Below are 56,781 nucleotides of genomic sequence, written 5' to 3' on the forward strand. Positions count from 1 at the left end.
CCTTGGTCCGCACGGCGCGGGGCTGGCGCGCCGACTGCACCGACGTGGACGGCGTGCTCGGCGCGCTGCGCGGCGGCGGCGTGACCGAGATCGCGGAGGGGCTGGTGCTCGGTGCGGGCGGCACGGCGCGGCCGGCCTTGCTCGCGCTCTCCGAACTCGGCGCGAAGTCGGTCACCGTGGTCGCCAGGGACGCCGGACGCGCCCGTAGCGCGCTGGAGCTTGCCGACAGGCTCGGGATGACGGCGAACGTGATCGCCTTCGACAGCGACGCCGTGCGCGGCGCGAGCGCGAGCGCGGGCGCGGTGGTCAGCACGATCCCCGCCGCGGCGGGCGCCTTGGTGGCCGAGGCGGTGGCGGTTGCGCCGGTGGTGCTGGACGCCATCTACAACCCCTGGCCGACCCCCCTGGCCGCGGCCGTCGAACGCGCCGGGCACACCGTGGTGAGCGGGTTGCAGATGTTGCTGAACCAGGCCTACGGGCAAGTGGAGCAGTTCACCGGTCGCCCCGCGCCGCGTGCCGCGATGGCGGCGGCGGTCGACGCCTGACATCTCGACCGACATTCGGTCGGATGATTTCGGCGGCCGGAAATTTCTGACACCGGTTCTAGTTCTGTTCCCCGGGCCTGCGCGTTAAGGTGTTTCCCATGATTGCTTGGGTAGTGCGAGCCGTCCTGCTCGGTGCGCTGGTCGTGGCTCTGCGCACCGTGCTCGGGTTCGCGATGGTGCAGTGGCCGACGCAGGGCTCGTGGATGCGGATGCTGTGCCTGCTCGTGCTGCTGGTCGTCATCGTGGGGTGGGGCGCGCTGGACGGGCGCAGGGACCGCGCGGCGCACCCGGATCCGGAACGCGGCTCGGATTTGACCATCCGGTGGCTGAAGGCGGCCGTGGCCGGCGGGCTCGGCAGCGGCGCGGTTTCCTGGCTGCTGGATTTCCTGCCGCGCTTCGACCTCGGCGACAACGGTCTGCTGTTCGAACTCACGGCGGGCGCGTCGTTCATCATCCTGCTGATCTTCATCCCCGGCCTGATCGGCGTCGGCATCGGCCGGATGCTCGCGGGACGGCGGGCCGACAAGAGCACGCCGTCGCTCACCAACAATCCCGCCGCCGCGGGCGCCTGACCCTCGAACGCGAAACAGCGCCGCCCCTTGAAAGGGTGTGGCGCTGTAGTCGTCTGGGCGCGAATACTTCGCGAGGTTCTTGGCGGTGACGACAGGGAACAGCGCCGCAGCCGAGATTCGTGTTACGGCGCTGTTCCGACGTTTCCGCTACAGCAGGATCGCGCCGCCGCTCGGGCTCTGCTCCCGGGCGATGGCGGAGTACGCCGCGGCCAGCAGGCTGGGATCCGGGCCCTCCAGCCGGCCGGGCTTGGCCAGTCCGTCGAGGACGACGAAGCGCAGTACGCCGGAGCGGGTCTTCTTGTCGGTCTGCATGGTGTCCAGCAGCTGCGGAAGCGCGTCGGCGTCGTAGCTGGTCGGCAGGCCGACGCTGGACAGGATGGCGCGGTGGCGGTCGGCGGTGGCGTCGTCGAGGCGTCCGGCGAGGCGGCCGAGCTCGGCGGCGAAGACCAGGCCGACGGAGACCGCGGCGCCGTGACGCCAGCGGTAGCGCTCCCTGCGCTCGATCGCGTGGCCCAGCGTGTGGCCGTAGTTGAGGATCTCGCGCAGGCTGGATTCCTTGAGGTCGGCGGCGACCACGTCGGCCTTGACCTGGATGGCGCGGGCCACGAGTTCGGGCAGCACGTCGCCGGTGGGATCGAGCGCCGCCTCCGGATCGCGCTCCACCAGGTCCAGGATCACCGGGTCGGCGATGAAACCGGCCTTGATGATCTCGGCCATGCCCGCGACGATCTCGTTGCGCGGCACGGTCTCCAGCGTCACCAGATCGACCAGCACCGCGGCCGGCTCGTGGAAGGAGCCGACCAGGTTCTTGCCCGCCTCGGTGTTGATGCCGGTCTTGCCGCCGACCGCGGCGTCCACCATGGCGAGCAGGGTGGTCGGCACGTGCACGACCTGGACGCCGCGCATCCAGGTGGCCGCGACGAAACCGGCCAGGTCGGTGGCGGCGCCGCCGCCGAGGCTGACCACGACGTCGTTGCGGGTCAGGCCGATGCGGCCGAGCACCTCCCAGCAGAAACCGGCGACGGCGAGGTCCTTGCCCGCCTCCGCGTCCGGGATCTCGATGCGGTGCGCGTCCAGGCCGGTCTCGGCCAGCGCCTTGCGCACCGCCTCGGCGGTCTCGGCCAGCGGCGGCTGGTGGAAGATCGCGACCGTGCGCACGCCCTTGGTCGCGCCCGTCACCGACTCGACGAGTTCGCCGAGCAAGCCGCGGCCGATGATCACCGGATACGGGTCGGCGGTGCGTACCTGGATACGACTCGGCTCTGTCACTGCTGCTCCGATTCTGTTCGTGCCGATTGCTCGAGTGCTCGCGCGCGGGCGCGGCGAGCGCGGGCGCGCCGGGCGCGGCCGCTGGAACTGGTCTTCGTCGCCGATTCTGCCGCCGCGGTGTGCGCGGTGAGGTCGGCGGGTGCGTCGGAACCGGCGCGGCGAAGCGCCCGGGAGCGGGCGCTCTGGTTCTCGCCCGTGGCCGAGGCACTCGCGGGTTCCGCGTTCTTCGGTGCCGGAGTCGTCGAATCGGCTTGACCCACAACGGAAACGGCGGATGCTTGCGAGCCGGCAGGGTTCGGTGCGCCCGCGGGGCGGCACGCCCTTGGGCGACGGGCGCGTCCCGAGGTGGGCGTCGTGCCGGTGTCCTCGGGTCGCGCGCCGGAGGCGATGAGCCGGGGGAGCCAGGACCTGGGCTCCGCGCGTGGCGCGGTGGACTCGGTGCGATTCGGTTCGCCGGAGGACGTTCGGGCCGCCGGGCGCCTGCGGCGAGGACGACGTCGCCTGCCGGAAGCCGTGCCCTCGGCTGTGCTTCCCGCGCGCGAGGCGTCGGACTGTGCGCCGGATGCCCGCTCGGCGTCGGCTCCCTCGCCTCGGGCGGCACCGACTCCGGCCGCACCGCGGTCTTCGCGCACGCCGACGTCCGGGTTCGCGCTGCCTTGGCTCGCGTTCACCGCGGTTGCGTGCCGAGCGTCCTGGGTCGCCGCGGACGAGTCCTCGGTTGCCGCGCCCGAGCGCGCGATGTCGGAGCCCTTGGTCGCGACGTCGGCGCTTCCGGTCCTGCGGCCGAGTTTCGTTGCGGCAGAGCCGGTTTCCTCGTCGGCCGCAGCGTTCTCGGTGGTCGCGGCACTGCTCGCCGTGCCCGCGGCACCGCTCGCCTTGTCCGTGGTGCTGTTGGACACAGCGCTGTTCACTTCGGCCGCAGTGCCGTCGTCCTTGGCGCCGGTGCCGGTTTGCTCGGCCGCAGCGCTGTCGTTCTTGCCCGCCGCACCGGTCTGGTCGGTCGCGGCGATCTCGTTCTTGGCTGCCGCGCGGCGGGCGGCGGCACGAGCCCTGGCCCGGCGACGGGCACGGGAGCGGCTGCTGCCCTGCCCTTCCGGCGTCTGGGCCGCGGCGCGGCCGGTCGCGGTGGCTTCGGGTTCGGGATCGGCGGTGGGCGCCGCGGGTTCCATGCCCAGTTTGTCCAGGATCATTCGCACCACCCGGCCGGGGCTGCGCCCGTCGGTGCGCACCCGCACCGTGGCGACCTCGCGGTACAGCGGGCGGCGCTTGCGCATCAGCTCGCGGTATTTCGCGCCGGGATCGTCGCCGTTGAGCAGGGGGCGCTGGTTGCTCGCCCCGGTGCGCCGCAGCCCCTCGGCCACGCTGATCTCCAGGTACACCACGGTCCGGTTGCGCAGCAGCGCCCTGGTGTCCTTGGACAGCACCGCGCCGCCGCCGAGCGAGACCACGCCGCGCTCAGCGAGGATGGCGCGCCGCACCACTCGCTCCTCGATCCGGCGGAACTCCGGTTCCCCGTCCGCGGCGAAGATCTCGGGGATGGTGCGGCCGGTCTCGCGCTCGATGCCCGCGTCGGTGTCGTACAGGTCGACGCCGAGTTCCTTGGCGAGCTTGCGGCCGATCGTCGATTTCCCCGCCCCCGGCGGTCCGACCAGCACCACGCGCGGTGCGCGCGGGTCGGTCTGCACGATCATTGCGGCCGACTGTCCGCCGGGACGTGCGGGCGGGTGCCGATCCGCTTGACGTAGCTGGTGATGTTGTCGACGGTCTCGTTCAGCGAATCGCCGCCGAACTTCTCCAGCGCGGCCTGCGCGACGACCAGCGCCACCATCGCCTCGGCGACGACGCCCGCGGCGGGCACGGCGCACACGTCGGAGCGCTGGTGGATGGCCACGGCCTCCTCGCCGGTGCTCATGTCGACGGTGGACAGGGCGCGGGGCACCGTGGAGATCGGCTTCATCGCCGCGCGCACCCGCAGTGGCTCACCGTTGGTCATGCCACCTTCGAGGCCGCCCGCGCGGTTGGTCGAGCGCAGCACGCCGTCCGGCCCGGGCCGCATCTCGTCGTGCGCCTGGCTGCCGCGCCTGCGCGCGGTCTCGAAACCGTCGCCGACCTCGACGCCCTTGATGGCCTGAATGCCCATGAGCGCGGCGGCCAGCCGGGAGTCGAGGCGGTTCTCGCCGCTGACGAACGAGCCGAGACCGACCGGAAGTCCCTCCACGACCACCTCGACGACGCCGCCGAGGGTGTCGCCGTCCTTCTTCGCCGCCTCGATCTCGGCGATCATCGCCGCCTCGGCGTCGGCGTCGAACGCGCGCACCGGGCTGGCGTCGACGGCGTTCAGATCCGCGGCTGTGGGAATCACGCCGGTGGTGTTGGCGGCGGCGCCGATCGAGACGACATGCGAGACGACCTCGACCCCGAAGGCCTGGCGCAGGAAGTTGCGCGCCACGGTCCCCGCCGCGACGCGCGCGGCCGTCTCTCGGGCGCTGGCGCGCTCCAGCACGTTGCGCGCGTCGTCGAAGCCGTACTTGAGCATGCCCGAGTAGTCGGCGTGCCCGGGGCGGGGCCGGGTCAGCGGGGCGTTGCGGGCCAGGTCGGCCAGCTCGGCCGGATCGACGGGATCGGCGGACATGACGGTCGTCCACTTCGGCCACTCGGAGTTGGCCACCTCGATGGCGACCGGACCGCCCATCGTGCGCCCGTGGCGCACGCCGCCGACCATGGTCACCTTGTCGGCCTCGAACTTCATCCGGGCGCCGCGCCCGTAGCCGAGCCTGCGGCGCGCGAGCTGAGCGGAGATGTCCTCGGACGTCACTTCGACACCCGCGACCATCCCGTCCAGGATGGCGACGAGGGCGGGACCATGGGATTCTCCGGCAGTTATCCAGCGCAGCACGCTGTCCATCCTTCCATGTCGGGGCGGTCCGACCCGCATCCGGTCCGCCGTGATCACTGGCACGTAGCCGACGCGAGCCGCGCCCGAGTCTTCTTACTGGCTATCGCCACTCGCAAGCCAGACGTACGCCGCCGCCGACTGCTCGCTGTTCGAGCCCGAACGTGCTCACAGTTCGCAAGCGGTCGGGTGTCCGTGCGCCGCGCACCGCGAGCGGCTGCCGTTCTGCCACCGTCGAGGCATCGCTCACTCGATACCGTCAAGGCATCACCCGCTCGCTACCGCCAAAGCGAACAGCGTCGCCAGGCACATCGACGGGCCGTGTGCCACGGTGTCGGGCGGCGGCCGCGAACCCATCGCAATCCGAGAGATTCGATGGCGAACCAGCATCGCCAGTCCGACGCCCGCGGTGAGTACCGGCGCGGCCAGCGCGGCCCACACCCAAGCCTGCGCACCGCCGAGCGCCGCGGCGGCTCCGAGTCCGATCGCCAGCTTCGCGTCGCCCGCGCCGAGGCATGCCGGAGCGGCGAAGTGCACCATCGCATAGGGTGCCGCGAGCAGTGCGGCCCCGATCACCGCAGCTGTGAATTGTGTTGTGAACAGGGCGTATCCGAAGACGGCCAGCGCGCCCCATCCAGTGAGCGCGTTGGGTAGCCTGCGCTGTCGAAGATCGTTGAGACTCAGCGCCGCACACCATCCCGTCAGCGCGGCGAATGCTAGGTAGGCCATGCGATCCACCCTTGTTGATGCACGGCCCGTTTCGAAGTGCTCGATGCGAAATGTGCATAACCGCAGCGCATGTGAACACCCGATGGATCGGAATCGCGGGGAGGGACACGTAGGGCGGCCTGGCGGGTTCGGGCCTGAAAGGCTCATGACTCCGGCGCCTCGCTCGCGCGAACGGCATGCGGGTTTCACGCGGGCCGTCGAGCGCGCGGCAAGTCCCCATTCGGCATCCGCGCCCGATTCGTCCCGCTCGTCCTCCCTGCGCCCGGCGCCAGCAGGTGACGGTTCGGGTGTTGGACTGCCGCACCACCGCGTGTCGGCGGTAGCTTTGACCCATGTCTGCTGATCACGCGGGCCGTGGGCCCGACTACGCGGCGCGCCGGGGCGCACTGCGCAGTCTGCTGGTGGAGAACGAGGTCGACGCGCTGCTGGTCACCGACCTGGTGAACATCAGGTATCTGACCGGCTTCACCGGCTCCAACGCCACGCTGCTCGTGCATTCCTGGGACATGCGCAACGACGAGGAACGCACCGTGATCGGGACCGACGGCCGCTACCGCAGCCAGGTCGTCGAGCAAGCGCCCGACCTGCGCGCCGAGATCGCTCGCGGCACCGCGCGACGGATCGTGGAGCTGGCGGGGGAATGGCAGCTCGGCCGGGTCGGTTTCGAGAGCCATGTGGTGACCGTCGACCAGCACAGCGGTTTCGTCGAGCAGAAGACCGGGCTGGAACTCGTTGCGACGCCCGGCTTGGTCGAGCAGTTGCGCATGGTCAAGGACGCCTACGAGGTGGAACAACTGCGCAAGGCGTGCGCGGCGGGCGACGCCGGGCTGGCCACGCTGCTCGAACGCGGCGGACTACGGCCGGGGCGCACGGAGCGGCAGGTCGCCCGCGACCTCGAATGGGCGATGTACGAGCACGGCGCCGAGGCCATCTCCTTCGAGACCATCGTGGCCGCGGGCGCCAATTCCGCGATACCGCACCACCGTCCGACCGACGCCGTGCTGGCCGCGGGTGATTTCGTGAAGATCGATTTCGGTGCCGTCGTCGGCGGCTACCACTCCGACATGACCCGCACCTTCGTGCTCGGCCGCCCGACCGACTGGCAGCGCGAGGTCTACGCACTGGTCGTGGAGTCCCAGCGGGCCGGGCGCAAGGCGCTGCGACCGGGCGCGCAGGCCGGTGAGGTGGACGCGGCGGCGCGCTCGGTGATCGAGGCGGCGGGCCACGGCAAGCTGTTCGTGCACGGTCTCGGGCACGGCGTCGGCCTGCGCATCCACGAAGCGCCGGGGATCATGAAAAACGGAACCGGTACACTTCTATCCGGCGTGGCGGTGACCGTCGAACCAGGTGTGTACTTTCCCGGCCGCGGCGGCGTCCGAATCGAGGACACGCTCGTGGTGCGCGAAGGGGGCCCTGAGCTGCTCACCCACACCAGCAAAGACCTGACCGTCGTCGAATGACGCCGGTTACCTGAGAACAGGAGATCCGAAGACAGTGGCGGACACCAGCGACTTCAAGAACGGCCTCGTGCTGAAGATCGACGGTCAGCTCCAGCAGATCGTCGAATTCCAGCACGTCAAGCCGGGTAAGGGCCCCGCCTTCGTGCGGACCAAGCTGAAGAACGTCGTGTCCGGCAAGGTCGTCGACAAGACCTTCAACGCGGGTGTCAAGGTGGAGACCGCGACCGTCGATCGTCGCGACATGACCTACCTGTACCACGACGGCTCCGACTACATCTTCATGGACGGCGAGACCTTCGACCAGATCTCGATCGCCGAGGCCACCATCGGCGACGGCGCCCGCTTCCTGCTGGAGAACATGGCCGTCCAGGTGGCCGTGCACGAGGGCGAGCCGCTGTTCGTCGAGCTTCCCGTCTCCATCGAGCTCGTGGTGCAGCACACCGACATCGGCCTGCAGGGTGACCGCTCCACCGGCGGCACCAAGCCCGCCACCCTGGAGACCGGCGCCGAGGTTCAGGTGCCGCTGTTCATCAACACCGGCGACAAGCTGCGCATCGACTCGCGCGACGGCAGCTACCTCGGCCGCGTCAACGCCTGATCACCGGTCGCTCGCGACGGGAGCGCGCGACCCGGTGGCAGGTCCACCGTGGCGGGCGCTCCTGCCGCCCTGATACAGAACGACAGGGATGATGTGATCGTGGCGGAACAGCCCGCAGACAAGAAATCCACGTTCAAGAAGCTGGGCGCCCGGCACAAGGCCCGGCGCCGCGCCGTGGACCTGCTGTTCGAGGCGGAGGCCCGCGACGTCGACGCCGCCGACCTGCTCGACGAGCGCGTCGACCTGGCGACGAAGGACCAGACCGTCGCCCCCGTGCACGCCTACACCCGGACCCTGGTCGAAGGCGTCGCCGACGACCTGGACCGCGTGGACGGCACCATCGAGTCCTACTTGCAGGACTGGACGCTGTCCCGGCTGCCCGCGGTGGACCGCGCCATCCTGCGCATCGCCGTGTGGGAGCTGTTCCACGCCAACGACGTTCCGCCGGTGGTGGCCGTCGACGAGGCCGTGGAGCTGGCCAAGGAACTCTCGACCGACGACTCGCCGTCGTTCATCAACGGCGTGCTCGGTCAGGTCGTGCTCGTCGCGCCGCAGGTGCGCGCCGCGGCGGCCGCGACCCGTGCCCCGCGCCCGGAGCCCGAGGCGTGAACAAGTACCTGGTCATGGTGATGCGCACGCCGCGCTTCGACCCGGCGGTCATCGAACCGCACAAGGAGTTTTTGAACGAGTTGGTGGAACGCGGTCGGCTCGTGGAGAGCGGCCGCTTCACCGACGGCACCGGCGGCGCCTACGTGATCCGTGCCGAGAGCCTCGCGGCGGCGCGCGAGATCGCCTTCGCCGACCCGGTGCACACCACCGGCGCGTCGGAACTGACCGTGTACGAGTGGGAGATCACCGTCTCCGCCTGAGCCGCACCGCCCGATCCGGCTCCCGCCGGTGGGTGTACTGGGCCCGGCGGGAGCCCACCGGGACGTCTGCGGTGTCCCGGGCCGGGGGTGTGCCCGCCGCTGGTACCGACCGGATCACCGGCGACGGGCACTCAGTGATCCTCATACCTCGAGTGCGCTCGAGGTCAATTCGCTGTGGCGCGCGTCATGGACCGGGCTCGGCCGTTCGAATCAGCCGACGCCGAGCTGGTCGCCGGCGCCGCGGAGCGGACGGGCGCTGTCGCGCAGCGCTTTCGCCACGATGTCGTCGACGTCGGCATCGTCGTGGTCGGCGGGCAGACTCATCTCGAGTCCGTCGAACAGCTCGCGAACCTCCGCCACGCCGGGTTGCTCCGCCAGCGTCGATTTGGGTGCCCTTGCCGGTCCAGGTATGCGCGTCGTCCTCGGCGCCTTCGGCGAGGGAACGGTAGAGCGCGGCGTACCGGTCGCACAGCTCCACATTGATGGGGTCGAGTATCTCCATGCGCACCAACATCTCTCGACGATCGTGCAGCGCTTGCCGCACGCAGTCCGGCAGCGTGACCACCCGCGTGTGCGCGCCGGTACCGCCCTTGAAGATCCAGCGGTCGGTGCCAGACCTGGCCTGCGCCAGCGCGTCCGACACCTCGTTGCCGAGCGCGAATCGGACCGCGGCCAGACCGTCGAGCGTGCGTTGCGTGCTGGTCAACAGCGCGTCGATGGTGGCGGTGCCGACCACCGGACGCAGGCGGTCGGCCAAGCGCGGGCGCGGCGCCACCGGTCCAGGCGGCTCGCTGCGCCGGCCGCGGACCCTCGCCGGGCCGACATTGGCCTGGCTCCAGAGCTATCCGGTCGCCCACACCGACCCGACGGCCCGCGCGCTACGCCTCGCCCTGGGGTCCGGCGCCCGGCGGCTCATCGAACTGTGGTCGCCGCTGCTGTGCTGGATCATGCTGAGCCGCGGGGATATCGACGGCTTCGTGGGGTATCGCGCCGGTCTGGTCGATCTGCCCGCGGGCAGTCTCATCGCGCGGGAATCAGGCGTCACCGTAACCGGTTTCGACGGCGCGCCGTTCGACGACCGGATCGATCCATCCGGTGAGGAGGTCAGCTTCGTCGCCGCCCGTCCTGACGTGCTCTCCGAGTTGACCCTGCTGATGAAATCGGCCGCGGATATCACCGTGACCGGTCTCGGCGGCGGTCGCGGCGACGCGGCCGCCGTCTAGCAACGAGCCGACCTCACTGGAAAGCCATGGCGTTCTCTTCCACCCACTGACGGAATGGCCTGCCGGGGGAGCCGGTGATCCGCGAGACCGTGTCGCGGACCGCGAGCAGTTCATCGTTGACATCCCCGCCGGTCACGTCCAGTACCGCGTCCGCGGCTTCTTCGCCGAAGACCGTCACCATGGTCGCCCGAGCCTGCACACGACCGATCTCGGCGCATTCGATCTCCCGGTCCAGCACGGCGGCGATGGTCGCCACTTGCTCGCGTGGCGTGATGCGGTCGGGGCCGGTCAAGGCATAACGGTGGCCTCGGTGACCGGGCTCGGTCAGCGCGACACGGGCCACCGCCGCGATGTCCGCCGGGTGGATCGTGGGAAGCCCGACATCCGCGTAGGGCACCTGGACCGATCGGCGTTCCTGGATCGCGTCCGCCCAGAGCAGGGCGTTGGAGGCGAACTGCGTCGGACGCAGGATGGTCCAGTCCATACCGCTGGTTTCGAGCAACCGCTCCACAGCTGCGTTCTCGGCGGCGGGGCCGAGGTGGGGATGGGTCTGGACGGTGATCGATGACACCAGCACCACATGCTCCACACCCGCTCGGCGCGCGGCGTCGAGGATGTCGGCATCCGGGCCGAGCCGTGAGACGAGAAACATCGAGCGCACTCCGTCCAGCGCGGGCTCCAGCGAAGCGACGTCGGCGAAGTCGCCCTCGGCGGCCTCGACCCCCTCGGGAAAGGAAGCGTCGGCGTTGCGGGTGAGAGCTCGCAGAGGTCCGGCGTCGACGGCCCGCAGCTGCTTCAGTAGCGCGCTACCTACGTTCCCGGTGGATCCGGTGATCAGCATCATGAGCGACTTCTCCTTGTCCGCGGTGATCGACTGGCGAAGACGCTAAGACCTCAATGCGACTCGAGGTCAAGAAAAATGCTCTCGCTACTCGGATGCGGCCACCGGACCGAGCGCGCTCAGCCGGTGACGAGCAGCGCCGTGACCGAGCCGACGGTGGCGAGGAGCGCGAGACCGCGGCCGGTCAGCACGAACCGCCTCATCGGCACGCACATCACCGTGGAGTCGGCTGGACGCGCCGCTCTGAGGCCGCTCCCGTGCGGCGATGAGAGATCATTAGACTACTTCTCGCAACGTCGCAACGAGGAGTGTGGAATGGTCGCCGAAACGCCCGTGACAGGAACCGCCGAACTGGCCGGATTGCAGACCGGAGGGTGCACCGCCGAGCAGGCGTGGGCGTTGTTCGATCGACTGCCCGGCGTGCGGGTCGCCGAGGTGGCGACCGGGCGCTGGCGCGGCGAGGAGATCGACACCGGACATCCGTTCGACGGCATGCTTGTCGCCTCGGGTTGGTACGGCAAGCAGTTCGACGGTCCGGACGCCGTGCACCCGCTGCTGTTCGCCGACGCCGCGGGGACGGTGTTCCCCGTCGATCCCCGCAGGGTGCCGCTGAGCTTGGCGGGCAAGGTGCCGCTGTCCGGTGTGCGGATGCTGCGCTCGATGCTGCCGGTGCTCGGTCCCGCGCTGCGCGCCCGCAAGCCCACCGCGCGGCTGCGCGATATCGAGTACCGGGGCGAGGTGGGCGCGGCGATGGTCTACGACCACCTGCCGATCATCGACCACTTCCGCCGCGTCGACGCGCACACGCTGTTCGGTGTGATGGACCTGCGCGGCATGACCGAGCCGTACTTCTTCGTCCTGCGTCGGTGAGTCGCGGCCCGGCCTACCATCGAACTAGTCGCCGAGGGTTGATCGCCGTGCGAGGGGAGACCGTCGATGGAACGTACGACCTGTTTGGTGGCGGGCGGTGGGCCCGCGGGCATGGTGCTCGGCCTGCTGCTGGCCCGCGCCGGCGTCGAGGTCACCGTGTTGGAGAAGCACGGCGACTTCCTGCGTGACTTCCGCGGCGACACCGTGCATCCCACCACCCTCGACCTGCTCGACGAACTCGGCCTAGGGGAGGAGTTCGCGAAACTGCCCGCGCGGCGATTGGACTCGATCCTGCTCCCCGTCGGCGGCTCGCTGCAAACCTTGGCGTCGCTGAAAAACCTTCCGGGCAAACACAAATACATCGCCATGGTGCCGCAGTGGGATCTGCTCGACCTGCTGGCCCGCGCCGCCGATCGCGAGCCGACGTTCCGGCTGCGCGTGAACACCGAGGCCACCGGTCTGATCCTCGCCGAAGGCCGGGTCGCCGGGGTGAAATACCGGACGGCCGACGGTGGCACCGGTGCGATCGAGGCCGCGCTCACCGTCGCCTGCGATGGGCGCGGTTCGGTGCTGCGAGCGTCCGCCGGGCTGCGGTCGCGCCGGTGGGCGACGCCGATGGACGTGTGGTGGTTTCGCCTGCCGCGCACGGGGATCGATCCCGCGGGCGCGATTCCGATCGTCACCGCCCGCCGCGCCGCCGTCATGCTGGATCGCGGGGACTACTGGCAGTGTGCCACGCTCATCGCCAAGGGTAGCGACGCCGCGGCCAGGCGCGGGCCGGTCGGCGCGATCATGCGCGAGATGGCCGCGGCCGCACCGTGGTTGGCCGATCGGGTCGACACGCTGCGCGACTGGGACGAGGTCAAGCTGCTCGACGTGCAACTCGACCGCCTCGAACGCTGGTACACCGACGGGCTGCTCTGCCTCGGCGACGCCGCGCACGCCATGTCCCCGGCCGGTGGCGTCGGCATCAACCTCGCCGTGCAGGACGCGGTGGCGGCGGCGAGAATTCTTGCCGCGCCGCTGCTTTCGGGACGGGTCGGCGTCGCGGAGCTGGCCAAGGTGCAGCGGCGGCGCTGGTTCCCGACCGTTGTCACACAGGGCATCCAGCGGTTGCTCCACGCCGCTGTCATCCGGCCCGCGCTGAGCGGGCAGGTGGATCTCACCGGCGCGGACAACGCGCCATTGCCCATCAGGGTGCTGCGGCGCATCCCCGTGGTGCGAAGCGTTCCGCCGTTTCTGCTCGCCAGGGGCGTATTGCCCGAGCACGCACCAGATTTCGCGCGGCGCGGGCACTGACGGTCCACGATCGGTCAGCCGAAGAGGTCGTCCGGGCCGCCTGCTCGACCGGGCAATTCGGCGACCCAGCCCGCGACCACCGCGAGTCCGGTCGCGCGGTGGACGGCGAGGAAACCGAACGGGCGGTCGAAGACGACCTCGACCTGGGTGATCAGGTGCTCGGCCGAGAGCGGCATGCTGACCGCGACCGCCGCGATGCTCGTGACGGCCGCGGCTTCGAAACCCTCGCGGGTGAAACGTGCCAGCACGTCCTGTGCGCCCTGCGCGAGCGCCAGTGGCTCCGGTGAGATCGCGGGGAAGTGGTTTCGGTCCGTCCGCATGGCGGCGGTGAGGCCGAAGAGTTCGGGGGTGGCGCACAGATCGTGCGAGGAGCGAATCTCGAAGGGCGGCATGCGGATATCGAGACGGTCCCCGGGGCGGGGAGCGCGGTGTCGGGTCACGCGCAGTCCAGGGCCGGTGGTTCCGGGCGGCAGGTGATCGCGGACGGGTACCTGCCCGGTGAGTGCGGCGAGGCCGGTGGTGAGCACCGCGCCCGGTGGGCTGGCGTCCGGCGACTCCGTGGCGTCTGGTGCCGCGCCGAGCAGCAGGTGCACGTCGAGATCGCCCTTTCCGGTTACCACCACGCGGGTCACGGGTTCCGAGCCGTCGAGAAGGGAGACCTGGGACAGGTCTCCGGTGGTGCGCGTCAGCCCGCGTCCGTCGATGCCGCGCCACGGCCCGGTTTCGGGACGAAGCACGGCGTCGACGAAGTGCTCGCGCCATTCGGTTTTGGCGACCAACGCGGTGGCGAGTACCAGCATGGTGTCGGGATCGATCCGCAGCGGGAAGCGGTCGATCAAGCCGTCGGTCCCGCGCGCGGCCCAGGCGTTCAGCGCGTCCTGGCTCGTCAGCCGTCCGATGGTGTCCGGCGGCAGGCTGTCGGACCACGCGCGGTGCAGCGGAAACTCTTCGGCGAACCACACGCCAAGCACGGCGGAGAGGTCTTCGGCCTCGGCCATGATCCGCAGCACCTCCAGCGCGGCACTGTGGGCTTGCTCGGCGGGCAGCCCGACCGCGGCTTCCAGTTCCGCGCGAGCCGGGTCGTCCGCGGCTGCGGCCAGCAGGGCGAGCAGCGGCCAGATCCCGGCCCCCGAGACGACGAAATCTCTCTCGTCCGCGACAGCCGCCCACCGCGCGGTCAACTCGTTGACGGCCGCTACCTGCGTGTCGATTGCGCTCCCCATCAAGCCAACATAGCCGCCATAACCGCCACTGCCGACGAAGCTGGCCTCGCCCGCTGCCCGCTGCCCGCTGCCCGCTGCCCGCTGCCCGCTGCCCGCTGCCCGCTGCCCGCTGCCCGCTGCCCGCTGCGCGTTGCCCGCTGCCGTTGCCCACTGTTGGCGACTGCCGCCCGGAGTCCGTTCTCTGCCGCATGATTGCGACGGCCGCCCGCCGCTCGCTGGCGGCTTGTCCGTGAGCCGCGGTGCCCGCTGCCCGCTGCCCGCTGGCGGCTGTCGGCTTGTCCATGAGCCGCGCTGTCCGCTGCCTACTGTTGGCGTCTGCCGCCCGGAGTCCGTTCTCTGTCGCCTGATGGCGTCTGCCGCTCGTGGCTCGCTGTCTGCTGCCGGTTGTTCGTCGTCGGCTGCCCATGACTCGCCGCCAGACGCTCGTCTCCTATCGCCCGCGCCTGATGGCGTCTGCCGCCCGCCGCTCGTCGTCTGCCGCCCGCTGTTCGCCGCCTGCTTGCCCGCTGCCTGCTGCTGGCGTCTGCCGCCCGGAGTCCGTTCTCTGTCGCCTGATGGCGTCTGCCGCTTGTGGCTCGTTGTCTGCTGCGGGTTGTCCGTTGTCGGCTGTCCATGACTCGCCGCCAGACGCTCGTCGTCTGCCGCCCGCGCCTGATGGCGTCGGCCGCTCGTACGCGTTTCGGTCTACTCCGGGAGAGTCGTGGGCCGTGCCCGGCAGAACTCGGTGGCTCGTGCGAGTCGGGCGACGAGCGGCCGGGTGAAATCAGGTGTGGTTCGGGCGCAGGACGATCGTGCCGAACGTGGCGCGCTGGTCGATCAGTTCGTGCGCGCGTGCAGCTTGGTCGAGCGGCAGTACCTGGTCGAGCAGGGGCTCGAGCGTTCCGGCCGCGACCTCGTCGAGGACTTGCGCGCGATGACCCGCCACCTTGCCGAGCCAGGCGGGACCGGCGCAGCCGATCAGGGTCAGCCCGCGGGTCACGAGGTCGATCGCGGTGATCGGCGCGGGACCGCCGGAGAGGAAGCCGTAGCCCAGCATGCGACCGCGCACCGGCGTCATGAGGTCGAGCAGCGCCGGTGTCGCGGGCCCGCCGATGGCGTCGAACACGACATCCAGCGTCGTCGCAGCGAGCACGTCGCGCAGGTGGTCCGTCCACGCCGGGTCGTTGTGGTCGATCACCTCGGCGGCCCCAAGCTTGCGCGCCTGTGCGGCCTTGGCGGGGCCGCCCGCCGTCGCGATGACGCGCGCGCCCCGGCGGACCGCGTACTGGGTCGAGTAGGCGCCGACACCGGTCGCGGCCGCCTCGATCAGCACCGTCTCATCCTCGGTGGGTGCGGCCGTGTCGATCAGGGCCGCCGCGACGGATCCGCTCATCATGGCCGCCGCGGCGACGGTGGTTTCCACACCGTCGGGGATGGGCGTCGCGTGCGCGGCGGGGGCGACGACGTATTCGGCGTAGGCGCCGAAACCATTGGTGTCCACCACGACTCGACGCCCGACCCATCCAGGTTCGACGCCCGCTCCGGTCTCGGTGACCGTGCCCGCCGCCTGGAAACCGAACACGAACGGTGGTTCGGCGGGCGTGGGGAATCCGCCCGCGCGGATCACGGTCTCCGGATACAGCACCGGAACGGCCTCCGCCCGGACGACCAGCTCGCCCGCGCCCGCCGTCGGCCGCGGCGCCTCGGACGGAACCAGCACCTCGGGTCCGCCCACCCCTGTCATTACGATTGCCCGCATCGAGAACTCCATAAGTTGACTGTCGGTCCAGATATCTCGCCACGATATGGACCGTCGGTCAACTTTGTCAACGACGAAGGCGGGTGCATGTCCGACGGGCGCACGCGAGAACGGGCCGACGCCGCCCGCAACCGGCGCGCGATCCTGGACGCGACCAGGACGTTGCTCGCCGAGCACGGAGCCGAGGCCGTCACCATGGATCGGGTCGCCGCCGCGGCGGGCGTGGGCAAGGGGACGATCTTTCACCGCTTCGGCAGCCGTGCCGGGCTGCTGCACGAACTGGTCGCCGAACCTGCGGTCGCCCTGATGGAGGCCGTCTCCAGCGGACCGCCGCCCCTGGGGCCGGGTGCACCCGCCGCCGAGCGTTTGCTTGCCTACTTCGCGGCGATGGCCGACCTGGTGATCGACAACATCGAACTCGTCGTCGCCTACAACGCGGTGCCACCGCATCCCAGACGCGAAGAGTTCCACGCCTTCTGGGCCGCGCACATCACGGCGATGCTGCGCGAGGCACGCCCGGACCTGGACGCCGAAGTGGTCGGCGCGCTGTTGCTCGCGCCGTTGGGCACCGAGCTCGCGTCAAGGATGGTGCGCGCGGGGGAGGCGGATCGCCTACGGGCCGCGGTGCACGATCTGGTCGCGTCGGTGCTGCGAGCGCCTCAGGGCGCGACGGGAACATGATGCCGGGCGGAACGGCCGCGGTCCGCCGTGCGACTCAGCGGCTCTGACGAGGGTCGTTGATCAGCCGTGCGCCCAGGATGGCGAGCCGTTGCGGCCTTGCCGCGCCTATCCCGAGCGGCCGCTGATCAGCCCCGCGAGAGGATGGCTTCGAAGCGTTCGTCGGCGCGGTCGAGCTGACCGAGGATGTGTTGCTTGACGTGATCCGCGAGGGGAGTGTCCGGCCTGCTCACCAAATCGCGGTAGACGTCGGTGAGCGGACGGTATTTCGTGGCGAGCTTGCGCATGATCGGCTTCTCGGCGTAGAGGATGCCGACGCCGTTGTCGGTGAAGTCCGACAGCTTGACGACCCGCGCCCAGGGAGCGCGATCCAAGGTCGTGGCGACGTGGTCGCGGTACTGCTCGTGACGATCGCGGGCCGGATCGGGCTCGGGATTGGTGACGGCGGCGACGAGGTCGGCGACCCGCCCGCCGAAGCGCTCGGACAGTTCGGTGAGCGCGCCGTCGGTGGGGGAGCCGTCGCGGGCGCCCGCCAGTTCGGCCGGATGGTCTTCCACAGCGTCGTGCAGCAGGCCCGCCGCCACCACGTCGGTATCGCGCACCTCGTAGTGGCTGACGATCCGGATCGCCACGCGCAGAAGATGATTCAGATAGGGTTCCCGGCCGTACTTGTCGTCGCGGTGCAATTCGGTGGCCAGTTCGAGCGCCTCGTTCAGCCGCTCACCATCGGGCAGTTCCGCGATTTCCAGCAGCAGCCGTTCGCGCAGCCCCGGCTCGCCATAGACCTCGCTGATCGTGTGCAGCGGCATCACGGCCAAGACTCCCGCCCCAGGGTTGCGCATAGTCTCAATCTATCGAGCCTTTCGGCCGCGCGCTGTGCCCTGCGCCACTTGTTCACCTATCGGATTTCGAAAATCGGCCGCGAGTCGATTCGCATGGTGCGTTCGTCAGCTCCCGATATGGCGATTCGATTCGCGGGCAATCTCTTTCGCAGCCCGCAGCCCGCAGCCCGCAGCCCGCAGCCCGCAGCCCGCAGCCCGCAGCCCGCAGCCCGCAGCCCGCAGCCCGCAGCCCGCAGCCCGCAGTCTGCGGTCCTTACTCGCGGTTCATACGATGCGCGGCTCTCCGCTCGTGAAGATCACGAGTCGCGGCTACGACACCCAGCCGCAGGGGACGCTCTCTCGCATCCGCCCGTCGACGCTGCGGTGCCAGGCGTTCGAGACCGATGACCTCAGCGCACGTTCCGCGGACGGAACTGAATGCTGATCCGCGGACCGACCGGCTTGCGGGTCTTGGGTACCGCGTGCTCCCAAGTCCGCTGGCAGGAACCACCCATCACCAGCAGGTCGCCGTGCCCCACCTGATACCGGATGCTCGCGCCGCCGCGCCGCGGCCGCAGCAGCAGCGCGCGCGGGGCGCCGACAGACAGGATCGCCACCATGGTGTCGTGTTTCGCGCCGCGCCCGAAGGTGTCGCCGTGCCAGGCGACGCTGTCGCGGCCGTCGCGGTACCAACACAGGCCCGCCGTCCGGAACGGCTCGCCGAGTTCGCTGGCGTAGTGGCGGCTGAGCGCGTCGCGCGCCTCGTCCAGAATCGGATCCGGCAGCGCCGCGTGCTCGTCGTAGAAATGCAGCAGCCGGGGGACGTCCACGACCCGGTCGTACATCGGCCTGCGCTCGGCCTGCCACGGAACCTCCCGCGCCAGCCGATCGAACAGGGTGTCCGCACCGGTCAGCCACCCGGGCCGCACATCGACCCACGCACCATCCGACAGCGGCGTGCGGTGAATGCCATCGAGGGAGCCGAGGCAGACGTCCCCGGACCCGTCGAACAGCGAACCCTGCAGCCAAGCGGTCACCCGCCCGACCCTACCCCCATTCGAACATATGTGCACAGGCGCCTCGCCTAGATGCGAAACAGTCGAACGACCCGACTCGGCCGCGAGCGCTTGCGTGGCTCTGTTACGCATCGCCCCGATATCCATGCAGAAGCACCGCGTCATCTCGATCGGTTCAGCGAGCTTCGAGCATCGATCGGCGGCAGTCTGTGATCATGAAGTGAGAAGTGCTGGTCACCGATCGCCCCCGTGCAGGAGGGAGCTCTGATGTACGGCCCTGATACTCGGTTTCGAGCGGACGTAGTCACCGAGATGGACGCCATTGCCGAACAGGTCGGAGACCGGGAGACGTCGGAGTCGGTCGAGAACCAGCTTGCGCAACTGCTCGACGTAGTAGCCGCAAAGATGCGCACCGATATCGAAAGTATGCCGTCGCACGAACTGGACGAGAACGAAGCGACCGAGGTCTTGGCTGCTGTCCATGCCTGGGCAGCCCTGGCGTCGTATGCGACCGGCCGCGTCTACGCGCCGACCAGTCCCTGGCATCACCGCTTGGCGGGATGGGGAACCAAGATCGCGGGCATCCTGCAAAAAATCGCGAACGTCTTGCTGACTCCGCTAAAGGCTGCCGCCGCAACGCTCGGCGCCTCGTCGTACTCGGTCGGCATCGAATTTCCATGGTCAGGTGTCCAGGTCAGTCTGACTTGGCCGTGATCCGAGCAAAAAAGCCCTTCCGTCGACGCTGAATAAGTTCGGCAGCGGATGACCCCGCGCGCTCGGTGCGTCACCCGATGTTTCGGTGGCGCCGCTCACAGCGCGTTCGTGGGGCAGCTCACAGGCCGATATGCCTGGTGAAAGCGGGGTCGGAGGCGCTGTTACGCTGCTAGCCGTAAGACATCCTTTAACGGACCGTCCGGTGAGGCGGGGAAGGAGGTCGGCATGGCCGTGCCCGGGGACCGGGCCGCCAAGTCCGGCGCTGCCGAGACGACGCATTCTCAGCGGCACACACCCGAATGGGTGGCGACGGGGCGGGAGCTGTTGTCGGCTTCCGATGTTGGCCGGACCATCGCGCGCATCGCGCACCAGATCATCGAGAAGACCGCGCTGGACTCCGACGAGGCCGGTTCGCCGCGCGTGGTGCTGATCGGCATCCCGACCCGCGGCACCACCCTGGCCGCGCGGCTGACCGACAAGATCGAGGAGTTCTCCGGCGTCCGCCCGGCCCTCGGCTCGCTCGACATCACCCTGTACCGCGACGACCTGCGCAGCCGTCCGCACCGACCGCTGGAGCGCACCTCGGTGCCCGAGGGCGGCATCGAGGACGCGCTCGTCGTGCTCGTGGACGACGTGCTCTTCTCCGGCCGCACCGTGCGCTCGGCCCTGGACGGGCTGCGCGATCTGGGCAGGCCACGCTCGGTGCAACTGGCCGTGCTGATCGACCGCGGCCACCGCGAGCTGCCGATCCGCGCGGACTTCGTCGGCAAGAACGTGCCCACCGCGCGGGCGGAGGACATCTCGGTGCTGCTCACCGAACACGACGGTCGCGACGGCGTCTATCTGCACCAGGAGGCCGAAGCGTGAGACACCTGCTGAGCGTCACCGATCTGGACCGCGCCGCGGCGTCCGAGCTCCTCGACGAGGCCGAGCGCTTCGAGCAGGCGCTGCTGGGTCGCGAGGTGCACAAGCTGCCGACACTGCGCGGGCGCACCGTGATGACGGTCTTCTACGAGAACTCGACCCGCACCCGGGTGTCCTTCGAGGTCGCCGGGAAGTGGATGAGCGCCGACGTGATCAACGTCAGCGCCAGCAGCTCGTCGGTGTCCAAGGGCGAATCGCTGCGCGACACCGCGCTGACCCTGCACGCCGCGGGCGCGGACGCGCTGATCGTGCGGCACCCGGCCTCCGGCGCCGCGCACCAGATCGCGCACTGGATGGACGGCTGGGCGCGTTCGGAGGGCCGGACATCCGGTCCCGCGATCATCAACGCGGGCGACGGCATGCACGAACACCCGACCCAGGCGCTGCTGGACGCGCTGACGCTGCGCCAGCGGCTCGGCGACATCGAGGGCAAGCGGGTCGTGATCGTCGGCGACATCCTGCACAGCCGGGTGGCGCGCTCGAACGTCTTCCTGCTGCACACCCTCGGCGCCGAGGTGGTGCTCGTCGCGCCGCGCACGCTGCTGCCGGTCGGCGTCGAAGCCTGGCCCGCCCGGGTCTCGCACCACCTGGACGCCGAACTGCCCGGTGCCGACGCGGTGCTCATGCTGCGCGTCCAAGCCGAGCGCATGAACGGCGGATTCTTCCCCTCGGCGCGCGAGTACTCGGTGAACTACGGCCTGTCCGAGCGCAGGCTCGCGCTGCTGCCGGAGCACGCGGTGGTCATGCACCCCGGTCCGATGCTGCGCGGCATGGAAATCGCCTCGGCCGTGGCGGACTCGCCGAAGGCCGCGATCCTGCAGCAGGTCACCAACGGCGTGCACCTGCGCATGGCGGTGCTGTTCCGCCTGCTGGTCGGCGCGCAGGAGGCAGTGGCATGAACGGCAACGAGCGGAAGGTGGCGCCCGGCATGAGCGAACGAAGTGAGCGAGTCATGGGCCAGCGCGCCTCGCGCATGCCGGAGCCGAGCGTCAGCGAGGCGCAGGCATGAGCGGTCAGGGCTCGGAGGAGGCAGCCCGCGTAACCACGGAGAGCCCCGCTCAGTCCGAAAGGAGGACAGCATGAGTGGGCTGTTGATCAAGGGGGCCTTGATCTACGGCGAGGGTCAGCCCGTGGACGTGTTCGTCGACGAGGGCGAGATCCGGCAGATCGGCACCGATCTGGGCATCGTGGACGCCGAGATCATCGACGCGAAGGGCCAGATCCTGCTGCCCGGCTTCGTCGACCTGCACACCCACCTGCGCGAACCGGGCCGCGAGGACACCGAGACCATCGAGACCGGCTCCGCCGCCGCGGCGCTCGGTGGCTACACCGCCGTGTTCGCCATGGCCAACACCAACCCGGTCGCCGACTCGGTGGTCGTCACCGACCACGTGTGGCGGCGCGGCCAGGAGGTCGGCCTCGTCGACGTGTTCCCGGTGGGCGCGGTGACAGTCGGGCTCGAGGGCAAGCAGCTCGCGGAGATGGGCACCATGGCGGCGGGCGTCGGCGCGGTGCGGATGTTCTCCGACGACGGCCACTGCGTGTACGACCCGCTGATCATGCGCCGCGCGCTGGAGTACTCGAACTCCCTCGGCGTGCTCATCGCCCAGCACGCGGAGGAGCCCCGGCTGACCAAGGGCGCGGTCGCGCACGAGGGCCCGACCGCTGCCCGGCTCGGTCTCGCGGGCTGGCCGCGGGCCGCCGAGGAATCGATCGTGGCCCGCGACGCGCTGCTGGCCAGGGACGCCGGCGCGCGCGTGCACATCTGCCACGCCTCCACCGCGGGCACCGTGGAACTGGTGAAATGGGCCAAGTCCCAGGGCATTTCGATCACCGCCGAGGTGACGCCGCACCACCTGCTGCTGGACGACACGCGGCTGGAGACCTACGACGCGGTCAACAAGGTCAACCCGCCGCTGCGCGAGGCCTCCGACGCCGCGGCGCTGCGGCAGGCGCTGGCCGAGGGCATCATCGACTGCGTGGCCACCGACCACGCCCCGCACGCCGAACAGGACAAGTGCTGCGAATTCGCCGCGGCCCGTCCCGGCATGCTCGGGCTGGAGACCGCGCTGTCGATCATCGTCCAGACCATGGTCGAGCCGGGGCTGCTGGACTGGCGCGGCGTGGCCCGCGTGATGAGCGAGCAGCCCGCGCGGATCGTCGGACTCGACGACCACGGCCGCCCGCTCGAGGTGGGCGAGCCCGCGAACCTCACCCTGGTCGACCCCGAGGCCACCTGGACGGTGCGCGCCGCCGAGCTGGCCAGCATCTCGAACAACACGCCGTTCGAGGCGATGACCTTCCCGGCCAAGGTGACGGCGACGTTGCTGCGCGGCCGGGTGACCGCACGCGAGGGCAAGGCGGTCTTGGGTACCGCGGCGCGAGCGACGGGCCCGGAGGCGGTAGCGGAGCGTGGCCACGGAGGGCACCGGGAGCGCCGCCGATTGGACGCAGGAGGTCCGTAAGTGGAGAGAACGCTGTGGGTGGTCGGGTGCCTCGCGCTGTTCGCGCTCGGCGTCTGGCTGATGTACCGGGGCTGGCAAAACCGCGCGGCGCGTCAGCGGGAGCGGATCGGCGAACTGCCGCCGGTGCCCGCCGACCTGGGCGCCCAAGTGCTGGAGCCGACGACCGGCCTGTATCTCGGCAGCACGATCGCGCCGAGCTGGCAGGACCGGATCGCGGTCGGCGATCTGGGTTTCCGCGCCACCGCGGAACTCACGCGGTTCGAGCGGGGAATCCTGCTCGAGCGCGACGGGGCGACGGTGATCTGGATTCCGCAGGAGTCCATCACGGCGGTGCGCACCGAACGCGGCCACGCGGGCAAGGTGATGACAGAAGATGGTGTGCTGGTAATTCGCTGGAAGCTGCCGACCGGAACCGAGATAGACACCGGCTTCCGAGGTGACGACAAGACGGTGTATCCGGCGTGGGCCAGGACGACGACGGGAGATGAACGAACGTGAATGAAGCGGCTGCGCTGGTGCTCGAGGACGGCCGGGTGTTCCGCGGCACGGCCTACGGCGCCGTGGGCGAGACGCTCGGCGAGGCGGTGTTCTGCACCGCGATGACCGGGTATCAGGAAACTCTGACCGACCCCAGCTACCACCGCCAGATCGTGGTGGCGGCGGCACCGCAGATCGGCAACACCGGATGGAACGACGAGGACGACGAGTCCTCGAAGATCTGGGTGGCCGGGTACGTGGTGCGCGACCCCGCGCGCCGCGCGTCGAACTGGCGCGCGACCACGACGCTGCCCGACGCCATGCGTGAGCAGGACATCGTCGGCATCGCGGGTGTCGACACCCGCGCTCTGGTGCGCCACCTGCGCACCCGCGGTTCGATGAAGGCGGGCATCTTCTCCGGCCCCGCGCTCGCCGACGAGGACGCGCTGCTGGCCCGGGTCAACGGCCAGCCGTCCATGCTGGGCGCGGATCTGGCCGAGGAGGTCAGCACCGATTCGGTCTACACGATCGAGCCCACGGGCGAGCGCCGCTTCACCGTCGTCGCCGTCGACCTGGGCATCAAGACCAACACCCCGCGCATGTTCGCCGAGCGCGGCATGCGGGTGCACGTGGTGCCCTCGACCGTCACCTTGGACCAGATCCGCGAGCTGAAGCCCGACGGCGTCTTCCTGTCCAACGGTCCCGGTGACCCGGCCACCCAGGACGGCGCGGTCGCCATCACCCAGGGCGTGCTCGAGCAGGGACTGCCGCTGTTCGGCATCTGCTTCGGCAACCAGATCCTGGGCCGGGCGCTCGGCCGCGAGACCTACAAGATGAAGTTCGGCCACCGGGGCATCAACATCCCGGTCGTCGAGCACGAGAGCGGCCGGATCTCGATCACCGCGCAGAACCACGGCTTCGCCCTGGAGGGCGAGCAGGGTGAACAGTTCGACACCCCGTTCGGCCGCGCCGAGGTCAGCCACGTCTGCGCCAACGACGGCACCGTCGAGGGCGTGCGCCTGGTCAACGGCCGCGCGTTCTCCGTGCAGTACCACCCGGAGGCCGCCGCAGGCCCCCACGACGCCGCATATCTGTTCGACCGTTTCGCCGGTCTCATGGAAGGAGCCTGATGCCTCGCCGCGAGGATCTACGCCACATCCTGGTGATCGGTTCGGGCCCGATCGTCATCGGCCAGGCTTGTGAGTTCGACTATTCCGGCACCCAGGCGTGCCGGGTGCTCAGGTCCGAGGGCCTGCGCGTGTCGCTGGTGAACTCCAACCCGGCGACGATCATGACCGACCCCGAGTTCGCCGACTCGACCTACGTCGAGCCGATCACGCCGGAGTTCGTCGAGAAGGTCATCGCGAAGGAGCGTCCCGACGCCATTCTCGCGACCCTCGGCGGGCAGACCGCGCTGAACACCGCCGTCGCGCTGCACGAGCGCGGCGTGCTGGAGAAGTACAACGTGGAGCTGATCGGCGCCGACTTCGACGCCATCCAGCGCGGCGAGGACCGGCAGAAGTTCAAGGACATCGTCGCCAAGGTCGGCGGCGAGAGCGCCCGCTCGCGGGTCTGCTTCACCATGGACGAGGTGCGCGAGACGGTCGCCGAGCTGGGCTTCCCCGTCGTCGTGCGGCCCTCCTTCACCATGGGCGGCCTCGGCTCCGGCATGGCCTACAACCACGAGGACCTCGACCGCATCGCGGGCGGCGGCCTCGCCGCATCGCCGACGGCCAACGTCCTGATCGAGGAGTCCATCCTCGGCTGGAAGGAATACGAGCTCGAGCTGATGCGCGACGGCCGCGACAACGTCGTGGTGGTCTGCTCGATCGAGAACGTGGACCCGATGGGCGTGCACACCGGCGACTCGATGACCGTCGCCCCGGCCATGACGCTCACCGACCGCGAGTACCAGAAGCTGCGCGACCTCGGCATCGCCATCCTGCGCGAGGTCGGCGTCGACACCGGCGGCTGCAACATCCAGTTCGCGGTGAACCCGCGCGACGGCCGCCTGATCGTCATCGAGATGAACCCGCGCGTCTCGCGGTCCTCGGCGCTGGCCTCCAAGGCCACCGGCTTCCCGATCGCCAAGATCGCGGCCAAGCTGGCCATCGGCTACACGCTGGACGAGATCGTCAACGACATCACCAAGGAAACCCCGGCCTGCTTCGAGCCGACCCTGGACTACGTCGTCGTCAAGGCGCCACGGTTCGCGTTCGAGAAGTTCCCCGGCGCCGACGCGACGCTGACCACCACCATGAAGTCGGTGGGCGAGGCGATGTCGCTGGGTCGCAACTTCTCCGAGGCGCTCGGCAAGGTGCTGCGCTCGCTGGAGACCAAGGCCACCGGCTTCTGGACTCTGGACGACGGCCCGTGGGCGCCCGTCGACGGTGACGCGCAGGCCGCGATCGAGAAGATCCTCGACGACCTGCGCACCCCGATCGAGGGCCGCATCTACCAGGTCGAGCGGGCGCTGCGCTACGGCGCGAGCATCGATGACGTGGCCGCGGCCTCGGGCATCGACCCGTGGTTCGTCGCCGAGATCGCCGGTCTGGTCGAGCTGCGCCAGGAGATCATCGACGCCCCGGTGCTGGACGAGCCGCTGCTGCGCCGCGCCAAGCACTACGGCCTCTCCGACAACCAGCTCGCCGCGCTGCGGCCCGAGCTGGCGGGGGAGACCGGCGTGCGCGCGTTGCGCCACCGGCTCGGCGTGCGCCCGGTTTACAAGACCGTCGACACCTGCGCCGCGGAGTTCGAGGCCAAGACCCCGTACCACTACTCGGCCTACGAGCTCGATCCCGCCGCGGAGTCCGAAGTGGCGCCGCAGCGCGAGCGCGAGAAGGTGATCATCCTCGGCTCCGGCCCGAACCGCATCGGCCAGGGCATCGAGTTCGACTACTCGTGCGTGCACGCGGCGCAGACGCTGTCGCAGGCCGGGTACGAGACGGTGATGGTCAACTGCAACCCGGAGACCGTCTCCACCGACTACGACACCGCCGACCGCCTCTACTTCGAGCCGCTCACCTTCGAGGACGTGCTCGAGGTCTACCACGCGGAATGCGAGTCCGGCACCGTCGCGGGCGTCATCGTGCAGCTCGGCGGGCAGACCCCGCTGGGTCTCGCGCAGCGGCTGACCGACGCGGGCGTTCCGGTCGTCGGCACCAGCGCGGCCGCCATCGACCTGGCCGAGGATCGCGGCGAGTTCGGTGAGGTGCTGGTCGCTGCCGGTCTGCCCGCGCCGAAGTACGGCACGGCCACCACGGTCGAGCAGGCGAAGAAGATCGCCGCGGGCATCGGCTACCCGGTGCTCGTCCGCCCGTCCTACGTGCTCGGCGGGCGCGGCATGGAGATCGTCTACGACGAGAAGTCCCTGGAGGGCTACATCTCCCGCGCCACCGAGCTGAACCCCGAGCACCCGGTGCTCGTCGACCGGTTCCTCGAGGACGCCATCGAGATCGACGTGGACGCGCTCTGCGACGGCGAGGAGGTCTACCTCGGCGGCGTGATGGAGCACATCGAGGAAGCGGGCATCCACTCCGGCGACTCGGCCTGCGCGCTGCCCCCGATCACGTTGGGCCGCAGCGACATCGAGGCGGTGCGCCGCTCGACGATCGCGCTGGCCAAGGGCATCGGCGTCAAGGGCCTGCTCAACGTGCAGTACGCGCTCAAGGACGACGTGCTCTACGTGCTGGAGGCCAATCCGCGGGCGAGCCGGACGGTTCCGTTCGTCTCCAAGGCCACCGCGGTGCCGCTGGCCAAGGCCTGCGCGCGGGTCATGCTCGGCGCCACCATCGCCGAACTCCGCAAGGAGGGCATGCTGCCGAGCGAGGGCGACGGCGGGCACGTCGCGCTGGACGCGCCGGTCGCGGTGAAGGAAGCGGTGCTGCCGTTCCACCGGTTCCGTCGCGCCGACGGCAGCGGCGTGGACTCGCTGCTCTCGCCGGAGATGAAGTCGACCGGCGAGGTGATGGGCATCGACGCCGATTTCGGCACCGCCTTCGCCAAGAGCCAGGCCGCCGCGTACGGCTCGCTGCCCACCGAGGGCACCGTGTTCGTCTCGATCGCCAACCGCGACAAGCGCGCCATGGTGTTCCCGGTCAAGCGCCTGCACGACCTCGGCTTCCGCATCCTGGCCACCGAGGGCACCGCGGAAATGTTGCGCCGCAACGGTATTCCGTGCGAGCAGGTGCGCAAGCACTCCGACGAGGACCGGGCCGACGAGCCGACGATCGTGGAGCAGATCCGCGACGGCGAGGTCGACATGGTGTTCAACACCCCGTACGGCAACTCCGGTCCGCGGGTGGACGGCTACGAGATCCGCACCGCGGCGGTGGGCGTCAACATCCCGTGCATCACCACGGTGCAGGGCGCGGCCGCGGCCGTGCAGGGCATCGAGGCCAGCATCAACGGCGGCATCGGCGTGCGGTCCCTGCAGGAACTGCACTCGTCGCTGCGCGGCTGAGGCAGCGATGCGGCGGTCTGCCGGGCAGGTGGAACGTGACGAACCATTCAGACCGGCCCCGCACGGAGCGAGCCTTACGAGCGACCGTTCGCGGCCGTCTCGCGGCCCGGCGATCGAAGCGCATGCGCGTAGCGCGAGTCTCGATCGCCGGGACGCGAGACACCAGGGGCCGCGAACCCGCGCGCCCCGGCGCGCCGACAACACAGGAGACTCGATGAAGACGTTCGGCGCGCGCCTGCACCACGCGATGCACCACTTCGGCCCGCTGTGCGTCGGCATCGATCCGCACCCGCAGCTGCTCGCCGCCTGGGGGCTGACCGAGGACGCCGAGGGCGTGGAGAAGTTCGCCGAGATCTGCGTCGAGGCGTTCGACGGCACCGTCGCCCTCGTCAAGCCGCAGGTGGCGTTCTTCGAGGCTTACGGTTCGGCCGGGATCGCGGTGCTGGAGCGGACCGTGGAGGTGCTGCGCGCCTCGGGCACCTTGGTGCTCGCCGACGCCAAACGCGGTGACATCGGCTCCACCATGGACGCCTACGCCCGCACCTGGCTCGGCGACGGGCCGCTCGGCTCGGACGCGGTGACGGTCTCGCCGTACCTCGGTTTCGGTTCGCTCGCGCCCGCGCTCGAACTCGCCGAGGCCAACCACCGCGGCCTGTTCGTGCTCGCCGCCACCTCGAATCCCGAAGGCGCGCAGGTGCAGCTGGCGCGAGTCGGTGACGGGCGCAGCATCGCCCAGACGATGGTGGACGAGGCCGCCGCGCGCAACGGGGGCCAGGACTTCGGGTCGGTGGGCGTCGTCGTCGGCGCCACCCTCGCCGAGGCCCCCGACCTGTCCGCGCTGAACGGCCCGATCCTGATGCCGGGCATCGGCGCCCAGGGCGGCGGACCGGGATCGGTACGCGACCTGGTGCCCGAGTCCGTGCTGGGCGCGGTGGTGCCGAACGTCTCGCGGGAGGTGTTGCGCGAAGGCCCGTCCGTTTCGGCACTGCGTGCCAGGGTGAGCGCGCTTCAGGAGGATTTCGCCTTCTTGCGGCGCTGAGAAAGTCGCAGCGCGGCCGGGGTTTTCCCGGCGCATCGTCCTCGAAGCGGCCCGCGGGCTCGGTACCGACCGAACCCGCGGGCCGCTTCGTGGTGTCTGGCCGCCCTCCTGAGGGGTTTACGCGCGTCCCGCGCGGGGAAACCCGGGTGACGTGTGGTGAATCGCGTAGACGGCGATTCAGCGGCACGCCGTGCCCCCGGCTCTCTCGTTCCGCTCGCGCCCTCTCGCGCCCTGGCTTGTCGTCGTTTCGGTGGTGCCGAATCCCAAGCGATGGGACATGTGTTCGATCCGACACGCGGACGAACAGTGCGACACGCGGGGAATTTCCAGAAAGTTCCTGGTCGGAAGCCTGACCGATTGCTGACACGTCGAGAGAAGTCATGGCAACCGCTCCGCTAACCCTGGAATGCTTCGAAAATATGCTGGTAGCAGGGCGTTTCCGAGATTCGGCGGTACGATCACCGCAGCGCCCGGGGCGCGACGCGCATCCGGTCCGACTCGCCCCTACGGCATGCAGAATCATGCGCTGACCTGGGGGGTGGGTTCGCAATCGGCGGACGTCGTGGGTACGGTCGCTGAGACCGCGCGGGTTACCGGCGGTAGATCAAGCAATGAACGATGAGACGGAGGAACCGTGGCCCTTCCCCAGCTGACTGACGAGCAGCGCGCCGCTGCTTTGGAGAAGGCGGCTGCCGCTCGCCGCGCTCGGGCGGAGCTCAAGGAGCGCTTGAAGCGTGGCGGCACCGACCTGAAGAGCGTCCTCAAGGATGCCGAGACCGACGAGATCCTCGGCAAGATGAAGGTGTCGGCGCTGCTGGAGGCCCTGCCCAAGGTCGGCAAGGTCAAGGCTGCCGAGATCATGACCGAGCTGGAGATCGCCCCCACCCGCCGTCTGCGCGGACTCGGCGATCGGCAGCGCAAGGCGCTGCTCGCCCGGTTCGACTTCGACGCCTGACGACGAGGGTGGTCGAACACACGCGGAAGGGTCGGCTGGTTGTACTGGTCGGCCCCTCGGCCGTAGGCAAGTCCACGGTCGTGCGGTGCGTGCGGGAACGCCTGCCCGAACTGGTCTTCAGTGTGTCGGCGACGACCCGGGCCCCCCGGCCCGGGGAGGTCGACGGACTCGACTACCGGTTCGTCTCCCGTGACCAGTTCGACGCCATGATCGAGGCGGGCGAACTGCTGGAATGGGCGGACATCCACGGCGGCCTGCAGCGGTCGGGGACCCCGGCCGGCCCGGTGCGCGAGGCGCTGAACGCGGGCATGAACGTGCTCGTCGAGGTGGATCTCGAGGGCGCGCGCTCGGTGCGCAAGGCGATGCCGGAAGCTCTCCTGGTCTTCCTCGCCCCGCCGAGCTGGGACGAACTGGTCTCCCGGCTCACTTCACGCGGCACCGAATCGCCGGAGGTGATCGAGCGCAGGTTGCAGACCGCGCGCACCGAACTGGCGGCATGTGACGAGTTCGACATCGTCATCGTGAACGACGAGGTGACCAGCGCCTGTGAGCAGTTGGTATCGTTGTTCGTTAGCACAAATTCGAGGTAGCCGCCGAACACCCGTGTCCCGGTCATCGCGGCCGGGGCCAGGGCGGCGGTATCGCACGCTCGACTACCCGCTGATTTTTCCACGACAACCCGCAGGAGCCTCACCAGTGAGCGACACCAAGACCGCGCCCGCGTACGACACCCCGGTCGGCCTGACCAACCCGCCGATCGACGAGCTGCTCGAGCGCACGTCGTCCAAGTACGCGCTGGTCATCTACGCCGCCAAGCGGGCCCGCCAGATCAACGACTACTACAACCAGCTCGGCGACGGCATCCTCGAGTACGTCGGTCCGCTGGTCGAGCCGGGCCTGCAGGAGAAGCCGCTGTCGGTGGCGATGCGCGAAATCCACTCCGACCTGCTCGAGCACTCCGAGGGCGAGTAACCCATCTCGCGTTCGCGCGTGATGCAGCAGTATCGAACTCCCCGCGTGGCCGGGGACGAGCCCACGGAGGCGTAGTGACCACACGCATCGTCGTCGGCGTCAGCGGAGGGATCGCCGCCTACAAGGCCTGCGCGCTCGTCCGGCGCTTCACCGAGACGGGGCACGAGGTCAGGGTGATCCCGACCGAGTCGGCTCTGCAGTTCGTCGGCAAGGCGACCTTCGAGGCGCTGTCCGGGAACCCGGTGCACACCGACGTGTTCACGGATGTGCCGGAGGTCCCGCACGTCCGCCTGGGGCAGGAGGCCGACCTCGTGGTCATCGCCCCCGCCACCGCGGACCTGATGGCGCGCGCCGCACACGGCCGCGCCGACGACTTGCTCACCGCCACGCTGCTGACGGCGCGATGTCCCGTGCTCTTCGCGCCCGCGATGCACACCGAGATGTGGGAGCATCCGGCGACCATCGCCAATGTCGAGACGCTGCGCAGGCACGGCGCGACCGTCATGGAGCCCGCCTCCGGACGCCTCACCGGCACCGACACCGGTCCGGGCAGGCTGCCCGAGCCCGAGGAGATCTTCGGGCTGGCCGCGCTGCTGCTGGAGCGCGCCGACGCCATTCCGCGCGACCTGGTCGGCCGTCGCCTGGTGATCACCGCGGGCGGCACCAGGGAACCGCTGGATCCGGTGCGCTTCCTCGGCAACCGCAGCTCGGGCAAGCAGGGCTACGCGCTGGCCAGGGTCGCCGCGCAGCGCGGCGCGCACGTCACGCTGATCGCCGGCAACACGATCGAGATGGCCGCTCCGGCGGCCGTCGATTTGGTGCACATCACCACGGCCGAGCAGCTGAAGACGGCGGTGGAGAAGCACGCGGTCGGCGCCGACGCCGTGATCATGGCCGCCGCCGTCGCCGATTTCCGGCCGACGAACGTGGCCGCGGCCAAGATCAAGAAGGGCGCGGGCGAGCCGGACGTCATCCCGTTGACCAAGACCGACGACATCCTCGCCGGTCTGGTGCAGTCGCGGCGCGACGGCCAGCTGGCGGGCACCGCCATCGTCGGCTTCGCCGCCGAGACCGGTGACGAGCACGGCGACGTGCTCACCCACGCGCGCGCCAAACTGGCCCGCAAGGGGTGTGACCTGCTCGTAGTCAACGCGGTCGGCGAGGGCAAGGCCTTCGAGGTCGACACCAACGACGGCTGGCTGCTCGGCGCCGACGGCACCGAACAGGCTCTCGACCACGGGTCGAAGGCGCTGCTCGCCAGCCGTGTGCTGGACGCGCTCGGCACGCTGCTGCGCGCCGGGTAGCCTTGGCTCGATCGAATTCCGTTGCCGCGCCGAGCGATCGGCGTGCCGCTCGATCCGGACGTCGACTGCGGGCGCAGTGCGCGAATGTGCGCCGCGACCACCGCGGGTGCGGATAGTCTGGGACGGCGATAACCGGCGGATTCGTCGCGTCGTGGGTTTGGAATAGTCTGAGATGAAGGGTTGCGCGACGGCGGTATCGCATTACTGTCGCTGTGGCCATCCGATACGAGAAACCCGTTGAGGGAGAGGGAACAACTGTGCGCACGTCTGGCAGCCGCCTATTCACCAGTGAGTCCGTGACCGAGGGTCATCCGGACAAGATCTGTGACGCCATCAGCGATTCCATCCTCGACGCGTTGCTGGCGGAAGACCCGCGCAGCCGGGTCGCCGTGGAGACGCTCGTGACCACCGGCCAGGTGCACGTCGCGGGCGAGGTGACCACCTCCGCCTACGCCGACATCCCGCGCATCGTCCGCGAGAAGGTCCTCGAGATCGGATACGACTCGTCCGCAAAGGGTTTCGACGGCAACTCGTGCGGTGTCAACATCGCCATCGGCGCCCAGTCGCCCGATATCGCGCAGGGTGTCGACACCTCGCACGAGGCGCGCGTCGGCGGCGAAGACGACGAGATCGCCAAGCAGGGCGCGGGTGACCAGGGCCTGATGTTCGGCTACGCCAACACCGACACCCCCGAGTTGATGCCGCTGCCGATCGCGCTCGCACACCGGCTCTCGCGCCGCCTGACCGAGGTCCGCAAGACGGGCGTGCTGCCGTACCTGCGTCCCGACGGCAAGACCCAGGTCACCATCGAATACGACGGCCACCGGCCGGTCCGGCTCGACACCGTGGTCATCTCCACCCAGCACGCGGCCGACATCGACCTGGACAACCTGCTCGCGCCCGATATCCGCGAGAAGGTGCTGGACTCGGTGCTCGCCGACCTGAGCCTGCCCACCCTGGACATCTCCGACGTCCGGTTGCTGGTCAACCCGACCGGCAAGTTCGTGCTCGGCGGCCCGATGGGCGACGCGGGCCTGACCGGCCGCAAGATCATCGTCGACACCTACGGCGGCATGGCCCGGCACGGTGGCGGCGCGTTCTCCGGCAAGGACCCGTCGAAGGTCGACCGCTCGGCCGCGTACGCCATGCGCTGGGTGGCCAAGAACGTGGTGGCCGCGGGCCTGGCCGACCGGGTCGAGGTGCAGGTCGCCTACGCCATCGGCAAGGCCGCTCCGGTCGGTCTGTTCGTCGAGACCTTCGGCACCGAGAAGGTCGACCCGGAGCGCATCTCGACCGCGATCACCGAGGTCTTCGACCTGCGTCCCGGCGCCATCATCCGCGATCTGGACCTGCTGCGCCCGATCTACGCGCCGACCGCCGCCTACGGCCACTTCGGCCGCACCGACGTCGACCTGCCGTGGGAGCACACCGACCGCGCCGACAAGCTGCGCGCGGCCGCCGGCCTGTAGGCCGGCCGGGCCGGAGTGAGCCGACCCGCGGCGGACCAATCCGCCACCTCCACGGATGATGTGTCCGTGGGACCGACGACGACAGCGGAAGCACCCGCGCGACCTATCGCTCGGGTGCTTCCGCTGTTGACGCCCGCGCACCTGGACCGCGATTTCGACTACCTGGTGCCCCCCGAGTTCGACGAGATCGCCCAACCGGGCGTGCGGGTGCGCGTCCGCTTCGCGGGCCGCCTCGTCGATGGTTACGTGCTCGCCCGCCTGACGCACAGCGAGCACGGCGGCAAGCTCGTCAAGCTGGAGCGCGTCGTCTCCGCGGAACGCGTCCTCACGCCCGAGATCCTGGACCTCGCCACCGCCATCGCCGCCCGCTACGCGGGGACCCGCGCGGATGTGCTGCGGTTGGCGATTCCGCCGCGGCATGCGCGGACGGAGAACGGGGGGACCAAGAAGGTAGGCGTTCGTTCGTCCGGTGCGTCGTCGGCGGACGAAGAAGGGGGCGACTCCGTCTCCGTCGCCGATCTCGAGCAGCAGGGTGCGCCTGAGGTCATGGCGGAGAACAGACATGCGGACCCGCCGATGCGAGTTGTCGAAAACGGTTCTGTACCAGGCCATTCGGCTGGCGAGTCCGATGCGTCCGCTTCCGATGACTCGGGCGACCGTAGCGCGGCTGCGGATGTGCCGCGAAATATTCTCGGCGAGAACGATTCTCGCACTCCACGATCGGCGACCGTCCCGACCGGAGACGATGGCTTCGTCTCGACCGAGGACGCGAGGATGGCTCCGGAGCTTCGCGGGACCGCCACTGGCGCCGTCGCGACAGACGTGGTCACGGATGGCCCGGCTGCCGTCGGTAGTGCCGCTGCGGGTAGCGAGCTGGCCGGCGGTGCAGACGAGAATCGTGACTCGGCCGAGCAAGTCGCCGCTGCGAGCGGCACGGCGCCGGGTGCGGCACCCGTTGTAGGTGGTGCAGAGGAAAGTGGTGCCGGGGCCGAGCACGATGGGGCTGCGGGCGGTGCGGTGCAGGGTGCGGCGCCCGTGGCAGGTGCTGGTGGGGGAGCAGCGGATAGTGGCCCTGCGGGGGGTGCATCCCGGAGCGCCACACCGGTGGATGATGTGGCCGAAGGTGGCGCCGACGCGGTCGATGGCGTCGCGGGCGGCGGGGCAGACGCGGTCGATGGTGTAGCGGGCAGCCGTGGTGGCGAGACCGCGCCCGGTGCGGTCGCGGGCGGAGCCGCCGCGGCTGCCAACCGTGCAGTCGGCCCGAAGGCGTTGCCGCAGAGCACATCCGGGGTGCGTTCGGAGCTGGGCTTCGATACCGCGCCGTGGGAGCGTTACGTCCACGGCGGTGCGTTCCTCGCGGCGCTCGGACAGGGCAAGGGGGTGCGGGCGGCCTGGCAGGCGATGCCGGGGGAGGACTGGGCCCGGCGGCTCGCGGAACTCGCCGCGACAGTGGTCGGGGCCGGGCGCAGCGCGATCCTGATGGTGCCCGATCAACGGGATCTGAATCGCGTCCTCGCCGAATGCGTTCGGCTGGTGGGTGATTCGGCCGTCGGGTTGACGGCGGGGCTGGGACCCGCCGCGCGGTATCGGCGATGGCTGGCGGTGTTGCGCGGCAGCGCGAAGGTCGTCGTCGGCACGCGCAGCGCCGTGTTCGCGCCCGCCGCGAACCTGGGTCTCGTCGCGATCTGGGACGACGGCGACGACACCTACGCCGAGCCCCGCGCGCCCTACCCGCACGCGCGCGAGGTGTCGATGCTGCGGGCGCACGAGACCGGGGCGGCGTTCGTCGCGGCCGGGTTCGCCCGCACCGCGGAGATCCAAGCGGTGGTGGATTCCGGCTGGGCGCACGACCTCGTCGCCGATCGCTCGGTGCTACGCAAGGCCGCGCCTCGAATCAGCGCTCCTGGCGACAGCGACATGGCGATGGAGCGCGATCCCGTGGCGCGCGCGGTCCGCATCCCCGGCGTCGCGTTCGCGGCGGCACGGGCCGCGTTGAAGGAGGGGGCCGCGGTGCTGGTGCAGGTACCGCGCCGCGGCTACGTCCCCGCGTTGTCCTGCGCGAAATGCCGGACGCCCGCACGGTGCAGACACTGCAACGGCCCGCTGGCGCTTCCGGAAAGCACGCCCGGCGGCGTCCACGAGGCGCACAGCCCGAGCTGCCGGTGGTGCGGCATCACCGAGACCGCGTTCCGCTGCTCGGCCTGCGGCTCCCGCGCCTTGCGCGCCGTCGTGATCGGCGCCGTGCGCACCGCCGAGGAACTGGGCCGCGCCTTTCCCGGCGTGCCGATCCGCGGTTCCGGCGGCGGCGCGGTGCTCGACACCGTCGAACCGGGTCCGCAGGTGATCGTCTCCACCGTCGGCGCGGAACCGGTGGTGCGCGGCGGGTACGGCGTCGCCCTGCTGCTGGACGGCTGGGCGCTGCTCGGCCGCGCCGACCTGCGCGCCGCCGAGGACGCGCTGCGCCGCTGGATGTCGGCCGCGGCGCTGGTCCGCCCGCACGGGCAGGTCGTGGTGATGGCCGAGCCGTCCCTGCCGACCGTGCAGGCGCTGGTGCGCTGGGACCCGCTCGGACACGCCCGCGCCGAGGTCGACGCCCGCGCCGAGGTCGGTTTCCCGCCCGCCGTCCGCTTGGCCGCGGTGGACGGCGCCACCGAGGCCATCGACGAACTGCTCACCGCCGCCGACCTTCCCGCCGACGTCGAGGTGCTCGGCCCCGTCCCGCTCCCCGCCACCGCACGCAAACCCTTCTCCGGTGACTCCCCGGCCGAAGTCGAACGCATGCTCCTGCGCGTTCCCCGCCGCACCGGCGCCGCCCTCTCCCGCGCCCTCACCACCGCCCAAGCCATCCGCAGCACCCACCGCTCAGACGCCCCCCTCCGCGTCCAAATCGACCCCATCGACATCGGCTGACCCCCAGGTGCCCTGTCACGCCGGTCGAAACCCCACACCGCCGTCAGATCGCCGAACGAAGCCCGTGCGGAGCTCCGGGCGGGAGCAGCGTGCACCCGCTGGGCGCGGACGCCGGGTCCTGCGCGTCAGGCGAAGACAGCCCGATTCCGTTCCGCCCATTCGGCATACGTGCTCGCTGGCCGACCGAGCACCTTCTCGATGTCCGGGCTGATGAGCAGTTCGTCGGGCGTCGGCGAACCGAGAATCTCCAGCGTGTGGTCGGCGACCGCTTTCGGCATGAAGCGGAGCATGGCTTCGCGCGCTTGGGCCGCCGAGAGTTCGACGAAACGGACTTCGGTGCCGAGGGCCGCACCGAGTGCCGCCGCCTGCTCGCGTGGCGTGATCGGTACGGGTCCGGTCAGGGTGTAGATCCGGCCGGCGTGCCCGTCCTCGCGCAACGCCGCGGCGGCGACGGCCGCGATGTCGGCCGGGTCCACCGAGGGCAGCCCGACCGATCCGAACGGCGCGGCGACGGTCTGCTCGCCGCGCACCGACTCCACCCACGCGTAGGTGTTGCTGAAGAAACCGCCGGGCCGCAGGATGGTCCATTCCAAAGACGAAGCCCGAAGTGCCTTCTCGTAAGCGCGCATTCGGTCGTAGCCCGCGGCATCGGGGCGGGTTTGAGTACCGAGCGAGGACACGAAGACCACCCTCCGTACGCCCGCCTCGGCAGCGACGCCCAGAACTTCCTCCGGTTCCGGTCCCGCCATCAACTGCTCACCGGTGATCAACAGGAACAACGCCTCGGCGCCCGCGAGGGCGGGGGAGAGGCTCGCGGGATCGGCGAGATCCGCCGCGACGTGCCGGACTCCTTCCGGTAGGGCGATCGACCCGACTCCCCGCGAGACGGCCGTCACCCGCGTCCCCGACGCTGCGAGCAGCGGGACGAGCGAGCGTCCGATATTGCCGGTCGCCCCGGTCACCACGATCATGTGCACTCCTAGTTAGTTGGCTGACTAAAAGAAACGTAGTGGAGGATCGCGCGGCTGTCTATAGTCAGTTGTGTGACTAACTCAGTCGAGAAGGCGGGCAAGCGCGAGCGGCTGGTCGACGCGGCAGTGCGCGAGTTCTACGAGCGCGGCGTCGAGAAGACCACCATCGCCGACATCGCGCGCACCGCCGAAGTGCCCGTCGGCAACGTGTACTACTACTTCAAAACCAAGGATCAGCTGATCGAGGCGGCCATCGGCGCGCACGCGAAGGGTCTGGACGAGCTCACCGCGAACTTGGATGCCCTGCCGACGCCGCGGGAGCGGCTGAAGGCGCTGGTCCAAGGCTGGGTCGACGAGCGCGAGATGGCCGTCCGGCACGGCTGCCCATTCGGCTCGCTGACCGCCGAGCTGCACAAGCGCACCGACCCGCTGGACGGTCGCGCGGCCGACGTGATGCGGACGCTGCTGGACTGGGTCGAGCGACAGTTCGCGGAAATCGGCCGCGCCGACGCCCGGGATCTCGCGGTGGCGCTCATTGCTTCCTATCAGGGAATCTCCCTGCTCACCAACACCTTCCGTGATCCCGAGCTGATGGCGGCCGAGGGAAAGCGGCTCCAGGACTGGATCGACTCGCTGTAGCGACTTGCTTCGGGCGCGCCTGTGGTGCACAGGCGCGCCCGAGGCGTTTCTCGCGGGGAATACTCGAAGACCTCCTTGTGTTCGATGCATTGTCGATATATCGTCGATACTGTGAAATGAACACGAGAGCCCAAGGAGGGCCGACATGGAAAACATCGAGAACACGCAGAACAGAGAGTTCGGACGCGGCGGCCGTTGGCGCAAGCCCGGCCGTGGCGAGTTCGGACGCGGACCGCACCGGCACGGCGGCAGGCACGGCTTCGGCCCCGAGTTCGGTCCCGGCTTCGGTCCGGGTTTCGGGCCGGGCTTCGGCCCGCAATTCGGACGAGGTCGCGGCCGCGGGGGTCGTGGCAGGCGCGGCGACGTGCGCGCCGCCGTGCTGCTGCTGCTGACCGAGCGGCCGATGCACGGCTACGAGCTGATCCAGCAGATCCGTGAGCGCAGCGACGACATCTGGCGGCCGAGTCCCGGATCGATCTACCCGGCGCTCGCGCAGCTGGAGGACGAGGGCCTGGTCCTCATCGAGAAGGTTGCCGGTCGCAAGACCGCCAAGCTCACCGAGGCGGGCGGCGAGTACGTCACCGAGCATCGTGAGGAACTCGGCGACCCCTGGGCGCAGGTCAAGGCGGACGTCGGCGCGCAAGCTATCGACCTGCGGGGATTGGTCGGCGGAGTGATGGGGGCGGTCGCACAGGTGGCCGCCGTCGGCACCCCCGAGCAAGCGGCGAAGGCGGCCGAGATCCTGAACGACACTCGCCGTTCGCTCTACCGCATCCTCGCCGAGGACGAAGCTACCGAATAGTAACGATCACGAAACATCGCTCGAGCGTGCGTTTTTCGCGTCGATCGGGTAGATCATTGTGATATGGAACAGCCGATTGGTTCGTGGGGTTGGGGTAGGTCACAGGTTTGGCGCGGCGCAATGGCGTTCGCGCTGGTCGCGGGAGTGCTGGTCGGCTCGGGTGTGGGCGGGTCGACCACCGCCGTCGCCGAACCGGGCGATATCGCCGAACCGCTCGTCGTCCGGGCGCCCGACGTGCCGACCGTCGGCGCGCCGCCGCAGCCCGACCACCTGGCCGCCGCGCGGCTTCTGAAGGAGAACAAGAACGCCACGCCGCTGGGCACCAACGATTTCGGTTGCCGTCCCACCGCGGCCCACCCCCGTCCCGTCGTGCTGGCGCACGGCACCGACTCCACCGCCTACTCCGATTGGTCGGCGATCGGTCCGCAGTTGGTGGCGGCCGGATTCTGCGTCTTCGCGCTCAACTACGGCGGCGCGCCGGGCGCCGACACCTACGGCACCGAGGACCTGCGCGCGAGCGCCCAGCAGATCGGCATGTTCGTCGATCGGGTGCTGGCGGCGACCGGCGCCGCGAAGGTGGATCTCGTCGGATTCTCCCAGGGCGCCAACGTGACCCGGCTCTACACCAACAAGCTCGGCGGCGCCGCGAAGGTGGCCCAGTGGGTCGGCGTGGCGTCGCCGAGCTACGGCGGGGTGATGTACGGGCTGGTGCCGGTGGCGCAGGTGATCCCGGGCGCGCTGGACGTGTTCGCCAGGGTCACCTCGACCGCGGCGGTGCAGCAGGCGCAGGGCTCGCCGATCATGCTCGAACTCAACGCGGGCGGCGATACCGTGCCCGGTGTCCGCTACGTGACCATCGGCAGCCGGGTCGACGAGATGATCCAGCCCTTCAGCAATATCGCGCTGCGTGGGGCGGGCGCCGAGAACATCGTCGTGCAGGATCTGTGCCCGGCCAACCTGACCGGTCACTTCCACATGGTCTACGACCCGTTCGTGCAGCAGCTGGTGCTGCGGGCGCTCGATCCCGTGCACGCCCCGACGCCCACCTGCGCGGCGGTGCCGCTGGGCACCGGTATCCCGCAGGTGATCATCGCGGGCAATTCCTGATCGGGGTCGGCCGGGCGGGATGTGAACCGCCCGGCCCGATCACCGCAGCCGGGCGCCGTAGACGTGCTCGACCGCGATCGTGACGAGCACCCGCCGCTCGGCGACCATCACCGCTCGGTACTCCGCCCAATCGGGATGCTCGCCCGCGGCGGCGCGGTAGTACTCCACCAGGGCCTCCACCTCGGGACCGTGCGGATCCGTTCCGGGCCCCGTCAGTGTCGCGGTGCCCTCGGCGGTGGTCCACGCCCAGCCGTCCGGTCGGGTGACCTCCAGACTGGCGCGCGGGTCGCGCCGCAGGTTGACCGTCTTGGCCGAACCCTCGTCGGTCGCGAAGTAGATCCGGTCCGTCGCGCGGTCGTAGTACGGCGTCACGGGTGAGAGCTGGGGCCGTCCGGACGCTTTGATGGTCGCGAGCACACCGAGTTCGCTCTCCCCCAACAGCGCGCGAGGGTCGAACGGTTCGGCGCTCACCGTGGCGTCACCGAGTCGTCCCGGAACAGCTCGATCAAGGCCGCGTAGCCTTCGTCGCCGCGTCCGGCGGTCACGGCCCGGTCCGCCAATGCCTTGACGAACCTGGGGATTTCGGCGCTGACGCCCGCCGCCTCGCACTCCTCGATGACGTGCTCCATGGTGGCGAGGTGCGTGTGGATTGTGGCGTCCAGCACCGGGTAGTCGCGCGCGTCGATCTGCTGCGCGTATCCGGTCAGCCAATCACCGACGGTGCCGACGCCGCGAGTCGCCAAGGGCGCGAAGGCATCGGCGCGTACTCCGGCGGCGCCCAGCAGTGCTGCGCTGTGCAGAAACGCGTTCAGGATTCCCCACATCAGATTCAGCACCGCCACGTCGTGCAACGACGACAGACCGTGGTCCTCGCCGAGATAGGTTGCGCGGCCGAAGTTCTGGAGGGTCTCTTCGTGTGCGTCGAAGGCCGCGCGCGGGCCGCTGTAGATGATCTCGGCATCCGTCGAGCCGATCGCCGCGGGAACGCCGAGGATGGCGCCGTCGAGATACGCGCACCCTTGCCGCGCCGCCCATTCCGCGGTCTGTCTGGCCTGCGCCGAGGTGCCCGAGGTCAGGTTCACCAGGACGTGTCCGTCCAGCGCCCTGTTCAGCGGATCCAGGATCTCGTGCACCGAGTCGTAGTCGGACAGGCACACGACAAGGAGCCGACCGGCCGCGACCGCGTCGCCGACGGACGCCGCGAGCTCGGCGCCGTCCGCCACCAGATCCGCGGCTTTCGCCGCCGTGCGATTCCACATCACGGTCCGATATCCCTTGCGTTGGAACGCTTTCGCGAGCGCGTGACCCATCATGCCGAGGCCGAGGACCGTCACGGTCTCGGTGCCGGATTCGCGCGTCGGCGCCTGCTCTTGTGTCGAGTCGATCGTCATGACACGATCCTCAACGTTCACACCGGTATGAAGGTCAAGGAGCGCGCCATGTTGATCGGCGAACTGAGCAGACGAACCGGGGTCCACGCCCATCAGTTGCGGTATTACGAAGCCCAGGGGCTGCTCGAACCCGACCGCGGCAGCAATGGCTACCGGCAGTACGCCGACGACTCGGTGGTGACGGTGACGCAGATCAGGAAGCTCCTCGACGCGGGCCTGTCGACCGAGGAGATCGGCTACCTCCAGCCGTGCATCACCGGCGAGGACGCCGATCTCGTACCGTGCCCGGAGTTGTTCGACACCCTGCGCGGCCGCCTCGCCGGACTCGACGAGCAGATCGCCACGCTGACCCGGACGAGACAGGCGCTGCTCGACTACATCGAGAACACCGAGGAGCGCGCGCCCTCGGGTGACTATTCGCCGTGCGAGACCACCGCGGGTCGGTGAGTTCAGAGGTATTCGGCGACAACGTGATAGAGGCCGGGGTTCGCGTCGGCGAATTTCTCGGCCTCCGCGACCGAGGCCACCACCGTCTTGTTGAGTCCGGCGGCCTCGCACGCCTCGACGCTGTCCCAATGGGCGACGTTGATCAGCTGGAATCGAGTGTCGGACATCAGCGCTCGGTGCAGTCGCACATCGCGGAATCCGGGTGCTTCGCGCATGAGAGCCGCGCGTTCGCGCCACTGCTCGACGAATTCCTCGATGCGGTCGGCGGGTAGTTCGATCACATTGATGAAGGTGACGCCCTGATCAGGCATGGTGAATGTCCTTTCGTCTTCGGTGATTTCGGTTCGAAGTAGGAGATGTCATCCGCGCAGCAGTTGACGGACCAGCGCCTCGCTCCACCACCGCTCGACCTGGTCGGGTTGCCACCCGCGTTCGACGGTGAGCGTGGTGTAGACGTCGATGTTGCACAGCGCGGCGTAGATGTCGAGGGCGGTGGACAGGTCCACGCCGGGACGCAGGGCGTCATCCGGCCAAGCCTCGAAGACCTCGGCGCGGACCCGGTCGGCCGCGCGGCGGACCTGCGCGTAGACGGTGGCGAAATCAACCTCGGTGCGACCGGCTTCGCGGATCAGCGCGACGAGATCACCGGCGCGTTCGAGGAGCCGACGGTCGTAGCCCGCCATTGCGGCGAGTTGCCGCTCAGGCGTGGTGGATTCGTCCAATTCGGTGAGCAGGCGGGGGAGATCGGCGGACAGGTCGGCCGCGTCCACCAGCGCCCAGACCAGGCCCGCCTTGTTGCCGTACGCGGCATAGACCGTCGGCACCGAAACGCCCGCCTCGCGCGCCACATCGCGCACGGTGGTCGACGCCCAGCCCTGCGCGACGAACAGCCGACGAGCGGCGTCGGCGATCTCCACCCGCGTGCGCTGCGCCTGAGCGTGTCGCCGCAGGGAATCGTAGGTTCGCCGCGGGGGTGGTTCGGTCACTCACCTCTCCGATTTCTGCCTCATATATTGATTAGAGTACACGTAAAGTCAATAGGATCTCGCGCGCCGAAGCAGTTACTGAGACTGCGGGTCCTACCAATATGTCCTGGGAGACAAAGGAAGTCGGGAAGTCGCCCAGCTGCCACAAAGTCGGTTGTGAGGTGGCGGGAGTGGGGTTTCGCGAGGATACGGTGGGGAAACGTGTTCTAGCCGCGGGAGGTTCGATGTCCGCAGAGCAGGTCGCCGAGGACCTAACGGTGTCAGGTCGTCCCGTATCGACGCATTTGCGGGACGTTCGCACGATCTCGGAGCGGATGGTCGGTCACTTCCTGGAGACGGTCGTACCGTGCAACACCCTGCCCGGTGACGCGCTGGACGGCGATGTCGCCGCGGTAACGCGTGTGTGCCTGGAGCTGGCGACACGGATGCTCGACGGCGGTGACGACATCGATGCCGAGATCGGGCGGGTCGGCGTGGCGGCCGCGCAGTGGGCGCGCGAGGGAGTTCCGATCGACACGATCCAGCACGCCATCCACGCGGGTGTCAAACTCGGCTTCGATATGGTCCTGGCCAAGGCGACGACCAGCGACCAGCAGAGTTTGCTGAATGTCGCACGGCGGCTGATGGATATCCTGGACACCATCGGCGCGACCGTGTCGGTCGCCTACGTGCGAGAGCTCAAAGCCGTGGTCAGCGAACACCATGCGGCGGTGCACACGCTCACCTCGGCGCTGCTCGGCGGCAACAGCACCTCCACGATGGCCCGCGAGTGCGGCGTCCCGATCGCGGACGCCTATCACATTCTGGCACTGCATATTCCGCCGCACCGCGACGAAGCGAATCCCAAGCTCGATCCGAAGGTGGTGGCGCGGCGCAAGTTGCGCCGGGTGCAGGCGGAACTGGCGACCCGATGCGGGGAACGCGCGCTCTCGCTGTTGAGCGTCGACGGAGGAACGATTCTGCTGCCCGCCAACGAATTCGAGGACGACACCTTGGATTTCCTGGTGAAGTGGCTGTCGGACGCGGCTCAGACGCCGATCAGGGCGACCGCGGTGGAGGCTGGGCTGCGGCGCATTCCCGAGGCCGCCGACGAGGCGCACGAGCTGCTGGACATCGTGCAGCGCTTGCGGTTCGACACCGGGTTGTATCGGTTCAACGACATGGCGTTGGAGTATCAGCTGACCCGTCCCGGCCCGGCCCGCGATTTCCTCGGTTCGCTGCTGGATCCGTTGGAAGAGTATCCGGAGTTCTTCGAGACCCTGCAGATGTACATCGCCACCAACCTCAACCGCCAGCGCACCGCGCGCCTGCTGCACGTGCACACCAACACCGTCGACTACCGCCTCAAGCGAATCGGTCAGCTCATCGACTTCGACCCGACCCAGGCCTCGGGACTCTGGTACCTGCGCTCGGCGATGGTGGCCCGCAGTCACCGCGACGCCGATTTCACCGAGCGGCGGGTTGCCCGGTAGCGAACGCCGAAATGCCCACGCCGGTCACCGCTTCAGCGGCACCGCTGGCGGCTGCTCCATTTGCACACTGCACATCCGGCCGACATGCGTGGCGGTCGTTCCGCGGTCGTACATGCCCATCACCAGCACCGACGGATCACGGCGCACGCCGTCGACGGTGCCATCGAGCGCGCACACGATCTTCACGGTGCCACCGGGAATCTTGTTGCGTCGCGCCGGCTCCGGTTGGTCGACGTCGAATCCGAACGCTCGCCGAACCCCCAACCCGCCGAACAAGGCAGGCGGCGCATGGACGACGTGCTCGGCGGCCACCTGGAAGGCGCCCCGGGCCTCCAGCAATCGGCTGACCTCCACCCGGCCAGCGTATCTCTCGCGGTATCCGCGCACCGGGGTTTGACCTTGACCGTGCGTCAGGGTTGGAGGCTTGTCGCATGACGAACAACAGCACCCCCTCGGCACGGCTCGCTCCGCCGGTCGGTGGGTTCCAGCAAGTCGACGGCCGCCGCGTTTTCGTGCATCGGTCGGGGAGTGGCGGCCCCGCCGTCGTGTTCCTGCCGGGCGCCAGCGCGGTCGGACTGGATTACCTCGGTGTGCAGCAGCAGGTTTCAGAATTCACCACCGCGGTGGTGTACGACCGCGCGGGTACCGGCTACAGCGACCCCGTGCCGTTGCCGCGCACCGCCGCCGCGGTCGCCACGGAACTGCGCGTGCTGCTGCGTGCTCAGAACATCCCCGCTCCCTATGTTCTCGCGCCACACTCGCTGGGCGGCTTCTACGCGCATCGGTTCGCGCAGCTGTACCCGCGAGACGTGGCCGGACTGGTCTGGTTGGACGGCCTGCACCGCGACTGGGACGACTTCATGCCGCCCGCGATGCGGCTGGCCGCGGCCGAGCGGATGGGCACCGGTCCGGAGCAGCTCGAGCAGCTGCGCCCGGTGCTGCGCGCGATGCGCGCCGAGTTGCTCGCGGACTACCCGGAGCACGTCCGGCGCTCGCTGATCGAGGCCAAGGAGAGCGACGAATGGATCCGGGTCGGCATAGCCGAGCGCAGCAATCTGACCGAACTGGCCACCGAACTGCGGGCCGGACCGAACCTCCCTGATGTTCCGGTCGTCGCGCTCAGCGCGCTGGGCGCCGATCCCGCCCAGCCGGCGGAGACGCAGCGGCAGATGCGAGCCGGCAGGAGGCGCATGGACGCGGCCCTGGTGAGCGCGGTCTCGCACGGGGAACAACGCGTTCTCTCCGACACCGCGCACCATCGGCTCTGCTTCGACCGTCCCGACGCCGTGGTCCAGGCGATCCGCGACGTCCTCGCACGGGCGGCTCGCCGCTGATCTCACCGACAAGCCATGCCGCCTACACTCGACGCGATCATGTTCGGCGTAGACCCGAGGAGGACGGTGCTCACGATCGGCCAGCTCGCGGCGACCGCGGGCGTGACGGTGCGCGCCGTTCGCCACTACCATCACGTCGGCCTGCTGCCCGAGCCCGAGCGCGATGCCTCCGGCTACCGCCGCTACAGCGCGCAAGCGGCGGTGGACCTCATCCGGATCAGAACCCTCGCCGACGCCGGTGTTCCGCTGGCCAGGATCGACGCCCTGCTACACGCGCGGCCCACCGAATTCGCCGCGGCCATCACCGATGTCGACGCCGAATTGCGGCGCAAGATCGACCAACTCACCGAATACCGCGCCCGGATCGCCGAATTGGCAAGCGGCGAAAGGCTTGTCCTGCCATCCGAGGTGGTCGCCATCCTGAACCGCATGCGCGGTCTCGGGGTCAGCGAACAGCGGGTGCTCCTCGAGCGCGACTCCTGGATCCTGCTGCAAGCACTCGATCCGGAAGCCATGCCCCAGCGGATTCGCGACAAGAACGCCGACTTCGACGACCCCGAGACGATGCGCCTGTATCTCGCGGTCGATCACGCCTTCGACTGGGACCCGCACGATCCGCGCCTGAACCAGCTCATCGACGACCTCGACGCCTGGGAGATCGAACACGAGCACGACGCCGGGCCGACGACCCGGAAACTGATCTCCTCCCGGATCTCCGAGGCATCACCGGCCTGGCAACGCATCGTCGACGCGCTCGTCCACCGCGCCGAACAGCGCCGGACACGGCACCTGAGCCCGGCGCGCGCCCGAGTTGGCAGGTCGACGCGGTAGGTACTATGACTGTCATAGGTATGACAGCCGTCAAAAAAGCTGCCGTGGCGGAAAGGAATGGGATCGTGGCCGATGCCGATGGACATCCCGATCTCGAGGAGTTCGATCTTTCCGCGGTGCTGGCCGCTCTCGCGGACGACAATCGGCGCAGTGTGATCGCGCAGTTGTACGCCGAGCCGGAGGGCGCCGAGCAATTCTGCAGTGTGTTCGGGATGCCGTGGGCGCCGTCGACCCGGACGCATCATTTTCGGGTGCTGCGCAAGGCGGGGTTGATCTGGCAGCGGGATGTCGGCAACGGCCGGATGACGAAGCTGCGGCGCGAGGATATGGAGCGGGCGTTCCCCGGGCTGCTGGGAGCGATCCTCGACGCCGACCGCGGTCGTCATCCGGTCCAGCCCGCTACCAGGTGACCGGGAGCGACGTCGGCCGGTGCACGAGAACGCCGGTCTCCCAGGGGATTTCCTGCTCCGCAACCGCGAGTTCGAGCGTCGGTAGCTCGGTGACCAGCCGGCGCAGCACCTCGGTGATCTCCATCCGCGCCATGGCCGCGCCCATGCAGTGGTGCATGCCGTACCCGAACTGCAGGTGCCGCTTCCCGTCGCGCGCGGGATCGATGACCGCCGGATCCGGGTACACCTCGGGATCCCGATTCGCCGAATGCGCGTCGGCGTACACGATGTCGCCGGGGTGCAGCACGCCCCGCGTCAGCGTGATCTCGCGGGTGGTGACCCGGGGGAAGGTCGAGATCCTGCCCAGCGGCAGCAACCGCAGGAACTCCTCCACCGCGGTGGGGATGGCGTCCGGGTTGTGCACCAGGTACTGCCACAGCTCCGGTCGCGCGAGCGCGACATAGGCGATCTTGGTGATCACCGAAAGGATGTTCTGATCACCGCCGACCAACGATCCGAGCAGGATGGCCGCGTACTCCGCGTCGGAAACCGGCGGCGAGACCGATTCACGCGCCTCGAGCAGGTCGATGATCAGGCCGGGTCGCAGCTCGCGCCGCCGGGCGATCAGATCCTCGAGGTAGTGATAGAGCGTCCAGAAGTCGGCGAGCAGCTGGTCGATATCGGTGTCGTGGGCCAGCTGCATCTCTCGCGAAAGATGCCGGAAATAAGCGATATCGGCCGTCGGTATGCCGAGATAGTCCACATTGACTCCGATGGTCACCGGATCCAGCAGCGCGCCAACGAGATCCGCCGACCCCCGCGCCCGCTGCGCCCGTAGTTCGGCGAGAGCGTCGTCGAGGACCCGGTGGACCGCGGGCACCCGGCGGGTCATCGTGGCGGCGCTGTAGGCCGACGCCACAAAGCCTTTCAGCCGCCCGTGCCCGGGATGGTCCAGATTCAGCAGCATTTCCGTCGGCATGATCGTCGGCAGGAAGCTCGGCCCGTCGTCGACGTTGGTTTCCGCCCGCGCGAAACTCAGGTCGGTCAGTACCGCGTGCACGTCCCGGTACGAGGTCACGTGCACGGCCGTATGCCCACTGGGCAATTTCACCTGCGGCAATCCTCCGGCGGAGCGCTGCGACAGCGGTTCGATCATGGTGGGCGGCGCGATGTTCGCGATGCCGTCGACATCGACCCGGACGGCGTCGAGTGCGTGGGTCATGAGCTGACTCCTTCTGGGCTGGAACCGATTTCCCGGTTCTCGGTGGCTCGTGCGGTGCCGCGCACCACGACGATGAGGATGGTGAGCACGACGAGCAGGGCGATGAGCACGCCGACCGTGGTGGTGAAGGCGGAGCGGTAGACGTCGGGGTGTCCGTATTGGCCCGCGGCGGTGTCGTCGGCGGCCGATCCGCTGAGCTGGGTGCCGACGACCGCGGACAGCACGACGGCGTAGCCGGCGACGAAGATCGCTTCGCTGCCGATGCGGAAGAAGTTCAGCACGCCCGCCGCGGTCCCGCCGCGTTCGGCGGGCACGACCGACAGCGCGTGACCGTCGACCAGCCCGATGGGCAAGCCGAAGCCGAGGCCGAGCAGCACCATCGGCAAGATGATCCAGGCCACCGAACGGTCCTGCGAGAGCGCGAGAACGCCCGCGTTGCCGAGGATCGAGGCGGCCAGGCTGAGGTAGACGACCTTGCCGATGGTCAGCGACGGGAAGCGGGTGACCAGCTGTCCGATGGCGACCGGTGCGACGAAGACGGGGATCGTCATGGCGAGCATGAGCAACCCGGAGGTGCCCGCCGACAGGTCGGTGATGCCGCTGAGCGCGGAGGGCAAATAGGTCAGCAGGGTGACGAAGCCGATCGAGCCGGCGACCGGCACCAGGCACATCGCCAGGAATTCCCGATTGCGCAGTAGGCCCAGGTCGAGGATCGGGCCGTGTTCGGTGACAGCGGGTTTCGCGGCGGGCAGCACGCGTGTACCGATGCCCGCGGCCGCGAGGATCACCGCGTGCACCACGAACACACCCCGCCAATCGAGCAGCGAGATCAAGAGGCCGGAGATGGTCGGACCGAGCGCCAGGCCCAAACCGTTGACCGTGCCGAAGACAGCGAAGGCCCGAATACGTTGCGGCCCTTGGTACGCGGTCGACAGTAGCGCGGTGGCGCCGGTCAGGATCGCCGCGGCGCCGACACCGGCGATCACCCTGGCCAAGTCGAGCACGAGCAAGTTCGGAGCCACGACGCTGCCGACGCTGCCCGCGACGACGAGCGCGGCCCCGATCCCGAAGGTGCGCCGGTGCCCGATGCGGTCACTCGCCGCGCCCCACAGCAGCGTGGTGAGCGCGAAGGCGATGTTGAAGCCGTTGACAACCCATTGCAGCGCAGTGGGATTCGAGCCGAGATCGCGCGAGATCAGCGGTAGCGCGATCGCGGTGCCCGCGATGGCCATAGGCGTGACGAACTGAGCGGCGAGAACCACGGGCAGCGTCGCGCTACTGGGTGGCGCGCTCTGGGTTTCGGTTTCGGCGGTGACGGTCGACATGAATACCCCTGTGACGGTGGGTGAGAGGACTTGTGGAACGTGCGACAGGTACTACCCGACTGCTAGCTACTATGATGCTAGTAGCTACGGTGGTTCTCGTACAACCGCTGTCGCGGACCGGCCTCCGACCACCTCGCCCCAGGAGAATGTGATGACCACGGCGTCCCGGCCCCCCTCGCGCACTACCGATTCCGTCGTCGAGACCGATGTTCTGGTGGTCGGCGGCGGCCCGGTCGGCATGCTGGTGGCCGCCGAACTGGCGTTGCAGCAGATCCGGGCCGTCGTGGTCGAAACCCGCACCGAGCTCGACATTCGCCCGCGCGCGGGCACCGTGCACGCCCGCTCGCTCTCGCTGCTGGCGCGCCGCGGATACCTCCCGTCGACGGACCCCGAGACGATTCGACGCGACCCGCACGGAGTACGTCGGACCCCGTTCCAGTTCGCGGCCCAGCCCGTGCTGACGATCAGCGCGCCGGGCGTCGAGCCCGCTCCGATCGCGGGCATTCCGCAGGCTCGGCTGGAGGCGGCGTTCGAGGAACGCGCCCGCGCCCTCGGCGCGCGGATTCTGCGCGGCCACACCGTTTCCGCGCTCGAGGTCCGTGACGACGTCGTGGTCGCCGACGCCGACGGCCACGACGGTCTCCTTCGGATCCGCGCCGAATACGTCGTCGGCGCCGACGGCGCCCGCAGCCTCGTCGCCCGCACCGGCGACTTCCCGGCACGCGTCTATCCCGCGACCATGAATGCCCTTGCCGGGCTGGCATTCTCGGATATGCCCGGGCAGATCCCGCCGGGCTGGAATCCGACGCCCACCGGATGGACCATGCACAACCCGAACCCGTACGGCCCGGCTCGGATCATCGCGATGGATTTCAGCGGTCCCCTCGACCACCGCCCGGAACCCTCCGTGGCCGAGTACCGGCAACGCCTGGAATACGTGCTCGGCGCAGCCCCCGCGCTGAGCGGCGTCGGTCACCTCACCCGGTTCAGCGATCACGGCCGTTACCGCACCAGCCTTCGGGACGGACGACTCTTGTTGGCAGGGGATGCCGCCCACAGTCACTACCCGCTCGGCGGCCAAGGCCTCAATACCGGTATGCAGGACGCGTTCGCGCTCGGCTGGCGGCTCGCCCGCGTGATCACCGGACGCGACCGGTCCGAGATCCTCGACGACTATTCGCGCGAACGCGTCGCCGTGGCTTCGGCGGTGGTCGGCAACACCGTGCTGCAGTCGCGGATGATGAACCCGCGGGCGCCGGAGCTGCGCGATGCGGTCGTGGCCATGCTCGCGGTCCCGGCGATCCACGATGCCCTCGCCCAGCTCATCAGCGGCCAGTTCCAACGCGGCTTCCAGCACGATCTGGTGGTGACCGAGGCCGGGGGCCGGGAGCGCACCCTCGCCGAACTGCTGCGCGAGGGCCGGTTCGTGGCGATCCGGCCCGACGAACACACGCCGATACCGGACGGTCCCGCCGACGCCGCCGTGGTGACCGGCAAGGTGACCCCGGACCAGGCGTGGACCTCCGCGCTGGTCCGGCCGGACGGCTACCTCGCCGCCACCCTGTGAGCCGGTGCTCAACCCGGCCATCGCTCCAGCGCCTCACGCACCTCGCCGATCGCCTGCCCGGCATCGCGGAATCGCACCGCCGTCCAGCCCGATTCCCGTGCCGCCGCACAATTTTCGGCGAGATCGTCGACCAGGATGCACTGGCGGGGATCGACGCCCGCGCGCTCGGCCGCGAGGGCGAAGATCTCCGGATCGGGCTTGCGGAACCCGACTTTGCACGAATCGATCAACGCGCTCAGCACATCGTCCAGATCGATCATGGTGCGCCAGTACGGCTCCCATTCGACGACATTGTTGCTCAGCACCCCGACGCGGGTACCGTTCTCGGCGAGCTCGATCGCGAAGTCGCGCACCGCACCGTTGACCTGATGGCCGGCGAACCACTGCCTGCCGAAATCCGGCTCGCTGCGGGACAGATCGAGTTCGGGCGCCTTGGCGCGCAGGACGGCGTGCAGCTTGCCCACCCAGGCGCGTTCATCGAGCAACGCCAGTTCGATCGGGGCAAGCGGCGCGAGCCCGTACTGGGCGCCCACCTCAGCGATCGCGTATTTGAACAGGTCCACCGGAATGCCCGCGACCTGCTCGTATCGGAGGAACAGCTCGTCGAGCGGCGGTGAGAGCACGCCGCCGAAATCGAACCAGACGAACGGAGCCGCGCTCACTGGACCATCGTCCAGACGTCGGCGGGGCGGAACCGCAGCTCCACTTCGCCCGCGGCGATGACATCCTCGCCCTGGGCGAGACTTATCTGGGCTCGTGCGCCGCCGAGATTGCCGGGAACGGCGGCGACGGTGGCCCTGGCGATCGTATCCCGTTCGAACTCACCGAATTTGCTGAATTCGATGCCGAGCCGATGCATCACCATGCGGCTGGTGTCCAGTCCGAGGAGCGCGTTCGCGGCTGCCATCGCGACCTGCCGGGCCGCCTCGAACTGCAACATCCCCGGCACATGGTCGAGGGCGTGATCGAACAGTGAGGGATGGTTGGTGTCGATGATGGTCAACGCCGTCAATTCGTCACCCGAGAGGACCGGGTTGGCGAGAATGGCGTTGCGTGGATTGTGCCTGCCGATCGAGCCCGGCCGCATCCGCGCCACCGGCAACTGCTCCGGAATCACGTGTTGCGCAGGCAGACCCAGCGATTCGCGCCCGCGGACCCGGATGCGGTTCCACACCGGAGCGGGCATCCACTGGTAGACCATCACCTCCCTGGCCGCCACGTGCCCCTCGATCTCGGCGACCATCTCGAGGGAGAGTCCGATGATCTGATCGTCACGCCGCTTCTCGCCGACCACCCGCGCCTCGACGACGCAGTGTCCCGGGCAGCTGCCGATCCGCAGCGTGTCGGGATCGATGATCGCGAAATCCGCCGAGCCGAAGATGAACTTCTCCGAGCGGGCGACCCCGAGGAAGGTGTGCGCGTAGTAGATCGCGACCTGGCGGAAGACTTCGATGAGCAGGAGCGGATCGTAGGTGGTCGCGGTGCCGCGGTGATCACTGAAATACGAGTGATTGCGGGGCAATTGAGCGGCGAACACAGCGCCGTCCGGTCTCGGGTGCGCGTCGGTGAGGAACACCTCGGCGATCGATTCCCGGTGCACTATGCCGCGGGGGATATTGCGATCGAAGGTCAGGGTTTGGGTTGCGGCAGTCATGATCGAACCTTCCTGGAGCGGTGATGTGGCGGCAGACTGGTCAGCGGACGGCGATGTCGTATGCCCAGGCATTGACGCTGTTGCGAGGCGGGTCGAACAGCGAGGTCACGTTGTGGATCGCGAAACTGGCGGCGACACTGTTGCGGTCGGTGTACAGCGGTATCGCGACGGCCTTGTCGAGCAGGTAGCCGGTGATCTGGTCGAACAACTGCTTGCGTTGGTTCCGGTCGGTCGCCTTCGTCGATTCGACGAGCCACCGATCCACTTCCGGATCGGCCAGCTTGGACCCGGCGACGATGGATCCGATGGTGATCCCGTCGATCTGTCCGTACTTCAGGTCCGGCGAGGTCGAGCCGTAGGCGCGGTTGAATTGCAGCGACAGGTCCAGACCGCCGACCTGGCGGGGGAACGCCTCGTACTGGTTGCGCGCGAGCAGGTCGTAGACCTGGGCGTTCTCGACGAACTGCAAGTCGACCTGGATACCGAGGTTCTGGCGGAGCTCGGCTTGCCAGGCCTCGAGGAAATCGTCCTCGGGATAGGTGGGCACGGTGGCGAGCAAGCGGATGGCCAACCGGCGGCCCGCGCTGTCGGTGCGGTACCCGTCGGCGTCCTTGCCGGTCCAGCCCGCTTCGTCGAGCAGAGTCTTGGCGGCGGCGATATCGGCGGTGCCTTTGTTCTCGTACTTGGCGTCGTAGTAGGCGCTGTCGGGCGAGATCAGGCTCCATGCGCGCTGCTGGGAACCGTTGGTCAGGCTGTCCACCACCGCGGCGATGTCGACGCCTTTGGCGATGGCCCGCCGCACCCGCACATCCGTGGTGGGGCCGTTGGTCAGGTTGAGCATGATCACCGTCGGCGCGGCCGCCGAGCCGATCTGCTCGTACTGGAAACCGTCGATGCCGTCGAACAGCGGGATATCGGTGGCTTTGACGGTCCCGATCGCGTCGACCTCTCCGCTGCGCAGCAGTCCGGCCCGGGTGGATGCCTCGGGGATGTACTTGACGACGACCTTGTCGACGTAAGCGGCGCCCTGGTGCCGTGCGGTGGCCGGGCCCCACCGGTAGTCGGGGTTCTTACGGAACGTGAGCTCTTGGCCTTGGACCGCCTTGTCCAGGATGAACGGTCCCGAACCGACCAGCCCGGTCCCGCTGGTGAGGGTCTGTTTGTCGGCGGTCAGGGTGCCGGGAGCGACGATCGCGCCGCTGAGCCCGGCGAGCGTGGACAGGAAGTCCGCGCGGGGCGTGCTCAGCGTGATGCGCACCTGGTAGGGGGCCAGCACATCGACCGAGCTGACGCTCGAGTACTGCAGCAGGCCCAGCACGGTCCACGACGGGTTGTCCGGATTGCGGAGGAGATCGATGTTCGCCTTGACCGCGTGCGCGTCGAACTTCTCACCGTTGTGGAAGGTCACGTCCTCACGCAGGGCGAATTCGTAGACCCTGCCGTCCGGGGAGACGGTCCATTCTTTGGCGAGCCACGGGTGGAACTGCTCGCTCCGGTCCTCGGCGATCAGGCTGTCGTAGCTGTTGCGCAACACCTGGGAGGCGTCGAAGGCCGCGCCGTAGTGCGGATTGAGGCCGCGCTGAGGGTAGTTCGGCAAGGCGATGGTGAAGGTCCCGCCGGATTGCGGGGGAGATGTCGGTCCATCGTTGCCGCTGCCTGGCTCCGGGTCCGACGCGCAGGCGCCTGCGGCCGACGCCATGCCGACGACCAGCACGGTGAACAGTCGAATGATGCGGTTACGCAAGCGAATAGCTTTCTGTGGTGTCCTGCGCCGCCAGGCGCGGAACGGAATCGAGTAGGGCACGGGTGTACGGGGAAGTCGGGGCGGTGAAAATTGCGTCGGACGAACCGGATTCGACGATCGCGCCGTCGTGCAGGACGAGCACGCGGTGACAGATCTGCCGGATGACGGCGAGGTCGTGCGAGATGAAGACGATGCCGACCCGGCGGGTCCGGGCGAGTTCGGCGATGAGCGCGAGAATCTGGGCCTGCACCGAGATGTCGAGCGCCGAGACCGGTTCGTCGCACACCACCAACCTCGGCTCGCTTCCGAGCGCTCTGGCGATGTTGACGCGTTGACGTTGTCCGCCGGACAGTTCGCGGGGGTGGCGGTCGATGCTGTCGGCGGGTAGGTGCACCGCCGCCAACAGGCGCAGAACCTCGTCGCGGCGATCGTGCCTGCCGACTCGCAGTGCGACGCTCTCGCCGATGATCTCGCCGACGCGGTAGCGGGGGTCGAACGAACCGACCGAGTCCTGTGCCACCAAGCCGATTCGGCCGGGCAGGCGCGTCGTGCGCGTCAACGGCGCTCCGCCGAAACGCATTTCGCCGCCGTCGGGCGCGATCATCCCGGTGATCATCTTCGCCACCGTCGACTTTCCTGAACCGGATTCACCGACCACGCCGAGCACTTCACCGGCCTGGACGTCGAACCCGATATCGGCGACCGCCGGGACCGTGCGGCCGCGCACCCGATACGACTTGGCCAGCGCGGTGGCGGCGAAAACCGGGTCACCGGAGGGCGGGGGCGGCGCGTCGGCCCGGCCGTGCGGAACCGCGGCGATCAGTTGTCTGGTGTACTCGTGCTCGGGATTCTCGATCACCTGCCTGGCCGGTCCCGCCTCGACGACGCGACCCGATTTCATCACCAGGATGCGATCGGCCACCGACGCGACCACCGCCAGATCGTGACTGACCAGAATCATCGACCGACCGCCCTCGACCTGCCGAACCAGCAGATCGAGAACTTGCGCTTGAACGGTCACGTCGAGCGCCGTGGTCGGCTCGTCGGCGATGAGGATGTCCGGATCACCGGCCAGCGCGGAGGCGATCAGCGCTCGCTGACGCTGACCGCCCGACAGCTGAAATGCCCGCTGGCCCCTGCGCGTTTCGGGATCGGCGATACCGACCGAGGTCAGCAGCTGGTCGATCCGTGTCCCGCGTCGATGGCGCGGCAGCGCGCGCAGCGATTCACCGATCTCGTCGGCGATGGTGCGCAGCGGGTCGAGCGCGACGAGCGCGTCCTGGAGTACCAGACCGATTCGCGCGCCGCGGATCTCACGCCAGTGCCGTTCGGTCAGTTCCAGCGCCGAGGTACCGAACAATTCGAATCGGTCGGCGCGCACCCGGGCGCCGTCGCCGGCGAGCCCGACGAGGCTGCGCGTGGTCACCGACTTGCCCGAGCCCGATTCGCCGACGATCGCCAGGATCTCGCCGCGCCGAAGGTCGAAGCCGACTCCGTCGACGATATCGCCCGCCCTTCCGGCGAAGCCGACGCGCAGGTTGCGCACTCGCAGCACGATGTCGGCGCCTTTCGCGGATGGTGCTGTGAGCGTCATGGCTGTGCCCTTCGTTCGAAGCGATGACCCGCGTATCGGCCGAGCACCGTGGTCGCCAAGACGACGACGGTGATGGCGGCGCCGGGGAACACGACCGTCCACCACGCGATGCGCAAGTCGCCGTGCGCCTCGGCGAGCATCGAACCCCACTCCGGCTCCGGGGGTTTCGGCCCGAAACCCAGGAAGCTCAATGCCGCGGCACCGAGAATGCTGGTGCCCAGACCGAGGGTGACCACGACCGGAAGCGACCGCAGCGCGTTCGGCAGGATGTGGCGGACCACGATCCGCGGCCGCGACCGGGTGAGCAGTCCCGCCTGCGCGACGTACTCGCTGCCGCGCACGGCTCGGGTCTCCGCACGCATCACCCGCGCGAATCGGGGCGCCGCGGCGATTCCGATCGCGACGACCAGATTGGGCGTGCCGGTGCCGGTGAAGGTGATGAGCACCAGGGCGAGCAGAATCTCCGGGAAGGCGCCTAGCAGATCGAAGGTGCGCGAGGCGATCGCGTCGACGACTCCGGTGCCGACACCGGCCACCAGGCCGAGCGTCACACCGATCAGCACCGCGAGCGCCGTCGCCGATACCCCGATGAACAGCGACAACCGAGCGCCGTGTACGACGCGGGTGAACACATCGCGGCCGAGTTGATCGGTACCGAACGGGTGCGCCACCGACGGCGGCCGATGCGCGGCGACCAAATCGGTCTGCAAGGGATCGCCGGAGGCGATCAGCGCGGGCCCGACCGCGGCGAGTACGGCCAGGGCGAGCACCGCTGCCGCGACCCACACGTCGGCGGGCCGTTTCGTCAGGGGTACCGTAAACCGTTGCCGCAGCGCGGCTGTCGTCGTCATGATGCGGCCTCCTGCAGGCGTGGATCAATCCAGAGACAGGCGATGTCGACGATCACCGTGGCCGTCAGGTAGACCGCGGCGGCCAGCAGCGCTACGCCGAGAACCACCGGGACATCGGAG

Annotated in this window: 56 protein-coding genes and 1 pseudogene (2 of these 57 running past the window's edge); 33 read left to right on the forward strand and 24 right to left on the reverse strand. The window is 69.4% G+C overall.

Annotated features, from left to right (window positions below):
* Both AB0H49_RS07000 and AB0H49_RS07005 read left to right on the forward strand, forming a co-directional pair.
* Positions 1-545 carry the 3' portion of a shikimate dehydrogenase gene (locus AB0H49_RS07000; RefSeq protein WP_357248199.1) on the forward strand. 271 nt of this gene lie to the left of the window's left edge, so 545 of the gene's 816 nt are visible here — the last part of the coding sequence; its start codon lies off the left edge, out of view; it ends in the stop codon at positions 543-545.
* 98 nt (positions 546-643) lie between these two features.
* Positions 644-1,117 (forward strand): B-4DMT family transporter, encoded by a 474-nt coding sequence (locus AB0H49_RS07005; protein WP_354999741.1) that lies wholly within the window; start codon positions 644-646, stop codon positions 1,115-1,117.
* A 147-nt stretch (positions 1,118-1,264) separates the two neighbouring features.
* On the opposite strand, the gene aroB is transcribed toward AB0H49_RS07005, so the two are convergent.
* The 4 genes and pseudogenes from aroB to AB0H49_RS07025 form a co-directional block, all read right to left on the reverse strand.
* The gene (gene aroB, locus AB0H49_RS07010; RefSeq protein WP_354999742.1) at positions 1,265-2,386 is read right to left on the reverse strand and encodes a 3-dehydroquinate synthase; all 1,122 of its coding nucleotides are present in this window, start codon (positions 2,384-2,386) and stop codon (positions 1,265-1,267) included.
* 1,163 nt (positions 2,387-3,549) lie between these two features.
* Positions 3,550-4,077 (reverse strand): annotated as a pseudogene (locus AB0H49_RS07015) (shikimate kinase); the annotation flags it as partial.
* Positions 4,074-5,291: a chorismate synthase gene (gene aroC, locus AB0H49_RS07020; protein WP_357248203.1), complete on the reverse strand. Its 1,218-nt coding sequence runs from the start codon at positions 5,289-5,291 to the stop codon at positions 4,074-4,076. The pseudogene AB0H49_RS07015 and the gene aroC, both read right to left, overlap by 4 nt.
* A gap of 255 nt (positions 5,292-5,546) precedes the next feature.
* Positions 5,547-6,008 (reverse strand): prepilin peptidase, encoded by a 462-nt coding sequence (locus AB0H49_RS07025; RefSeq protein ID WP_357248206.1) that lies wholly within the window; start codon positions 6,006-6,008, stop codon positions 5,547-5,549.
* 332 nt (positions 6,009-6,340) lie between these two features.
* On the opposite strand from AB0H49_RS07025, the gene AB0H49_RS07030 reads away from it, so the two are divergent.
* The 4 genes from AB0H49_RS07030 to AB0H49_RS07045 all read left to right on the forward strand — a co-directional run bounded on the left by AB0H49_RS07030 (position 6,341) and on the right by AB0H49_RS07045 (position 8,935).
* A complete protein-coding gene (locus tag AB0H49_RS07030) occupies positions 6,341-7,468 on the forward strand; it encodes a Xaa-Pro peptidase family protein (RefSeq protein ID WP_357248209.1) in 1,128 nt (375 codons plus the stop codon).
* 34 nt (positions 7,469-7,502) lie between these two features.
* Entirely contained in the window at positions 7,503-8,066 is a 564-nt protein-coding gene (gene efp, locus AB0H49_RS07035) for an elongation factor P (protein WP_354999746.1), read from the forward strand.
* Positions 8,067-8,165: 99 nt separating this feature from the next.
* The gene (gene nusB / locus AB0H49_RS07040) at positions 8,166-8,675 is read left to right on the forward strand and encodes a transcription antitermination factor NusB (protein ID WP_354999747.1); all 510 of its coding nucleotides are present in this window, start codon (positions 8,166-8,168) and stop codon (positions 8,673-8,675) included.
* Entirely contained in the window at positions 8,672-8,935 is a 264-nt protein-coding gene (locus tag AB0H49_RS07045) for a YciI family protein (RefSeq protein WP_354999748.1), read from the forward strand. The genes nusB and AB0H49_RS07045 overlap by 4 nt, the downstream gene beginning before the upstream one ends.
* A gap of 210 nt (positions 8,936-9,145) precedes the next feature.
* On the opposite strand, the gene AB0H49_RS07050 is transcribed toward AB0H49_RS07045, so the two are convergent.
* Entirely contained in the window at positions 9,146-9,295 is a 150-nt protein-coding gene (locus tag AB0H49_RS07050; protein WP_354999749.1) for a hypothetical protein, read from the reverse strand.
* A gap of 335 nt (positions 9,296-9,630) precedes the next feature.
* On the opposite strand from AB0H49_RS07050, the gene AB0H49_RS07055 reads away from it, so the two are divergent.
* Positions 9,631-10,158 carry a hypothetical protein gene (locus AB0H49_RS07055; RefSeq protein WP_357248213.1) on the forward strand — a complete coding sequence of 176 codons (528 nt, stop codon included), beginning with the start codon at positions 9,631-9,633 and terminating at the stop codon, positions 10,156-10,158.
* 13 nt (positions 10,159-10,171) lie between these two features.
* On the opposite strand, the gene AB0H49_RS07060 is transcribed toward AB0H49_RS07055, so the two are convergent.
* A complete protein-coding gene (locus AB0H49_RS07060) occupies positions 10,172-11,002 on the reverse strand; it encodes an NAD(P)H-binding protein (protein WP_357248216.1) in 831 nt (276 codons plus the stop codon).
* 330 nt (positions 11,003-11,332) lie between these two features.
* On the opposite strand from AB0H49_RS07060, the gene AB0H49_RS07065 reads away from it, so the two are divergent.
* Both AB0H49_RS07065 and AB0H49_RS07070 read left to right on the forward strand, forming a co-directional pair.
* Positions 11,333-11,869 (forward strand): DUF4334 domain-containing protein, encoded by a 537-nt coding sequence (locus AB0H49_RS07065; RefSeq protein ID WP_357249035.1) that lies wholly within the window; start codon positions 11,333-11,335, stop codon positions 11,867-11,869.
* A 66-nt stretch (positions 11,870-11,935) separates the two neighbouring features.
* Positions 11,936-13,168, forward strand: a complete 1,233-nt coding sequence (locus AB0H49_RS07070) for an FAD-dependent oxidoreductase (RefSeq protein WP_357248219.1) — start codon at positions 11,936-11,938, stop codon at positions 13,166-13,168.
* 14 nt (positions 13,169-13,182) lie between these two features.
* On the opposite strand, the gene AB0H49_RS07075 is transcribed toward AB0H49_RS07070, so the two are convergent.
* The gene (locus tag AB0H49_RS07075; RefSeq protein ID WP_357248222.1) at positions 13,183-14,391 is read right to left on the reverse strand and encodes a serpin family protein; all 1,209 of its coding nucleotides are present in this window, start codon (positions 14,389-14,391) and stop codon (positions 13,183-13,185) included.
* Between the two features lie 763 nt (positions 14,392-15,154).
* Complete coding sequence (locus AB0H49_RS07080; RefSeq protein ID WP_357248225.1) at positions 15,155-16,129, reverse strand: zinc-binding dehydrogenase; 975 nt, start codon at positions 16,127-16,129, stop codon at positions 15,155-15,157.
* An 87-nt stretch (positions 16,130-16,216) separates the two neighbouring features.
* Here AB0H49_RS07080 and AB0H49_RS07085 point away from each other — a divergent pair, with 87 nt between their 5' ends.
* Positions 16,217-16,810 carry a helix-turn-helix domain-containing protein gene (locus AB0H49_RS07085; RefSeq protein WP_357248228.1) on the forward strand — a complete coding sequence of 198 codons (594 nt, stop codon included), beginning with the start codon at positions 16,217-16,219 and terminating at the stop codon, positions 16,808-16,810.
* Between the two features lie 125 nt (positions 16,811-16,935).
* Here AB0H49_RS07085 and AB0H49_RS07090 read toward each other — a convergent pair whose 3' ends face one another.
* On the reverse strand, positions 16,936-17,649 hold the full coding sequence (locus tag AB0H49_RS07090; protein WP_357248231.1) for an HD domain-containing protein: 714 nt from the start codon (positions 17,647-17,649) through the stop codon (positions 16,936-16,938).
* A gap of 389 nt (positions 17,650-18,038) precedes the next feature.
* The gene (locus AB0H49_RS07095; protein WP_357248234.1) at positions 18,039-18,665 is read right to left on the reverse strand and encodes an alpha-ketoglutarate-dependent dioxygenase AlkB; all 627 of its coding nucleotides are present in this window, start codon (positions 18,663-18,665) and stop codon (positions 18,039-18,041) included.
* Positions 18,666-18,956: 291 nt separating this feature from the next.
* Between AB0H49_RS07095 and AB0H49_RS07100 the strand changes: the two genes are divergently transcribed.
* The 14 genes from AB0H49_RS07100 (at position 18,957) to AB0H49_RS07165 (ending at position 36,335) form a co-directional block, all read left to right on the forward strand.
* A complete protein-coding gene (locus tag AB0H49_RS07100; protein ID WP_357248237.1) occupies positions 18,957-19,358 on the forward strand; it encodes a hypothetical protein in 402 nt (133 codons plus the stop codon).
* Between the two features lie 225 nt (positions 19,359-19,583).
* On the forward strand, positions 19,584-20,225 hold the full coding sequence (gene pyrR / locus AB0H49_RS07105; protein WP_354999758.1) for a bifunctional pyr operon transcriptional regulator/uracil phosphoribosyltransferase PyrR: 642 nt from the start codon (positions 19,584-19,586) through the stop codon (positions 20,223-20,225).
* Entirely contained in the window at positions 20,222-21,181 is a 960-nt protein-coding gene (locus tag AB0H49_RS07110) for an aspartate carbamoyltransferase catalytic subunit (RefSeq protein WP_354999759.1), read from the forward strand. Before pyrR ends, AB0H49_RS07110 begins: the two co-directional genes overlap by 4 nt.
* A gap of 180 nt (positions 21,182-21,361) precedes the next feature.
* Entirely contained in the window at positions 21,362-22,747 is a 1,386-nt protein-coding gene (locus AB0H49_RS07115) for a dihydroorotase (protein ID WP_357248241.1), read from the forward strand.
* Positions 22,748-23,245, forward strand: a complete 498-nt coding sequence (locus AB0H49_RS07120; RefSeq protein WP_357248244.1) for a transporter — start codon at positions 22,748-22,750, stop codon at positions 23,243-23,245.
* Positions 23,242-24,354 (forward strand): glutamine-hydrolyzing carbamoyl-phosphate synthase small subunit, encoded by a 1,113-nt coding sequence (gene carA, locus AB0H49_RS07125; protein WP_357248248.1) that lies wholly within the window; start codon positions 23,242-23,244, stop codon positions 24,352-24,354. The genes AB0H49_RS07120 and carA overlap by 4 nt, the downstream gene beginning before the upstream one ends.
* A complete protein-coding gene (carB, locus tag AB0H49_RS07130) occupies positions 24,354-27,686 on the forward strand; it encodes a carbamoyl-phosphate synthase large subunit (RefSeq protein ID WP_354999763.1) in 3,333 nt (1,110 codons plus the stop codon). The genes carA and carB overlap by 1 nt, the downstream gene beginning before the upstream one ends.
* A 214-nt stretch (positions 27,687-27,900) precedes the next feature.
* Positions 27,901-28,725 carry an orotidine-5'-phosphate decarboxylase gene (gene pyrF, locus AB0H49_RS07135; protein WP_357248251.1) on the forward strand — a complete coding sequence of 275 codons (825 nt, stop codon included), beginning with the start codon at positions 27,901-27,903 and terminating at the stop codon, positions 28,723-28,725.
* A 634-nt stretch (positions 28,726-29,359) separates the two neighbouring features.
* Positions 29,360-29,680: an integration host factor, actinobacterial type gene (mihF, locus tag AB0H49_RS07140; protein WP_040708330.1), complete on the forward strand. Its 321-nt coding sequence runs from the start codon at positions 29,360-29,362 to the stop codon at positions 29,678-29,680.
* Positions 29,681-29,688: 8 nt separating this feature from the next.
* Positions 29,689-30,270, forward strand: coding sequence for a guanylate kinase (gmk, locus tag AB0H49_RS07145; RefSeq protein WP_357248255.1), 582 nt, complete (start codon positions 29,689-29,691; stop codon positions 30,268-30,270).
* Between the two features lie 106 nt (positions 30,271-30,376).
* Positions 30,377-30,652, forward strand: coding sequence for a DNA-directed RNA polymerase subunit omega (gene rpoZ / locus AB0H49_RS07150; RefSeq protein ID WP_067780290.1), 276 nt, complete (start codon positions 30,377-30,379; stop codon positions 30,650-30,652).
* Positions 30,653-30,726: 74 nt separating this feature from the next.
* Positions 30,727-31,956, forward strand: a complete 1,230-nt coding sequence (gene coaBC / locus AB0H49_RS07155) for a bifunctional phosphopantothenoylcysteine decarboxylase/phosphopantothenate--cysteine ligase CoaBC (protein WP_354999766.1) — start codon at positions 30,727-30,729, stop codon at positions 31,954-31,956.
* A gap of 257 nt (positions 31,957-32,213) precedes the next feature.
* Entirely contained in the window at positions 32,214-33,425 is a 1,212-nt protein-coding gene (metK, locus tag AB0H49_RS07160; RefSeq protein ID WP_354999767.1) for a methionine adenosyltransferase, read from the forward strand.
* A gap of 66 nt (positions 33,426-33,491) precedes the next feature.
* Positions 33,492-36,335 carry a hypothetical protein gene (locus tag AB0H49_RS07165; RefSeq protein ID WP_357248259.1) on the forward strand — a complete coding sequence of 948 codons (2,844 nt, stop codon included), beginning with the start codon at positions 33,492-33,494 and terminating at the stop codon, positions 36,333-36,335.
* Between the two features lie 125 nt (positions 36,336-36,460).
* Here the strand turns inward: AB0H49_RS07165 and AB0H49_RS07170 are convergent, their stop codons facing one another.
* Entirely contained in the window at positions 36,461-37,306 is an 846-nt protein-coding gene (locus tag AB0H49_RS07170) for an NAD(P)H-binding protein (protein ID WP_357248262.1), read from the reverse strand.
* 72 nt (positions 37,307-37,378) lie between these two features.
* On the opposite strand from AB0H49_RS07170, the gene AB0H49_RS07175 reads away from it, so the two are divergent.
* The 3 genes from AB0H49_RS07175 (at position 37,379) to AB0H49_RS07185 (ending at position 39,854) form a co-directional block, all read left to right on the forward strand.
* Positions 37,379-37,945 (forward strand): TetR/AcrR family transcriptional regulator, encoded by a 567-nt coding sequence (locus tag AB0H49_RS07175; protein ID WP_357248266.1) that lies wholly within the window; start codon positions 37,379-37,381, stop codon positions 37,943-37,945.
* A 145-nt stretch (positions 37,946-38,090) separates the two neighbouring features.
* Positions 38,091-38,747: a PadR family transcriptional regulator gene (locus AB0H49_RS07180; protein ID WP_354999771.1), complete on the forward strand. Its 657-nt coding sequence runs from the start codon at positions 38,091-38,093 to the stop codon at positions 38,745-38,747.
* 63 nt (positions 38,748-38,810) lie between these two features.
* Complete coding sequence (locus AB0H49_RS07185) at positions 38,811-39,854, forward strand: alpha/beta fold hydrolase (protein WP_357248270.1); 1,044 nt, start codon at positions 38,811-38,813, stop codon at positions 39,852-39,854.
* Between the two features lie 39 nt (positions 39,855-39,893).
* Here the strand turns inward: AB0H49_RS07185 and AB0H49_RS07190 are convergent, their stop codons facing one another.
* On the reverse strand, positions 39,894-40,325 hold the full coding sequence (locus tag AB0H49_RS07190) for a PPOX class F420-dependent oxidoreductase (RefSeq protein ID WP_357248273.1): 432 nt from the start codon (positions 40,323-40,325) through the stop codon (positions 39,894-39,896).
* Positions 40,322-41,245 carry an NAD(P)-binding domain-containing protein gene (locus AB0H49_RS07195; protein WP_357248276.1) on the reverse strand — a complete coding sequence of 308 codons (924 nt, stop codon included), beginning with the start codon at positions 41,243-41,245 and terminating at the stop codon, positions 40,322-40,324. Before AB0H49_RS07195 ends, AB0H49_RS07190 begins: the two co-directional genes overlap by 4 nt.
* A gap of 48 nt (positions 41,246-41,293) precedes the next feature.
* Here AB0H49_RS07195 and AB0H49_RS07200 point away from each other — a divergent pair, with 48 nt between their 5' ends.
* The gene (locus tag AB0H49_RS07200) at positions 41,294-41,692 is read left to right on the forward strand and encodes a MerR family transcriptional regulator (protein ID WP_354999775.1); all 399 of its coding nucleotides are present in this window, start codon (positions 41,294-41,296) and stop codon (positions 41,690-41,692) included.
* Positions 41,693-41,694: 2 nt separating this feature from the next.
* Here AB0H49_RS07200 and AB0H49_RS07205 read toward each other — a convergent pair whose 3' ends face one another.
* Positions 41,695-42,003 carry an antibiotic biosynthesis monooxygenase family protein gene (locus AB0H49_RS07205; RefSeq protein ID WP_354999776.1) on the reverse strand — a complete coding sequence of 103 codons (309 nt, stop codon included), beginning with the start codon at positions 42,001-42,003 and terminating at the stop codon, positions 41,695-41,697.
* A gap of 48 nt (positions 42,004-42,051) precedes the next feature.
* Entirely contained in the window at positions 42,052-42,678 is a 627-nt protein-coding gene (locus tag AB0H49_RS07210; RefSeq protein ID WP_357248281.1) for a helix-turn-helix domain-containing protein, read from the reverse strand.
* A 224-nt stretch (positions 42,679-42,902) separates the two neighbouring features.
* On the opposite strand from AB0H49_RS07210, the gene AB0H49_RS07215 reads away from it, so the two are divergent.
* The gene (locus AB0H49_RS07215; protein WP_354999778.1) at positions 42,903-44,150 is read left to right on the forward strand and encodes a helix-turn-helix domain-containing protein; all 1,248 of its coding nucleotides are present in this window, start codon (positions 42,903-42,905) and stop codon (positions 44,148-44,150) included.
* A gap of 24 nt (positions 44,151-44,174) precedes the next feature.
* Here AB0H49_RS07215 and AB0H49_RS07220 read toward each other — a convergent pair whose 3' ends face one another.
* Complete coding sequence (locus AB0H49_RS07220; protein ID WP_357248284.1) at positions 44,175-44,504, reverse strand: hypothetical protein; 330 nt, start codon at positions 44,502-44,504, stop codon at positions 44,175-44,177.
* Positions 44,505-44,581: 77 nt separating this feature from the next.
* On the opposite strand from AB0H49_RS07220, the gene AB0H49_RS07225 reads away from it, so the two are divergent.
* The 3 genes from AB0H49_RS07225 (at position 44,582) to AB0H49_RS07235 (ending at position 46,725) form a co-directional block, all read left to right on the forward strand.
* Positions 44,582-45,484 (forward strand): alpha/beta hydrolase, encoded by a 903-nt coding sequence (locus AB0H49_RS07225; protein WP_357248287.1) that lies wholly within the window; start codon positions 44,582-44,584, stop codon positions 45,482-45,484.
* Between the two features lie 15 nt (positions 45,485-45,499).
* A complete protein-coding gene (locus AB0H49_RS07230) occupies positions 45,500-46,315 on the forward strand; it encodes a MerR family transcriptional regulator (protein ID WP_357248290.1) in 816 nt (271 codons plus the stop codon).
* A 65-nt stretch (positions 46,316-46,380) separates the two neighbouring features.
* Positions 46,381-46,725, forward strand: coding sequence for a helix-turn-helix transcriptional regulator (locus tag AB0H49_RS07235; protein WP_354999782.1), 345 nt, complete (start codon positions 46,381-46,383; stop codon positions 46,723-46,725).
* Here the strand turns inward: AB0H49_RS07235 and AB0H49_RS07240 are convergent.
* Together AB0H49_RS07240 and AB0H49_RS07245 are read right to left on the reverse strand one after the other, a co-directional pair.
* Positions 46,715-47,926 (reverse strand): cytochrome P450, encoded by a 1,212-nt coding sequence (locus AB0H49_RS07240; RefSeq protein ID WP_357248293.1) that lies wholly within the window; start codon positions 47,924-47,926, stop codon positions 46,715-46,717. The two genes, AB0H49_RS07235 and AB0H49_RS07240, sit on opposite strands and share 11 nt — an antisense overlap.
* Entirely contained in the window at positions 47,923-49,251 is a 1,329-nt protein-coding gene (locus tag AB0H49_RS07245; RefSeq protein ID WP_354999784.1) for an MFS transporter, read from the reverse strand. The genes AB0H49_RS07240 and AB0H49_RS07245 overlap by 4 nt, the downstream gene beginning before the upstream one ends.
* 151 nt (positions 49,252-49,402) lie before the next feature.
* Here AB0H49_RS07245 and AB0H49_RS07250 point away from each other — a divergent pair, with 151 nt between their 5' ends.
* Positions 49,403-50,818, forward strand: a complete 1,416-nt coding sequence (locus tag AB0H49_RS07250; protein WP_357248297.1) for an FAD-dependent monooxygenase — start codon at positions 49,403-49,405, stop codon at positions 50,816-50,818.
* Positions 50,819-50,826: 8 nt separating this feature from the next.
* Here the strand turns inward: AB0H49_RS07250 and AB0H49_RS07255 are convergent, their stop codons facing one another.
* The 6 genes in view from AB0H49_RS07255 to AB0H49_RS07280 are tightly spaced (at most 40 nt apart) and all read right to left on the reverse strand, a layout consistent with a single transcriptional unit that may run on beyond the window.
* Positions 50,827-51,480 carry an HAD family phosphatase gene (locus AB0H49_RS07255; protein ID WP_357248300.1) on the reverse strand — a complete coding sequence of 218 codons (654 nt, stop codon included), beginning with the start codon at positions 51,478-51,480 and terminating at the stop codon, positions 50,827-50,829.
* On the reverse strand, positions 51,477-52,472 hold the full coding sequence (locus AB0H49_RS07260) for an AfsA-related hotdog domain-containing protein (RefSeq protein ID WP_354999787.1): 996 nt from the start codon (positions 52,470-52,472) through the stop codon (positions 51,477-51,479). The genes AB0H49_RS07255 and AB0H49_RS07260 overlap by 4 nt, the downstream gene beginning before the upstream one ends.
* Positions 52,473-52,512: 40 nt before the next feature.
* Positions 52,513-54,216: an ABC transporter substrate-binding protein gene (locus AB0H49_RS07265; RefSeq protein WP_357248303.1), complete on the reverse strand. Its 1,704-nt coding sequence runs from the start codon at positions 54,214-54,216 to the stop codon at positions 52,513-52,515.
* Positions 54,209-55,810, reverse strand: a complete 1,602-nt coding sequence (locus AB0H49_RS07270; protein ID WP_357248306.1) for an ABC transporter ATP-binding protein — start codon at positions 55,808-55,810, stop codon at positions 54,209-54,211. The genes AB0H49_RS07265 and AB0H49_RS07270 overlap by 8 nt, the downstream gene beginning before the upstream one ends.
* Positions 55,807-56,661 carry an ABC transporter permease gene (locus tag AB0H49_RS07275; protein WP_357248309.1) on the reverse strand — a complete coding sequence of 285 codons (855 nt, stop codon included), beginning with the start codon at positions 56,659-56,661 and terminating at the stop codon, positions 55,807-55,809. Before AB0H49_RS07275 ends, AB0H49_RS07270 begins: the two co-directional genes overlap by 4 nt.
* On the reverse strand, positions 56,658-56,781 hold the end of the coding sequence (locus AB0H49_RS07280) for an ABC transporter permease (RefSeq protein WP_357248312.1). The gene runs 824 nt beyond the window's last position; only the last 124 of its 948 coding nucleotides appear in the window; its start codon lies off the right edge, out of view; its stop codon occupies positions 56,658-56,660. Before AB0H49_RS07280 ends, AB0H49_RS07275 begins: the two co-directional genes overlap by 4 nt.

The organism is Nocardia sp. NPDC050713, from assembly GCF_040654315.1.
In the GTDB taxonomy this organism is placed as follows: Bacteria; Actinomycetota; Actinomycetes; order Mycobacteriales; family Mycobacteriaceae; genus Nocardia.

Excerpts from the sequence above, each read along its gene's own strand:
- AB0H49_RS07005 (WP_354999741.1), top strand. The coding sequence starts at position 644 with ATGATTGCTTGGGTAGTGCGAGCCGTCCTGCTCGGTGCGCTGGTCGTG.
- aroC (WP_357248203.1), bottom strand. The coding sequence starts at position 5,291 with ATGGACAGCGTGCTGCGCTGGATAACTGCCGGAGAATCCCATGGTCCC.
- AB0H49_RS07025 (WP_357248206.1), bottom strand. The coding sequence starts at position 6,008 with ATGGCCTACCTAGCATTCGCCGCGCTGACGGGATGGTGTGCGGCGCTG.
- AB0H49_RS07030 (WP_357248209.1), top strand. The coding sequence starts at position 6,341 with ATGTCTGCTGATCACGCGGGCCGTGGGCCCGACTACGCGGCGCGCCGG.
- AB0H49_RS07060 (WP_357248216.1), bottom strand. The coding sequence starts at position 11,002 with ATGATGCTGATCACCGGATCCACCGGGAACGTAGGTAGCGCGCTACTG.
- AB0H49_RS07070 (WP_357248219.1), top strand. The coding sequence starts at position 11,936 with ATGGAACGTACGACCTGTTTGGTGGCGGGCGGTGGGCCCGCGGGCATG.
- AB0H49_RS07075 (WP_357248222.1), bottom strand. The coding sequence starts at position 14,391 with ATGGGGAGCGCAATCGACACGCAGGTAGCGGCCGTCAACGAGTTGACC.
- AB0H49_RS07080 (WP_357248225.1), bottom strand. The coding sequence starts at position 16,129 with ATGCGGGCAATCGTAATGACAGGGGTGGGCGGACCCGAGGTGCTGGTT.
- AB0H49_RS07085 (WP_357248228.1), top strand. The coding sequence starts at position 16,217 with ATGTCCGACGGGCGCACGCGAGAACGGGCCGACGCCGCCCGCAACCGG.
- AB0H49_RS07090 (WP_357248231.1), bottom strand. The coding sequence starts at position 17,649 with ATGCGCAACCCTGGGGCGGGAGTCTTGGCCGTGATGCCGCTGCACACG.
- AB0H49_RS07100 (WP_357248237.1), top strand. The coding sequence starts at position 18,957 with ATGGACGCCATTGCCGAACAGGTCGGAGACCGGGAGACGTCGGAGTCG.
- pyrR (WP_354999758.1), top strand. The coding sequence starts at position 19,584 with ATGGCCGTGCCCGGGGACCGGGCCGCCAAGTCCGGCGCTGCCGAGACG.
- AB0H49_RS07115 (WP_357248241.1), top strand. The coding sequence starts at position 21,362 with ATGAGTGGGCTGTTGATCAAGGGGGCCTTGATCTACGGCGAGGGTCAG.
- carB (WP_354999763.1), top strand. The coding sequence starts at position 24,354 with ATGCCTCGCCGCGAGGATCTACGCCACATCCTGGTGATCGGTTCGGGC.
- pyrF (WP_357248251.1), top strand. The coding sequence starts at position 27,901 with ATGAAGACGTTCGGCGCGCGCCTGCACCACGCGATGCACCACTTCGGC.
- AB0H49_RS07170 (WP_357248262.1), bottom strand. The coding sequence starts at position 37,306 with ATGATCGTGGTGACCGGGGCGACCGGCAATATCGGACGCTCGCTCGTC.
- AB0H49_RS07180 (WP_354999771.1), top strand. The coding sequence starts at position 38,091 with ATGGAAAACATCGAGAACACGCAGAACAGAGAGTTCGGACGCGGCGGC.
- AB0H49_RS07185 (WP_357248270.1), top strand. The coding sequence starts at position 38,811 with ATGGAACAGCCGATTGGTTCGTGGGGTTGGGGTAGGTCACAGGTTTGG.
- AB0H49_RS07195 (WP_357248276.1), bottom strand. The coding sequence starts at position 41,245 with ATGACGATCGACTCGACACAAGAGCAGGCGCCGACGCGCGAATCCGGC.
- AB0H49_RS07200 (WP_354999775.1), top strand. The coding sequence starts at position 41,294 with ATGTTGATCGGCGAACTGAGCAGACGAACCGGGGTCCACGCCCATCAG.
- AB0H49_RS07205 (WP_354999776.1), bottom strand. The coding sequence starts at position 42,003 with ATGCCTGATCAGGGCGTCACCTTCATCAATGTGATCGAACTACCCGCC.
- AB0H49_RS07215 (WP_354999778.1), top strand. The coding sequence starts at position 42,903 with ATGTCCGCAGAGCAGGTCGCCGAGGACCTAACGGTGTCAGGTCGTCCC.
- AB0H49_RS07225 (WP_357248287.1), top strand. The coding sequence starts at position 44,582 with ATGACGAACAACAGCACCCCCTCGGCACGGCTCGCTCCGCCGGTCGGT.
- AB0H49_RS07230 (WP_357248290.1), top strand. The coding sequence starts at position 45,500 with ATGCCGCCTACACTCGACGCGATCATGTTCGGCGTAGACCCGAGGAGG.
- AB0H49_RS07240 (WP_357248293.1), bottom strand. The coding sequence starts at position 47,926 with ATGACCCACGCACTCGACGCCGTCCGGGTCGATGTCGACGGCATCGCG.
- AB0H49_RS07245 (WP_354999784.1), bottom strand. The coding sequence starts at position 49,251 with ATGTCGACCGTCACCGCCGAAACCGAAACCCAGAGCGCGCCACCCAGT.
- AB0H49_RS07250 (WP_357248297.1), top strand. The coding sequence starts at position 49,403 with ATGACCACGGCGTCCCGGCCCCCCTCGCGCACTACCGATTCCGTCGTC.
- AB0H49_RS07260 (WP_354999787.1), bottom strand. The coding sequence starts at position 52,472 with ATGACTGCCGCAACCCAAACCCTGACCTTCGATCGCAATATCCCCCGC.
- AB0H49_RS07270 (WP_357248306.1), bottom strand. The coding sequence starts at position 55,810 with ATGACGCTCACAGCACCATCCGCGAAAGGCGCCGACATCGTGCTGCGA.
- AB0H49_RS07275 (WP_357248309.1), bottom strand. The coding sequence starts at position 56,661 with ATGACGACGACAGCCGCGCTGCGGCAACGGTTTACGGTACCCCTGACG.